General features: G+C 55.2%; 60 protein-coding genes, 2 tRNA genes and 2 pseudogenes (2 of these 64 only partly in view). 18 read left to right on the top strand and 46 right to left on the bottom strand.

All coding sequences use genetic code 11. The features are described 5' to 3' along the window. Both ACR0KN_RS08045 and ACR0KN_RS08040 read left to right on the top strand, forming a co-directional pair. On the top strand, window positions 1-755 hold the 3' portion of the coding sequence (locus ACR0KN_RS08045) for an OmpA family protein (protein WP_480652969.1). The gene continues 1,144 nt to the left of window position 1, outside the view; only the last 755 of its 1,899 coding nucleotides appear in the window; its start codon lies beyond the left edge, outside the window; its stop codon occupies window positions 753-755. 1 nt (window position 756) lies between these two features. Further along, entirely contained in the window at window positions 757-1,077 is a 321-nt protein-coding gene (locus ACR0KN_RS08040; RefSeq protein WP_480652677.1) for a hypothetical protein, read from the top strand. A 5-nt stretch (window positions 1,078-1,082) separates the two neighbouring features. Here the strand turns inward: ACR0KN_RS08040 and ACR0KN_RS08035 are convergent, their stop codons facing one another. Genes ACR0KN_RS08035 through pgsA form a run of 3 tightly spaced genes read right to left on the bottom strand, consistent with a single transcriptional unit; the run spans window position 1,083 to window position 2,445 of the window. Further along, complete coding sequence (locus ACR0KN_RS08035) at window positions 1,083-1,526, bottom strand: molybdenum cofactor biosynthesis protein MoaE (protein ID WP_480652675.1); 444 nt, start codon at window positions 1,524-1,526, stop codon at window positions 1,083-1,085. Window position 1,527: 1 nt separating this feature from the next. Next, a complete protein-coding gene (moaD, locus tag ACR0KN_RS08030) occupies window positions 1,528-1,773 on the bottom strand; it encodes a molybdopterin converting factor subunit 1 (protein WP_170474018.1) in 246 nt (81 codons plus the stop codon). A 3-nt stretch (window positions 1,774-1,776) separates the two neighbouring features. After that, window positions 1,777-2,445: a CDP-diacylglycerol--glycerol-3-phosphate 3-phosphatidyltransferase gene (pgsA, locus tag ACR0KN_RS08025; RefSeq protein WP_480652673.1), complete on the bottom strand. Its 669-nt coding sequence runs from the start codon at window positions 2,443-2,445 to the stop codon at window positions 1,777-1,779. Window positions 2,446-2,635: 190 nt separating this feature from the next. On the opposite strand from pgsA, the gene ACR0KN_RS08020 reads away from it, so the two are divergent. Continuing rightward, window positions 2,636-3,520, top strand: a complete 885-nt coding sequence (locus ACR0KN_RS08020; RefSeq protein ID WP_480652671.1) for a DMT family transporter — start codon at window positions 2,636-2,638, stop codon at window positions 3,518-3,520. On the opposite strand, the gene uvrC is transcribed toward ACR0KN_RS08020, so the two are convergent. The 7 genes from uvrC to ACR0KN_RS07985 form a co-directional block, all read right to left on the bottom strand. Beyond that, window positions 3,517-5,391, bottom strand: coding sequence for an excinuclease ABC subunit UvrC (gene uvrC / locus ACR0KN_RS08015; protein WP_480652669.1), 1,875 nt, complete (start codon window positions 5,389-5,391; stop codon window positions 3,517-3,519). The two genes, ACR0KN_RS08020 and uvrC, sit on opposite strands and share 4 nt — an antisense overlap. Window positions 5,392-5,681: 290 nt before the next feature. Continuing rightward, window positions 5,682-6,461, bottom strand: a complete 780-nt coding sequence (locus ACR0KN_RS08010) for an SDR family oxidoreductase (RefSeq protein ID WP_480652667.1) — start codon at window positions 6,459-6,461, stop codon at window positions 5,682-5,684. 21 nt (window positions 6,462-6,482) lie between these two features. Further along, a complete protein-coding gene (locus tag ACR0KN_RS08005; RefSeq protein ID WP_010443576.1) occupies window positions 6,483-7,445 on the bottom strand; it encodes a calcium/sodium antiporter in 963 nt (320 codons plus the stop codon). A 168-nt stretch (window positions 7,446-7,613) separates the two neighbouring features. Continuing rightward, window positions 7,614-8,411 (bottom strand): S49 family peptidase, encoded by a 798-nt coding sequence (locus ACR0KN_RS08000; protein WP_029622261.1) that lies wholly within the window; start codon window positions 8,409-8,411, stop codon window positions 7,614-7,616. 104 nt (window positions 8,412-8,515) lie between these two features. Then, window positions 8,516-9,277 (bottom strand): ABC transporter permease, encoded by a 762-nt coding sequence (locus tag ACR0KN_RS07995; protein WP_010443573.1) that lies wholly within the window; start codon window positions 9,275-9,277, stop codon window positions 8,516-8,518. After that, window positions 9,274-10,203 (bottom strand): ABC transporter ATP-binding protein, encoded by a 930-nt coding sequence (locus tag ACR0KN_RS07990; RefSeq protein WP_170703467.1) that lies wholly within the window; start codon window positions 10,201-10,203, stop codon window positions 9,274-9,276. Before ACR0KN_RS07990 ends, ACR0KN_RS07995 begins: the two co-directional genes overlap by 4 nt. Before the next feature lie 92 nt (window positions 10,204-10,295). Beyond that, the gene (locus tag ACR0KN_RS07985; RefSeq protein WP_480652664.1) at window positions 10,296-10,811 is read right to left on the bottom strand and encodes an SRPBCC family protein; all 516 of its coding nucleotides are present in this window, start codon (window positions 10,809-10,811) and stop codon (window positions 10,296-10,298) included. 144 nt (window positions 10,812-10,955) lie between these two features. On the opposite strand from ACR0KN_RS07985, the gene ACR0KN_RS07980 reads away from it, so the two are divergent. Then, window positions 10,956-12,050, top strand: a complete 1,095-nt coding sequence (locus ACR0KN_RS07980; protein ID WP_480652662.1) for a CaiB/BaiF CoA transferase family protein — start codon at window positions 10,956-10,958, stop codon at window positions 12,048-12,050. A 58-nt stretch (window positions 12,051-12,108) separates the two neighbouring features. Here the strand turns inward: ACR0KN_RS07980 and hemE are convergent, their stop codons facing one another. Continuing rightward, window positions 12,109-13,143: a uroporphyrinogen decarboxylase gene (gene hemE, locus ACR0KN_RS07975; protein ID WP_480652661.1), complete on the bottom strand. Its 1,035-nt coding sequence runs from the start codon at window positions 13,141-13,143 to the stop codon at window positions 12,109-12,111. 107 nt (window positions 13,144-13,250) lie between these two features. Here hemE and hemC point away from each other — a divergent pair, with 107 nt between their 5' ends. Continuing rightward, window positions 13,251-14,207, top strand: coding sequence for a hydroxymethylbilane synthase (gene hemC, locus ACR0KN_RS07970; protein ID WP_480652659.1), 957 nt, complete (start codon window positions 13,251-13,253; stop codon window positions 14,205-14,207). Window positions 14,208-14,443: 236 nt separating this feature from the next. Here hemC and ACR0KN_RS07965 read toward each other — a convergent pair whose 3' ends face one another. The 5 genes from ACR0KN_RS07965 to ACR0KN_RS07945 form a co-directional block, all read right to left on the bottom strand. Further along, window positions 14,444-16,678, bottom strand: a complete 2,235-nt coding sequence (locus ACR0KN_RS07965) for a CHASE2 domain-containing protein (RefSeq protein WP_480652657.1) — start codon at window positions 16,676-16,678, stop codon at window positions 14,444-14,446. A 48-nt stretch (window positions 16,679-16,726) separates the two neighbouring features. Next, complete coding sequence (locus ACR0KN_RS07960) at window positions 16,727-17,731, bottom strand: FecR family protein (protein WP_480652655.1); 1,005 nt, start codon at window positions 17,729-17,731, stop codon at window positions 16,727-16,729. Between the two features lie 271 nt (window positions 17,732-18,002). Next, complete coding sequence (locus tag ACR0KN_RS07955) at window positions 18,003-18,185, bottom strand: hypothetical protein (RefSeq protein ID WP_480652653.1); 183 nt, start codon at window positions 18,183-18,185, stop codon at window positions 18,003-18,005. Window positions 18,186-18,381: 196 nt separating this feature from the next. Next, a complete protein-coding gene (locus ACR0KN_RS07950; protein ID WP_480652651.1) occupies window positions 18,382-18,540 on the bottom strand; it encodes a hypothetical protein in 159 nt (52 codons plus the stop codon). Between the two features lie 372 nt (window positions 18,541-18,912). Then, complete coding sequence (locus tag ACR0KN_RS07945; protein ID WP_480652649.1) at window positions 18,913-19,593, bottom strand: GntR family transcriptional regulator; 681 nt, start codon at window positions 19,591-19,593, stop codon at window positions 18,913-18,915. Window positions 19,594-19,692: 99 nt separating this feature from the next. Here ACR0KN_RS07945 and ACR0KN_RS07940 point away from each other — a divergent pair, with 99 nt between their 5' ends. Continuing rightward, window positions 19,693-20,736, top strand: a complete 1,044-nt coding sequence (locus ACR0KN_RS07940; protein ID WP_480652647.1) for an AbrB family transcriptional regulator — start codon at window positions 19,693-19,695, stop codon at window positions 20,734-20,736. Here ACR0KN_RS07940 and ACR0KN_RS07935 read toward each other — a convergent pair. Continuing rightward, entirely contained in the window at window positions 20,705-21,037 is a 333-nt protein-coding gene (locus tag ACR0KN_RS07935) for an NAD(P)-dependent oxidoreductase (RefSeq protein ID WP_480652967.1), read from the bottom strand. The two genes, ACR0KN_RS07940 and ACR0KN_RS07935, sit on opposite strands and share 32 nt — an antisense overlap. A 6-nt stretch (window positions 21,038-21,043) precedes the next feature. Continuing rightward, a complete protein-coding gene (locus ACR0KN_RS07930; protein WP_480652977.1) occupies window positions 21,044-21,268 on the bottom strand; it encodes a hypothetical protein in 225 nt (74 codons plus the stop codon). A 313-nt stretch (window positions 21,269-21,581) separates the two neighbouring features. On the opposite strand from ACR0KN_RS07930, the gene ACR0KN_RS07925 reads away from it, so the two are divergent. Next, window positions 21,582-21,671 (top strand) — tRNA-Ser (locus ACR0KN_RS07925). 33 nt (window positions 21,672-21,704) lie between these two features. On the opposite strand, the gene ACR0KN_RS07920 is transcribed toward ACR0KN_RS07925, so the two are convergent. The 5 genes and pseudogenes from ACR0KN_RS07920 to ACR0KN_RS07900 form a co-directional block, all read right to left on the bottom strand. Further along, window positions 21,705-22,010, bottom strand: coding sequence for a phage integrase central domain-containing protein (locus tag ACR0KN_RS07920; protein ID WP_480652965.1), 306 nt, complete (start codon window positions 22,008-22,010; stop codon window positions 21,705-21,707). A gap of 30 nt (window positions 22,011-22,040) precedes the next feature. After that, window positions 22,041-22,115: pseudogene (locus ACR0KN_RS07915) on the bottom strand (integrase arm-type DNA-binding domain-containing protein); the annotation flags it as partial. 184 nt (window positions 22,116-22,299) lie between these two features. After that, window positions 22,300-22,782 carry a hypothetical protein gene (locus tag ACR0KN_RS07910; protein ID WP_480652645.1) on the bottom strand — a complete coding sequence of 161 codons (483 nt, stop codon included), beginning with the start codon at window positions 22,780-22,782 and terminating at the stop codon, window positions 22,300-22,302. Between the two features lie 37 nt (window positions 22,783-22,819). Further along, complete coding sequence (locus ACR0KN_RS07905) at window positions 22,820-23,590, bottom strand: hypothetical protein (RefSeq protein ID WP_480652474.1); 771 nt, start codon at window positions 23,588-23,590, stop codon at window positions 22,820-22,822. Window positions 23,591-23,664: 74 nt separating this feature from the next. Beyond that, a complete protein-coding gene (locus tag ACR0KN_RS07900; protein WP_480652472.1) occupies window positions 23,665-24,180 on the bottom strand; it encodes a DUF805 domain-containing protein in 516 nt (171 codons plus the stop codon). A gap of 393 nt (window positions 24,181-24,573) precedes the next feature. On the opposite strand from ACR0KN_RS07900, the gene ACR0KN_RS07895 reads away from it, so the two are divergent. Next, on the top strand, window positions 24,574-24,873 hold the full coding sequence (locus ACR0KN_RS07895; protein ID WP_480652643.1) for a hypothetical protein: 300 nt from the start codon (window positions 24,574-24,576) through the stop codon (window positions 24,871-24,873). Between the two features lie 124 nt (window positions 24,874-24,997). Next, complete coding sequence (locus ACR0KN_RS07890; protein WP_480652641.1) at window positions 24,998-26,542, top strand: ShlB/FhaC/HecB family hemolysin secretion/activation protein; 1,545 nt, start codon at window positions 24,998-25,000, stop codon at window positions 26,540-26,542. Window positions 26,543-27,869: 1,327 nt separating this feature from the next. On the opposite strand, the pseudogene ACR0KN_RS07885 reads toward ACR0KN_RS07890, so the two are convergent. Beyond that, window positions 27,870-28,211, bottom strand: a pseudogene (locus ACR0KN_RS07885) (ABC transporter substrate-binding protein); the annotation flags it as partial. Between the two features lie 35 nt (window positions 28,212-28,246). After that, window positions 28,247-29,302 carry a dipeptidase gene (locus tag ACR0KN_RS07880; RefSeq protein ID WP_480652639.1) on the bottom strand — a complete coding sequence of 352 codons (1,056 nt, stop codon included), beginning with the start codon at window positions 29,300-29,302 and terminating at the stop codon, window positions 28,247-28,249. 123 nt (window positions 29,303-29,425) lie between these two features. Here ACR0KN_RS07880 and ACR0KN_RS07875 point away from each other — a divergent pair, with 123 nt between their 5' ends. Beyond that, window positions 29,426-30,340: a LysR family transcriptional regulator gene (locus ACR0KN_RS07875; protein WP_480652637.1), complete on the top strand. Its 915-nt coding sequence runs from the start codon at window positions 29,426-29,428 to the stop codon at window positions 30,338-30,340. Between the two features lie 88 nt (window positions 30,341-30,428). Here ACR0KN_RS07875 and rplT read toward each other — a convergent pair whose 3' ends face one another. The 5 genes from rplT to pyk all read right to left on the bottom strand — a co-directional run bounded on the left by rplT (window position 30,429) and on the right by pyk (window position 34,885). Further along, window positions 30,429-30,794, bottom strand: a complete 366-nt coding sequence (rplT, locus tag ACR0KN_RS07870; RefSeq protein WP_010443553.1) for a 50S ribosomal protein L20 — start codon at window positions 30,792-30,794, stop codon at window positions 30,429-30,431. A 15-nt stretch (window positions 30,795-30,809) separates the two neighbouring features. After that, on the bottom strand, window positions 30,810-31,010 hold the full coding sequence (gene rpmI / locus ACR0KN_RS07865; RefSeq protein WP_010443552.1) for a 50S ribosomal protein L35: 201 nt from the start codon (window positions 31,008-31,010) through the stop codon (window positions 30,810-30,812). A gap of 183 nt (window positions 31,011-31,193) precedes the next feature. Beyond that, window positions 31,194-32,744, bottom strand: a complete 1,551-nt coding sequence (locus tag ACR0KN_RS07860) for an alanine/glycine:cation symporter family protein (RefSeq protein ID WP_170473954.1) — start codon at window positions 32,742-32,744, stop codon at window positions 31,194-31,196. A gap of 14 nt (window positions 32,745-32,758) precedes the next feature. Beyond that, the gene (locus ACR0KN_RS07855) at window positions 32,759-33,196 is read right to left on the bottom strand and encodes a universal stress protein (RefSeq protein WP_170473951.1); all 438 of its coding nucleotides are present in this window, start codon (window positions 33,194-33,196) and stop codon (window positions 32,759-32,761) included. A 243-nt stretch (window positions 33,197-33,439) separates the two neighbouring features. Then, window positions 33,440-34,885, bottom strand: coding sequence for a pyruvate kinase (pyk, locus tag ACR0KN_RS07850; protein ID WP_480652634.1), 1,446 nt, complete (start codon window positions 34,883-34,885; stop codon window positions 33,440-33,442). A gap of 118 nt (window positions 34,886-35,003) precedes the next feature. Here pyk and ACR0KN_RS07845 point away from each other — a divergent pair, with 118 nt between their 5' ends. From ACR0KN_RS07845 to ACR0KN_RS07835, 3 genes are all read left to right on the top strand, one after another. Beyond that, on the top strand, window positions 35,004-35,741 hold the full coding sequence (locus ACR0KN_RS07845; protein WP_170772156.1) for an N-formylglutamate amidohydrolase: 738 nt from the start codon (window positions 35,004-35,006) through the stop codon (window positions 35,739-35,741). Between the two features lie 88 nt (window positions 35,742-35,829). Further along, complete coding sequence (locus ACR0KN_RS07840; RefSeq protein WP_010443547.1) at window positions 35,830-36,069, top strand: DUF6868 family protein; 240 nt, start codon at window positions 35,830-35,832, stop codon at window positions 36,067-36,069. 103 nt (window positions 36,070-36,172) lie between these two features. After that, window positions 36,173-36,487: a DUF1244 domain-containing protein gene (locus ACR0KN_RS07835; RefSeq protein WP_010443546.1), complete on the top strand. Its 315-nt coding sequence runs from the start codon at window positions 36,173-36,175 to the stop codon at window positions 36,485-36,487. Window positions 36,488-36,753: 266 nt separating this feature from the next. Here the strand turns inward: ACR0KN_RS07835 and ACR0KN_RS07830 are convergent, their stop codons facing one another. The 3 genes from ACR0KN_RS07830 to dgcN form a co-directional block, all read right to left on the bottom strand. After that, window positions 36,754-37,614 carry a D-amino-acid transaminase gene (locus ACR0KN_RS07830; RefSeq protein ID WP_170772160.1) on the bottom strand — a complete coding sequence of 287 codons (861 nt, stop codon included), beginning with the start codon at window positions 37,612-37,614 and terminating at the stop codon, window positions 36,754-36,756. Window positions 37,615-37,649: 35 nt separating this feature from the next. After that, window positions 37,650-38,615 (bottom strand): N-acetyl-D-Glu racemase DgcA, encoded by a 966-nt coding sequence (dgcA, locus tag ACR0KN_RS07825; RefSeq protein WP_480652631.1) that lies wholly within the window; start codon window positions 38,613-38,615, stop codon window positions 37,650-37,652. Between the two features lie 75 nt (window positions 38,616-38,690). Continuing rightward, the gene (gene dgcN / locus ACR0KN_RS07820; RefSeq protein ID WP_170547225.1) at window positions 38,691-39,692 is read right to left on the bottom strand and encodes an N-acetyltransferase DgcN; all 1,002 of its coding nucleotides are present in this window, start codon (window positions 39,690-39,692) and stop codon (window positions 38,691-38,693) included. 296 nt (window positions 39,693-39,988) lie between these two features. Here dgcN and ACR0KN_RS07815 point away from each other — a divergent pair, with 296 nt between their 5' ends. Then, entirely contained in the window at window positions 39,989-40,951 is a 963-nt protein-coding gene (locus tag ACR0KN_RS07815; protein WP_010443542.1) for an L-malyl-CoA/beta-methylmalyl-CoA lyase, read from the top strand. Between the two features lie 48 nt (window positions 40,952-40,999). Here ACR0KN_RS07815 and ACR0KN_RS07810 read toward each other — a convergent pair whose 3' ends face one another. Continuing rightward, on the bottom strand, window positions 41,000-41,578 hold the full coding sequence (locus ACR0KN_RS07810; RefSeq protein WP_480652629.1) for a PA14 domain-containing protein: 579 nt from the start codon (window positions 41,576-41,578) through the stop codon (window positions 41,000-41,002). Between the two features lie 119 nt (window positions 41,579-41,697). After that, on the bottom strand, window positions 41,698-42,150 hold the full coding sequence (locus tag ACR0KN_RS07805; RefSeq protein ID WP_480652627.1) for an Lrp/AsnC family transcriptional regulator: 453 nt from the start codon (window positions 42,148-42,150) through the stop codon (window positions 41,698-41,700). 73 nt (window positions 42,151-42,223) lie between these two features. Here ACR0KN_RS07805 and ACR0KN_RS07800 point away from each other — a divergent pair, with 73 nt between their 5' ends. After that, window positions 42,224-42,820 (top strand): LysE family translocator, encoded by a 597-nt coding sequence (locus ACR0KN_RS07800; protein WP_170772170.1) that lies wholly within the window; start codon window positions 42,224-42,226, stop codon window positions 42,818-42,820. A 1-nt stretch (window position 42,821) separates the two neighbouring features. Here ACR0KN_RS07800 and ACR0KN_RS07795 read toward each other — a convergent pair whose 3' ends face one another. Next, entirely contained in the window at window positions 42,822-43,655 is an 834-nt protein-coding gene (locus ACR0KN_RS07795; RefSeq protein ID WP_480652625.1) for an AraC family transcriptional regulator, read from the bottom strand. 122 nt (window positions 43,656-43,777) lie between these two features. Here ACR0KN_RS07795 and ACR0KN_RS07790 point away from each other — a divergent pair, with 122 nt between their 5' ends. After that, on the top strand, window positions 43,778-44,740 hold the full coding sequence (locus ACR0KN_RS07790) for an acetyl-CoA carboxylase carboxyltransferase subunit alpha (RefSeq protein WP_170473917.1): 963 nt from the start codon (window positions 43,778-43,780) through the stop codon (window positions 44,738-44,740). A 4-nt stretch (window positions 44,741-44,744) separates the two neighbouring features. Here ACR0KN_RS07790 and ACR0KN_RS07785 read toward each other — a convergent pair whose 3' ends face one another. The 3 genes from ACR0KN_RS07785 to ACR0KN_RS07775 all read right to left on the bottom strand — a co-directional run bounded on the left by ACR0KN_RS07785 (window position 44,745) and on the right by ACR0KN_RS07775 (window position 47,358). Beyond that, entirely contained in the window at window positions 44,745-45,875 is a 1,131-nt protein-coding gene (locus ACR0KN_RS07785) for a lytic murein transglycosylase (RefSeq protein ID WP_480652623.1), read from the bottom strand. A 112-nt stretch (window positions 45,876-45,987) separates the two neighbouring features. Then, on the bottom strand, window positions 45,988-46,635 hold the full coding sequence (locus ACR0KN_RS07780) for a GntR family transcriptional regulator (RefSeq protein WP_170547205.1): 648 nt from the start codon (window positions 46,633-46,635) through the stop codon (window positions 45,988-45,990). 30 nt (window positions 46,636-46,665) lie between these two features. Beyond that, window positions 46,666-47,358 carry a M48 family metallopeptidase gene (locus tag ACR0KN_RS07775; protein ID WP_480652621.1) on the bottom strand — a complete coding sequence of 231 codons (693 nt, stop codon included), beginning with the start codon at window positions 47,356-47,358 and terminating at the stop codon, window positions 46,666-46,668. Window positions 47,359-47,458: 100 nt separating this feature from the next. Here ACR0KN_RS07775 and ACR0KN_RS07770 point away from each other — a divergent pair, with 100 nt between their 5' ends. Beyond that, window positions 47,459-47,782, top strand: a complete 324-nt coding sequence (locus tag ACR0KN_RS07770) for a TIGR02300 family protein (protein WP_010443532.1) — start codon at window positions 47,459-47,461, stop codon at window positions 47,780-47,782. 139 nt (window positions 47,783-47,921) lie between these two features. Beyond that, window positions 47,922-47,997 (top strand) — tRNA-Ala (locus tag ACR0KN_RS07765). A 329-nt stretch (window positions 47,998-48,326) separates the two neighbouring features. Here the strand turns inward: ACR0KN_RS07765 and ACR0KN_RS07760 are convergent. The 7 genes from ACR0KN_RS07760 to ACR0KN_RS07730 form a co-directional block, all read right to left on the bottom strand. Continuing rightward, complete coding sequence (locus ACR0KN_RS07760) at window positions 48,327-48,812, bottom strand: A24 family peptidase (protein ID WP_170776934.1); 486 nt, start codon at window positions 48,810-48,812, stop codon at window positions 48,327-48,329. Continuing rightward, a complete protein-coding gene (locus tag ACR0KN_RS07755) occupies window positions 48,802-49,656 on the bottom strand; it encodes a helix-turn-helix transcriptional regulator (protein ID WP_480652618.1) in 855 nt (284 codons plus the stop codon). Before ACR0KN_RS07755 ends, ACR0KN_RS07760 begins: the two co-directional genes overlap by 11 nt. Window positions 49,657-49,880: 224 nt before the next feature. After that, window positions 49,881-50,882, bottom strand: a complete 1,002-nt coding sequence (locus tag ACR0KN_RS07750) for a type II secretion system F family protein (protein WP_480652616.1) — start codon at window positions 50,880-50,882, stop codon at window positions 49,881-49,883. Window positions 50,883-50,892: 10 nt separating this feature from the next. After that, on the bottom strand, window positions 50,893-51,864 hold the full coding sequence (locus tag ACR0KN_RS07745) for a type II secretion system F family protein (protein WP_170703700.1): 972 nt from the start codon (window positions 51,862-51,864) through the stop codon (window positions 50,893-50,895). Between the two features lie 3 nt (window positions 51,865-51,867). Continuing rightward, window positions 51,868-53,256: a TadA family conjugal transfer-associated ATPase gene (locus ACR0KN_RS07740; RefSeq protein WP_170547190.1), complete on the bottom strand. Its 1,389-nt coding sequence runs from the start codon at window positions 53,254-53,256 to the stop codon at window positions 51,868-51,870. A gap of 14 nt (window positions 53,257-53,270) precedes the next feature. Then, window positions 53,271-54,479, bottom strand: a complete 1,209-nt coding sequence (locus tag ACR0KN_RS07735) for a CpaE/TadZ family protein (protein WP_480652613.1) — start codon at window positions 54,477-54,479, stop codon at window positions 53,271-53,273. Window positions 54,480-54,503: 24 nt separating this feature from the next. Next, a protein-coding gene (locus ACR0KN_RS07730; protein WP_170473873.1) for a TadE/TadG family type IV pilus assembly protein crosses the window boundary here: on the bottom strand, window positions 54,504-54,890 show its 3' portion. 309 nt of this gene lie beyond the right edge of the window; only the last 387 of its 696 coding nucleotides appear in the window; its start codon lies beyond the right edge, outside the window — the gene reads right to left on this strand; the stop codon is at window positions 54,504-54,506.

Genomic DNA, 54,890 nt, shown 5'->3' with positions numbered 1-54,890 from the left:
GTTTCGCCCGCGCCGCCTTTGGATCAACGCAGGTTTACACCGCCACCCGTGTGGTTCAGGACCTGCCAACCGATTGGCCCGTTCGGGTTCTGGCCGGGCTCGATGCCTTGTCGCATCTACACAACGGAGCATTGACTGTAACGCCAGACGACGTTTCGCTGACAGGGGTCAGCCACGATCCCGATGCAAAGGCGCGGATCGCTGGATTGCTATCGGACAAGCTGGGCGATGCTCAGGATTTCAACCTGTCGATCACCTATGTTGAACCGCCAGCGCCTCAAGATGCGCTGCCAGATCCGGAGGTTTGCGAAGAACAGATCGCCGAAGTTCAAAGCAATAGTAAAATCGCCTTCGAACCAGGGTCGGCGACAGTCGCCTCCGACTCGCGCGATGCGTTGAATCAGATCGCGGATATCCTGCGCGAATGCGGCCCGATACGATTGGAAATACAGGGCCATACCGACAGTCAGGGTCGCGAGGAAATGAACCAGCAACTCAGCCAGGCGCGTGCGCAATCTATCCTGAACGAACTACGTGGTCGGCGTGTCCCGACCTCAAGCTTTTCGGCGGTCGGATATGGCGAGACGCAGCCAATTGCCGACAATGACACCGAAGAAGGCCGTGAATTAAACCGCCGCATCAAGTTTCATCTGATCCGGCCTGAACCTGTGCCAGATACCGAGACCGGGCTTGAAGCCGTAGAAGCAGAAACACCCGACGCCGAAGCCCAGGATGCAGGCTCAGAGGACCAATAAAGTGAACAGAATCGAATTCGTTATCGCCACCGCTATCATCCTGTTTGCTGCCTTCTGCATGGGCTGGTTTGCGAACTGGCTGGCACATCGACTGTCGCGCGTCCGTCAAAGCGACGTGGCTGATCTGGACCGCATGAGCCAGGAGTTGCACGAGGCCGAGGAAACGCGCGATCAAGCAATCACCTATCTGCAGCAACGCGAAGCGGAGCTGACCAACCAGCTAACGCAAACCGAAGCCGAACTGAGTGCAGCGATGGAGGGATTGCGTGCTGCGCGGCAGGAAGCCGAAGAATTGCGCGGGGGGATCAACAACGCCGACTGATCGAATTACCAGCGGGTCAAAGCGTCTTCGTCTTCGTCCTTCGCAGCAACCCATTCTGCGCCGGATTTGGTGATTTCTTTCTTCCAGAAAGGCGCGCGGGATTTAAGGTAGTCCATCAGAAACGTTGCCGCTTCAAACGCATCCTTGCGATGTGGCGCAGCAGTGGCAACCATCATGATCCGATCGCCCGGGGCAAGGCGCCCGTGGCGGTGAATCACCAGAACATCCCCAAGCGACCAGCGATCCATTGCATCTTGCGCAATCTTGGTCAGCGCACGTTCGGTCATTCCGGGATAGTGCTCAATCTCTATGACATCCAGATCGCCAGAGTTCAGATCGCGTACTACGCCGGTGAAAGTCACGATGGCCCCGTTGGCAGCGTCTCCGGCTGCAAAAGCATTGGCTTCGACCCCCAGATCAAACGGAGCCTCTTGTACAGCGATCCGCATCTTAGCCACCCGTCATGGGCGGGAAGAAGGCGACCTCGCGCACCCCGGTCAATGAGGCGTCAAAATCCGAAAGCTCTTGATCCAACGCTACACGCAGCGCGGAGAGGTCCGCGAACGCAGCGGCATAGCGATCTTCGCGTGCGCTGAGTTCAGCGACCAGATCGTTCACAGTGGCAGCTTCGGTCTGAACTTTCTCTTTAGGCAGACCGATGCGTTCACGCACCCAGGCGAAATACAGCACGTCCATTGCTTAGCTCTCCTTCAGGTGGGGCATGGCTTTACGTAGGTAGTCATAGCCGGTGATCAATGTCAGCGTCGCAGCGATCCACAGCAGCCACAGACCAATACGGCCAGACCAGAACATGCCTTCAAGATGCCAGCGCATGTGGCCCAGATCCTCTACCTGCCCGGTCAGCACTTTATCTATGGTCGTGGCGTCCATGCCGAACGTGGCCATCACGAAGTGGTGTTCGAATATGCCCTGCGAAAACAGGATCGCGATTGCCACCATCTGTGCCGTCGTTTTCCACTTGGCCAGTTTCGTGACCTTCAACGTCCCAGCCACGTCACCCAGATACTCCCGCAGACCTGAAACAAAGACTTCACGAAACAGGATGACCGTTGCGGGCAACACCAGCCATGGCGTCCAGTGCTCGGTCGAGTAGCCCACCAGGATCATCAACGCGATCACAACCATCGCCTTATCAGCGATTGGGTCCAGCATGGCCCCGATTTTGGTTTCCTGTTTCCAAGCCCGCGCAAGATAGCCGTCGAACCAATCAGTGATGGCCGCAGTCAGGAACAGGATCAGCGCAAACCAATCCGCATAGGGGCGCGTGAAATACAGAAACATCACGGCAAGACCCGGCGCGGCCACGAGGCGCAGGACGGTCAGAATATTCGGCAGGTTCCATTTCATGGCTTGGACCCTACATCGCCGGCCCGGGACATAAAAGATGAGGTCGCGAAAAACTCACAGTACACAAGCGTTTGGCACGTGGCACGTCACAGAGTCGCAACAGTAGAGAAGTCTTCAGATTCATCTTGGCATCGCAGAACATTGAAGTCAGATTGGCGGATGGTCCGACCTGAAAGTACCTGAACCCCACATGACACCGCATATCCAAACCGACCCCCGGTCGAACCTGATTGGTAGCGCCTGGATGATCGCCGCCATGGCTTTGTTCGCGATCGAAGACGCGCTGCTAAAAGGCGCATCGGCTGACTTGCCGATCTGGCAGGTTTTGCTTCTGTTTGGCACGGGCGGATCAATGATTTTTGCCTGCGTCACAACCTTACGCGGCGGGTGGTTATTCCATCCCGATGTCTTGTCTCGGCCCATGAAAATTCGCGTCTTTTTCGAGATCCTCGGACGGATGTTCTATTTGCTGGCAATCGCTCTGACGCCACTCTCATCTGCGACAGTGATTTTGCAGGCCACGCCGCTGGTCGTGGTTGCTGGTGCGGCGCTGTTCTTTGGGGAAACCGTCGGCTGGCGACGCTGGAGCGCGATTGCAATTGGTCTGGTCGGTGTCGTCATCATCATCCGACCAACAGGCGATAGTTTTACGATGCTGTCACTTCTGGCGGTGTTCGGGATGTTGGGATTTGCGGGTCGCGATCTGGCGAGCCGCGCCGCGCCCGCGACACTGGGTGCAGACGTGCTGGGGTTCTACGGGTTCCTCTCTGTCGTGGTTGCTGGGATCGCCTATAGATTCTACGAGGGCGCGCCGATGGTAGCCATGACGGGCACCACAGGTGCCTACATTGCGACTGCAGTGGTGATTGGGACGATGGCCTATGCGTCACTCATGAAAGCGATGCGGACAGGCGAAGTTTCAGCTGTGACGCCCTTTCGATACTCCCGACTACTGTTCGGGATCGGGCTGGGTGTATTCTTGTTCAAAGAGAAATTGGATCAAACAATGTGGATTGGCAGCGCCCTGATCGTGGCCTCCGGTCTTTATATTCTCTGGCGCGGGCGAAGAGCCTAACCCTTGTCGTGGAAGAAATCATAGACTTTCTGCGCCAGCCCGGCTGAGATACCTTCGACAGCTTTTAGGTCTGCCAAATTGGCTCGGCTTACAGCTTTGGCACTGCCAAAATGAGCCAACAGAGCACGTTTGCGAGCGGCTCCGACACCGGGAATTTCATCCAAGGGCGTAGCACCAACCGCTTTGGCCCGTTTCGCACGGTGCGTCCCGATGGCAAAGCGGTGGGCCTCGTCCCTCAGGCGCTGGACGAAGTACAATACGGGGTCATTGCGTTTCAAGGCAAAGGGGCGTTGGCCGATGCGATGAAACTCTTCTTTACCATGGTCGCGATCCACGCCTTTGGCGACACCGATCATTGGAATATCTTCAACCCCATGCGCCTGCATGATCTCGTGCACAGCACTCACCTGTCCGGCTCCGCCATCTATCAACAGCAGGTCAGGCCATAGCCCCTTATCGCGATCCGGGTCTTCTTTTTGCAGACGAGTGAAACGGCGGGTCAGGACCTCTTTCATCATGCCGAAATCATCACCCGGGGTCAGATCGTCGCCACGAATGTTGAACTTGCGGTAAGCGTTCTTCATGAACCCTTCAGGACCTGCGACGATCATGCCCCCTACTGCGTTAGTTCCTTGTATGTGAGAGTTATCGTAAACCTCGATCCGGTTCGGCGGTGCGTCCAGATCAAATGCCTCGGCCACACCCCGCAGCAATTTGGCCTGCGTGGCACTTTCTGACATCCGTCGGGCCAGTGATTCACGCGCATTGCGTAAGGCACCAGCCACCAATTCCTGTTTCTCGCCACGCTGGGGCACATTGATTTCAACCTTACGGCCGGCTTTTTCGGTTAGCGCCTGTTGCATCAGATCGGCGTTTTCGATTGCATCAGACAGGATCAACTGACGCGGCGGTTCCTTATTGTCGTAGAATTGCCCCAGGAACGCCTCCATCACCTCTGCCGGAGACACGTCCGCACCAACGCGCGGATAGAAGTCCTTATTCCCCCAGTTTTGACTGGCGCGGATAAAGAACACCTGTACGCAGGCCTGTCCGCCGTCCATATACAGGGCGATCACATCCGCCTCAGCCACACCGCGCGGGTTGATGCCCTGGCTGGTCTGAACCTGCGTCAGCGCCCGGATTCGGTCGCGCAGACCAGCGGCGCGCTCGAATTCCATGGCCTCGGACGCGGCCATCATCTGATCGGCCAAATCTTCCTGCACCTTGGTGGATCTGCCAGATAGAAACCGTTCGGCGTCCTTTACGCTTTCACGATAGACCGCATCGGAAATCAGCCCAACACATGGCCCAGAACAACGCTTGATCTGGTAGAGCAAGCAAGGCCGCGTGCGGCTATCAAACATTGAGTCAGAGCAATTCCGCAGCAGGAATGCTTTCTGCAACTGGTTCAGCGTCCGGTTTACGGCTCCAGCACTGGCGAATGGTCCGAAATAGGCGCCTTTTTCCTTCTTGGCCCCGCGATGCTTCTTGATCTGCGGAAATGCGTGATCCTTTGCGACCAAAATATTCGGAAAGCTCTTGTCGTCCCGCAGCAGCACATTGTATTTTGGCTTGAGCTGCTTGATCAGGTTTTGTTCCAGCAGCAGTGCCTCGGTCTCTGTCCGCGTAGTCAGGAACATCATCGAGGCAGTCGCTGCAATCATCTTCTCGATCCGGCCCGAATGCCCGGGTCGCGTATAGTTCGACACCCGTGCCTTCAGGTTGCGCGCTTTGCCCACGTACAGAACACGACTGTCCGCATCCAGCATCCGGTAAACACCCGGCGAACTGTCCAGCGTTTTCACATAGCGCTGAATGCAGGCATAGCCGGTGGCTTGTGTTGATGAATCGGGGTCGGTGCTGGCTGTCATGGCTCTGAGATATGATTCTCTGACCATGGCTGCAATCTTGACGCCCTTAGATCAAGAGAAAACAAATCCACGACTTCTGTGGATAAGTATGCAGATAACTTTTGGGGCATCGTGATTTTCCCTTGAATCATTGCCTATTCGTTGATCTGCACAAAAAATAGGCAGTATTTTAACTGTTTGTTTTCAAACGATACTTTTTCTAGTGTGAGACAAGTGTATGAAAATTAAGACATTTTTGTAACGTGCATGTAACGTAAATGAGAGCGGTGCAAAACTTACCGCAGTTTTACCTATTCTACGCCCAGTACATCCGGCGTCTGCCAGCCAAGATGCTGCCCGCCATCCACGCACAAAAGCTGACCGGTGACCGAATGCGCATCCAGAAAATAGCCAAGCGCGGCAGTGATATCTGACGGATTCGCGCCGCGTTTAAGAATCGTGTTCCGGCGTTGAGCGTTAAAGTGCTTTTCGCTTTGTCGATGACCCTGCATCGTCGGTCCCGGGCCGATTGCGTTTACGCGGATCGCAGGTGTCAATGCCTGAGCTGCGGTTCGGGTCAGGGTCCATAGACCCATCTTGGCGATCGTATACGACATGAATTCGGGCGTCAGTTTGCGTACGCGCATGTCCACCATGTTCACGATCAGACCCACTGCCTGGGGCTCACCCTGTTCATCCAATGTCGGCTGCAATCCCTGTGCGGCCATGGCCTGCGTCAGAACAAATGGCGCGCGCAGGTTGCTGTCGAGGTGGCGATCCCAGCTGTTGCGAGTAGCGGAATGAATATTGTCATATTCAAAGATCGAGGCATTGTTGACGAGGCAAGTTATCGGCCCGCCAAGCGCCTCGGCCGAGCGGGGCAGCAACGAGCTGACCTGAGCTTCGTCAAGCAGATCTGCCTGCAGAGCCACTGACTTTCGCCCCAGCGCTTGCACTTCATTCACTGTTTCAAGCGCTTCCCGTTCCGAGCTTGCGTAATGCACAGCCACATCCATCCCGCGCCGCGCCAGGTATAGTGCCATCGCGCGGCCAAGACGTTTTCCCGCTCCGGTCACCAGTGCTTGTGTCATGGGCTCTCTCCCCAGGTCTGATCAGGCCAGAAGGCTAACCACATAGATCACATAAAGTAGCGTCAGGACCAAACCCCAGACCCGCGTGATGTCCTTTTTGAAGAAAACAAACGGGACCAGCAAAAGCGATGCACCCAGCATCACCCAGAGATCAAAGCGTAGAAACTCAGGATCAACCGGGATACGCCCAAACAGAGTTGCGATACCGACAATGGCCAGCAGATTAAACATGTTCGATCCGATAACATTGCCCAGCGCCACATCTGCCTGCCGACGCAATGCCGCCATGACCGTAGTCGCCAGTTCCGGCAAGGATGTGCCAACCGCGATCAAGGTCAGGCCGATCACAGTTTCGCTCACGCCATAGCTCTGGGCGATGATGGTTGCATTGTCGACCAGCAAATGGGCACCCATTGGCAGACCGATCAGGCCCAGGATCAAATAAACTGCTACCTTCCAATAAGGCATGTCGGGGTCTGCTTCCTCCAGACCGTCCAGTTCGTCGTCATCAGCACAGGCTTCACCACAGGCTTTGCGGTGGGCATGCGCCTCGCGAAAGGCATTGGCGAGAACCAGAGCCAAAGCTGCCAGCAAGATCGCCCCACTGAGCAGGTTAAAGACCCCGCAAAATGCCAACCCGATAAACAGAACCGAAGCGAGCAACATGAAGATATAGTTTTTTCTGCTGTCACATTCGCTTGTGTGCAACGTCGCCAAAAGCGCCGGAAGCCCTAGGACCAACAGAATATTCGCCGTGTTCGACCCCACCACATTGCCTAGCGCTATCCCCGGCGCATTTTCTTTGATCGCACTGATCGCGATCAACAATTCAGGTGCCGAGGTGCCAAAGGCAACAATCGTAAGGCTGACTATCAGCGCAGGCACACCCAATCTCAGGCTGAGGTTCACGGCCCCGCGGACCAGCGCATCACCTGCCAACAGCAGGATTAGCAATCCAAGGCCAGAGAACAGCCACGCGCTCATCCACGGCCTCCTGTTTCACAAGGACAGGGGCCCTTACCGATCCGAAACCGCCCGCAACGTGGACATTTTGCAGAACTCAACCGGTTCTGACCCGGAAAGCGGAGCTTTCCGAACATCGCCAGAACACCCATGGCAACCAGAAACAGTGTGACTATTTTGATGATCACGTCACAACCCGAAACGCGCGTAGGCAGCACGCTCCTCAAGCCCGGCAAAGGCATCCTGCGCAATCGTCGCCCCAAAACGGGACCAGATCGGTTTGCGCAGGCCGTAACGGCGGAATTTGACCTTATCTCCAAACTTCTCCTGCATTTTGGGCTTCAGATGTGCAATCCCGTCGATCAATCCCAACTCTTGCGCACGCCGCGCCAGCCAAACCTCGCCATTGAACAGATCAGCACTGGTATCCAGCTTGCCGTCTCGGCGAGACTTTACGTGATCAATGAAATTCTCGTGGATATCGCCCAGCAGCACTTTGAGCCGTGCAACGTCGTCTTTCTTTTCGGGGGCAAACGGATCGAGCATCGATTTCGACTGACCCGCTGTGTGCACACGTCTTTCAAAGCCCTGGCGTGCCAGAAAAACATGCGCGCCGAAGCCAGAAGAGATCACGCCTATCGATCCCAGAACCGAACTGTCATCGGCCCAAATCTCATCTGCCGACGCCGCCAGCCAGTATCCGCCTGAGGCGGCCACATCTTCGACGAAGGCATAGACCGGAATATCAAGCTCTTCCGCCAGCCGCCGGATACGCGCACCAATCAATGAGCTTTGAACAGGCGATCCACCCGGAGAATTGACCTCAAGCGCCACGGCGGCAGGCTTGCCTTTGCGAAAAGCTTTTTCCAGTACCGGCGCCAAGGCGGTGGCATTCATCGACCCGCGCCCAGCCATTCCGATGGCACCGGACAGGCGAACAACGGCCACCATGGGCTGCTTTTTCAAGAAGGGCAGGCTGAGTTTCATGGAAGCCGATGTAGAGGGCGCCGAGGCTGTAAACAAGAGACCCGAAGCGCCATAAACGCGACGTGAACCAATTTCACACACCTGATGGGCAAAAATGCAACGCCCTAGCTACGGATGCGCCAGCCGGTTTTGAAGATCCAGCCGATGATTGCAAGGCAGATTCCGGTAAAGGCAAGTATGGCCAGAAGGCTCCAGAAAATGGGTACATCGGCGATTCCGTAGAATGACCAGCGAAAACCTGAAATCAGATACACCACGGGGTTGAACAGCGTGATCGTTTGCCAGAGGGGCGGCAGCATTGAGATCGAGTAGAACGTGCCGCCCAGAAAGATCAGGGGCGTCACGACAAGTTGAGGGACCAACGACATCTGCTCAAAATTCCCGGCCCAGATACCCACGATAAAGCCCAGCAACGAAAAGCTGAGACAGGACAGGATCAGGAAAGCCGCCATGGCAAAGGGGTGTTCTATGCGTATATCGACGAAGAACGTCGCAGTGGCCAGAATGACAAGGCCGACGAAAAGCGCCTTTGTTGCCGCGGCACCCACATATCCGATCACAATCTCAATGAAATTGATCGGCGCCGACAACAGCTCATAAATCGTGCCCAGAAACTTCGGAAAATATATGCCGAAAGATGCGTTCGAGATCGACAGCATCACCACAGATAGCATGATGAGACCCGGTACGATAAACGCGCCATAGGACACGCCCTCAATCTCTTGAATGCGACTGCCGATCGCGGTGCCAAACACCACGAAGTAAAGCGAGGTCGACAGCACTGGCGACAAAAAGCTCTGTGCGAGCGTACGGAAGAACCGGGCCATTTCGAACCGGTAGATTGCGGCAATTGCAGACCAGTTCATGCGGGCTCTCCGGATACGAGGTTAACGAATATCTCTTCAAGGCTCGACTGACGGGTCTGAACGTCGCGCAATACCAGACCAGCCTGCGCCACATCATTGAGAAGAGTGGTGATCCCGGTACGATCGGCATGGGTGTCGTAAGTGTAGATCAGCGAGTCTCCGGCCCCATTCAAAGTCAGGTTATGCTCGGACAAGCTTTCGGGAATGGTCGATACAGGCTCGGTCAGCATGACCTCGATCTGTTTTTTACCCATCTGCGCCATCAATGTGTCCTTATCCTGGACCAGCAAAAGCTCACCCTTATCGATGACGCCGACACGGTCGGCGATTGCCTCGGCTTCTTCGATATAGTGGGTGGTCAGGATGATGGTGACACCGGCCAGTTTCAACTCGGCCACGATCTCCCACATGTCCTTACGCAGTTCGACATCGACGCCAGCGGTGGGTTCATCCAGAAACAGCACCCGTGGCTCATGTGCCAGAGCCTTGGCAATCAATACGCGGCGCTTCATGCCGCCAGATAACTCCTTGATTGAATTGCGGCGCTTGTCCCAAAGGGACAGCTTGCGCAAAATCTCTTCGATCCGGGCATTGTCAGACCCGTGGCCGAACAGCCCTCGTGAGAAGCGAACAGTATTCCAAACCTTCTCGAACGGCTCCAGCGCGATCTCCTGCGGCACCAGTCCTATCATCTTTCGCGCCGCGCGAAACTCGGTCTGGATGTCATGCCCCCCCACGGTTACCGAACCGGATGACGGAGTTGTAATGCCGCAAACGGTGGAAATCAGCGTTGTTTTACCAGCACCATTCGGACCCAACAGCGCAAGAATCTCACCTTCTTCAATGTCCAGAGACACGCCTTTCAGCGCCTCAAAACCATCGGCATAGGACTTCCGCAAATCGCGGATGGACAAAATGGTGGTCATGCATTCCCTCGTTCTGGCCCTGCAACCTATCGCGGAGGACCATCATGGAACAGTCCATTTCCGCACAGGCTCATGCGCATGCATGCAGGGGCTTAATCTCGCCCTGTCAAACGGCCTAGCCAACCCTTTTTGGTTTCTTCCTCAGCGTCATCGTCTTCCGGCTGCGACCCTTCAAAGTGCTCTTGCAGATTGGCAAAAAACTGATCCGCCATCTTCTTGGCAAATCCATCAATCAGGCGGCTTCCCAATTGCGCTAGCTTGCCCCCCACTTTGGCATCAACGTCGTAGGTCAGAAGAGTGCCACCAGACTCACTTGGCTCGAAACTTACGTTCGCACTGCCCTTGGCAAAGCCCGCGGCCCCACCCTTGCCCTCACCCGCAATGGTCAGACGTTCCGGTTCAACCATGTCAGACATGGTAACGGTGCCTTTGAAGGTCGCCTTCACGGGGCCGACCTTTTGCACCACGGTCGCATGGTATCCTTCAGTCGGATCGCCCGTGATCTCTTGTGCACCGCTGATGCAAGCTTTCAGCACTTCAGGATCCAGCAGGGCAGAATAAACTTCGGCGGGTGACGCCTGAATTTCGCGTGTATCGCTTAGCTGCATCTGAGAACCTCTTTCATACCTACGGCAGACCGACATAGACCTAGCCCTGAATTGTCGATGCAAGCAACCCAATTGCAGGGGCAAAACAAACTCTTCGCTTGCATTCGCTGCGCCACGCAGAAACGCTGCGTCGCAGGAGGGACCATGCTGAACGGAATTCGTATCATCGAAGTCGAAGGGCTTGGCCCGGGCCCTTTCGCTGCCATGCTGCTGGCGGATATGGGTGCGGATGTCATCACTATTCACCGCAAAGGATCTGCGATCACACCGGGAATGCCTGAGCGTTCCCTTCTGGACCGAGGCAAGCGATCCATTGCGCTGGATCTCAAGGACCCACAGGAATTAGAGATAGCGAAACGTCTGATCGCAACCGCTGATGCGCTGATCGAAGGCTTTCGCCCTGGCGTGATGGAAAAGCTTGGGCTGGGCCCTGAGGATTGTCATCAGATCAACCCGAAACTGGTCTATGGCCGAATGACTGGTTGGGGCCAGCAAAGCCCTTTGTCCAACACTGCAGGCCATGATCTTAACTATATCGCGCTTTCGGGGGCGTTGTCTTACGCGTCCCCACCTGGCCAACCACCGTTAACACCTGCAACGCTCGTCGGAGATATCGGCGGTGGCGCACTTTATCTGGTCGCAGGTCTGCTAGCCGGGCTTCTGAATGCCCAAAGCACAGGAAAAGGCACGGTGGTGGACGCCGCCATCTACGATGGTTCAGCCCATATGATGAATCTTCTGATGAGCCTGCGCCAGACTGGCAACCTGTCCGACACTCGGGGTGAAAGCCTGCTGGACGGCCCGCATTGGAGCCGCACTTACACGTGCGCAGACGGTGGCTTCATCTCAGTTCAATGTCTGGAGCCGAAGTTTTACGGCTGCTTTCTGGATATCCTCGGGCTTGGCGATAATGCAGAATTCGCTCGGCAATATGACCAAGCTGCGTGGCCGGGCCTGACTAAACGCCTGAGCAAAATATTTGCCCAGAAACCTCGCGATGAATGGGCGGCGCTGTTCCAAGATACAGACGCCTGCGTTGCCCCGGTCCTAAGCCCGCAAGAAGCGCTAGATCACCGTATGAACACGGCTCGCCAAACATGGATCGACCACGACGAAACACGTCAAGCCGCAGCCGCACCAAGATTCTCAACCTACGATTGGCACCCTCGATCCAGCCCAAAACGCGGAGAGCACACAGATGAAATTCTGAACGATCTCCCGCCCGCTTCATCTGGCTAAAAATATCTCGGGGGTGAATTGGCCGAAGGCCAAGAGGGGGCTGGCCCCTTAGCCCGGCTTACCGCTCGCGTACCGTATCGATCATCAGTTGAACATTCTCCGGGTCCGCCTCCGGTGTGATCCCATGTCCCAGATTAAAAATATGCGGCCCCTTCGAGAAGGCCTTAACAATTCGACGTGTCTCATCAACCAGCGCCTGACCACCCGCGACCATATGCAATGAGGCCAGATTGCCCTGCACACACCCATCGACTTGTACATTCGCAGCAGCCCATTCGGGCGACACAGAATTGTCCAGTGCGACGCAATCCACTCCGGTGGCTTTGGCGAACCCGATGTAGCCCTGATCCGCTTCGCGAGGGAACCCGATGACGGGTATGCCCGGATGCCGGGCCTTTATGGCTGCGGTAATCAAGCGGCAGGGTTCAACAGCGTATTTCTGAAACGCTTCGCCCTTCAATGATCCTGCCCAGCTATCAAAGATTTTGACAACCTCGGCCCCGGCCTCGATCTGAGCTGACAGGTATTCAATTGTCGCTGCAGTGATCCGATCCAGAAGCGCCTCGAACAGCGCAGTATTTTCTTCGCGCAGCGCATGGGCTGGCCCCTGATCCGGGGTGCCCCGTCCGGCGATCAAATAGGTCGCCACTGTCCAGGGCGCGCCTGCAAATCCGATCAATGTAGTTTCAGAAGGAAGCTCACGCGAAAGAATACGCACGGTCTCATAAACCGGAGACAGAGTTTCATGGATCGCATCAATCGGCTTCAGCGCATCAAATTCCGATTGCTGCGTGATCGTGGACAGACGCGGCCCCTCACCAGTGACAAACCATAAATCCGCACCCAGCGCCTGTGGCACCAGCAAGATATCGGCAAACAGGATCGCAGCATCAAATCCGTAACGGCGGATGGGTTGAAGGGTAACCTCGGCGGCCAGCTCGGGATTATAGCACAAGGACAGGAAATCACCAGCCTGCGCACGCGTGGCGCGATATTCGGGCAGATACCGCCCGGCCTGCCGCATCATCCAGATCGGTGGAACGTCTTGAACCTCACCCGCCAGCGCCCGCAGTATTTTCTTTGTCTCGGCCATTCGTGCCCCCAGTATTCCGGTTTGGTGCAACGGGTCGGCCCTCAGTGGCAATTTGTCAAGCTCTGCCCCCATTGTCAGGGCAATGTGACGCGACTAAAGCTGTGCGCATGAGTCTTACATTGCCTACCCCCGCATCGCCTCTGAAAATCGGTACCCGTGGATCCCCGCTGGCGCTGGCGCAGGCCTATGAAACCCGTCAGAGGCTTAGTGCCGCTTTCGACCTGCCTGAGGACGCGTTCGAGATCGTGGTGATTAAGACGACAGGTGACAACCGCGCCATGATCGACGCGGACCGACCGCTGAAAGAGATTGGCAACAAGGGTCTGTTCACCAAGGAAATCGAAGAGGCGATGCTAAAAGGCGAGATCGACATCGCCGTGCATTCGACAAAGGACATGCCGGTCGAACAGCCTGACGGGCTGGTGCTGGATACATTCCTGCCACGCGAAGACGTGCGCGATGCCTTTATCTCGCCGTCATTGAGCTCGATTCACGATCTACCCGAAGGCGCTGTTGTCGGGACGTCTTCGCTGCGCCGCCGGGCGCAATTGCTGAACCGTCGGCCCGATCTGAACGTGGTTGAGTTTCGCGGCAATGTTCAAACCCGGTTGAAGAAACTGGCCGATGGCGTGGCCGATTGTACGTTTCTGGCCATGGCCGGTTTGCGCCGGTTGGATATGAAAGACGTCCCAGCGACCGCCATTTCCACGGTCGACATGCTACCCGCTATTGCTCAGGGCACGATCGGCATTGAAAGACGCAGCGATGACACGCGCGCTGCAGAAATGCTGGCTGCAATTCATCACGTTGAAACCAGCCAGCGGCTCGCCGCCGAGCGCAGCTTGCTGGCCGGGCTGGACGGTTCATGTGAAACTCCGATAGCTGGATTGGCTGAAATCCGAGATGGCCAGTTACATCTGCGCGGCGAAGTTCTGCGCCCGGACGGGTCCGAGGCCATCAAAGATGAGGTAACCGCATCGGTCGATGACGGGATCGAACTGGGCCAGTCCATGGCGACATCTCTTCTGAAACAAGCTGGTCCAGGTTTCTTCGATTGGCGATAAGAAAAAAATTTATACAACTTCAAGGTAATGTGAACTTCTTCACTGTATCTTCTGTTGGATTGTCTAAATATGAGTTTATTCCAATGAGGATGGAAGGTCGGTCTCGAATATATCGAAAGTTTTAGCCCGTTTTTGTTTTAGATAGTATTCGAGGGGGCGAGATTGATCTTTCTGGCGGGGCGCAGTTGAAAATCAGCTGCGCCTCGTTCTTTCTCCAAAGTAATCGGGTGATGATACTATGTAGCGTTTTCGCGCAGGCCATTATGATGACTGAATACCGGTTGGGCATGCACCATCTCCGACCGAAAATCCGCAGCACGGCCGGGTAATGTGCCATAGAATGATGCCAGACCCGGCTCGACTGTCGCAGCGAGCGCTGCGCATTCTTTGCTTAGGTTCGCAACGTCAAACTGTGACGCCCGCGATCGAACGGCTTCCAATAGCCTAAAATGCGCAGCCTCCAACGCTTTAAACTCAGCGCTGCCCGCTAGATTCCTGTCACCGACAAGAAGGTAAACTGGTTCTGGTTCACTCTTGCCCTTCAGATCAACAAATCCCGCCTCGAGCAGTGCCAGATCAGATTTTGTGGCCTGCTGTATCGAGTGTGAGACAAGTATGTCGTAATCCACATGTCGGCAATTCTGCTCGATCCGCGCGGCCACATTCACCACATCCCCGATAACCGTATAGTTGAAACGACGCCGCGAACCGATATTGCCGACACAGGCGGCTCCGGTCGCGCACCCGGTGGCGAGGGCAATCGGAGGACGATCGCGCATAATGGAGGAAGAGTTAAAATTCTCTAACGCCACCCGCATTTTCAATGCGGCCAATGCAGCGCGATACGGATGATCATCGACCGGCAGTGGCGCATTCCAGAAGGCCATGACCGCATCGCCGATAAACTTATCGATGGTTCCGCGTTCGACAAGAATCTGGTCCCCGATTTCAGAAAAAAGCGCGTTTAGCAAAGCCACCAAATCTGTGGCGGATACCGACTCGGACAAGGGGGTAAATCCTCGAATATCCGAGAACATCACTGTGATCTCCTGAGATTCTCCACCCAATTGCAGTTGATGCCCATTGGCCTCCATCTCATCAAGAATCTCGGGCGCTACGTAATGCGAAAAGGTTTGACGGATCACCCGCTTTTCCCGTTCGGTTGAGATAAACAGGTAGCCTGCCAACAACCCGAAATTTGCCATTCCTCCGGCCAAAGGGAAGGTCGCATCAAACAAAACCGATTGATTCTGAAATGAAAGCCAGCTGATAAGGATCACCACCATTGCCGCTACGCCGCCTGTGACAAATGATGCAACCGCTCCAAAGTTGGACATCACCACGGTGACAACAATGCCAAGAATCACAAATGCCACCAGTTCCAGCGCGGCGGTCACATCAGATCTGCTGAGCAAATCACCAACTAAAATCTGTTCGATAATCTGCGCGTGAATCGAAACGCCTGGTACGGACTCACCCAACGCTGTCTGGTGCATATCGAACAAACCGGCCGCAGACGTGCCCACCAGTATGATATGGCCCTCGATTTCTGATCGAAGCGCCGGATCATCAGGGTTTTGCATGATTGCATCTGCCGACAGATATAAATCTGGCTGATCTTTTCGATACCTGACCCAAACCTCGCCATCTTCAGTTGTTGGCAGTCGAAAATCTCCGATTTCGACCGCAAGTACGATCCCTTCTTCCTCAGAAGAGCCCTCGACCAGAATGTAAGGGGCATCCAATGCAACTCTCAAAGCTTCGATGCCCAACCCCGGCAGCGCCCCGTCTGGTCCACCCCACAAGGCTGGAACTCGTCGTACGACGCCCATCCCCCCAATCGGTGAGACATTAACGCCGCCGATTCCCGCGGCGCTGCGGTCAAGAGGTGGTGCAATTGGTGTCCAGTAAGGCACCGAGACCAACCCCGCGGTCGGGTTTTCTCCGATCTCGACGATGCCGGCCTTGGAGCTGATCTTACTTCCTTCCTGGGATGTTCGGGCGGCGGTGCCCAGTACGACTGGCCAACGAGCAACCTCTAGCCCAAACACGACATCGTAGTCGGTTTTTTGCGCATTACTCTCAACGGTCAGAACCCCTGCAAGCGACGGGTCTTTGAGCAATCGCGCGGGGGAATATCTGTCAGGCTCGGCAAACAGCATATCAAATGCTATGGCCGCCGCGCCGTTTTCACCTAGATTTTGAACCATCTGCGCCAATAGTGTGCGCGGCCAGGGCCATTGACCCCAGCTAGCCAATGACTGCTCGTCTATATCCAGAACCTTAACCGGTAATTCGGGGTTGTATTCCCTTGGCGAGATGCGCTGAAGCACGTCGAAGTAGATCAGGCGAGACATACGTACGGGGTAGGGGTCCAGAATTCTTATGAAGCAACCCAACAAGATCAGCGCCAAACCAGCCAGGCGAAAACCCAGTCGTCGACTAATTCTGGCTTTGATCTTACCCGCCACATTCGCCTCCTTGGCGCTGGGGGAAAAGTAGGCTTGCGATGTCTTCACCTACCTGTTTGCGGCTGCGGACGCGTTGCCTCTATCACCCGGGCTACCGCTATTCCCCTTGCCATGCCCGGGACCTTTACCTTTGCCAGGGTTCCCTGTTCCGCCTGAAGGTCCGGTTCGACCAGCAGGATTTGAACCGTCCCCTTGGCCAGAACGATTTGAGCTGACGTCTGGTTCAGGCTCTGGCGCTGGGGGTTCCGGTGTCGGAGGTTCAGGCTCAGGTTCCGGTTCAGAAGTTTCAGCTCTGGACACCCTCGCCACTTGGGTCTGAATGACCCTTTGAGGTGCCGCGCTTCGTTGAACCGGAATGTCTGATTGCCGAACCGCAAGAGGAACAGATTCCCTAGCGCATCCGCCAAAATCGACCTGAAGCGGACTCAGCAGATCCCTTTGCGACTGAACGAATGGAAAGCCATTCTTAAGGGCCAACTCATATTGTTCCTGGTCGACGGGGCGACCAACATTCCCACCCAGTGAAGTCGCGAACAGGCTGCACTGGCGCCCGGTCGAGCGGCACCTACCCGATCGACTGCACATTCGGACCTTACCTTCCAATACCAGCATGGCACTTTGCTTACCCGGGACAACCCACATGTCGAAGGTTGTGCCACGAACGGCCATGGTCGCTGTGGGGGTTTGTATGGAATAGGCTCTTTTCTTACTTTTACCCGAAATGAATCGAAAACTTCCACCCAAGGCCTGAACCGCGAAAGATTTTGCTTTCTTTTTTCCGCGCAACATTGAGACATCCAGCACCATTTGTGCATTCGGGCCGATTGCGATCTTGGTATCATCTACGAACAACAACTGTACGACGCCGGATCGGTCGGTAGAAATGGTATCTCCGGAAACAACCTCCATCCCTTCACGCAGACGTATCTTTTTGCCAGCGCGAACTACATCGGCGCCCTGCTTGGCACTCAATACTTTTCCGATAGAGGCCGTGACCGATGCCGGTAATGCAGCCAGAACCATGAAAACAAAAAACAATCTTAACCAGGCCAAACCCAAGTCCCCTTCCCCCAAAAGGTACCCACTGGGATGTTAAATCACCCCTCGCCCGATATCTGTCGCCTCAGAAAGCTAAATCTGATTAGTTATTCAACCCATTAAATCTAGACAAATATGCGCTCAAACCGGTGCATTTGGCAAGCATCGGGGTATTTGCCTGCGTTTCCCGCGTTTTGAAATCTCTTATCCAAGGCTCGGTACAGCCACATCATTGGATTTGATCAACAGTTCTCAGAACAACTTTTCAGGCGCAAAATGTGCGGGGTCACGTCTGCGCATCGGCGAGACATCCCCAGATCGCACAATGCTTGGGCCAGACATCCTCCTCCTCGTCATAGAACCGCTGGGCGTGCTTGTTTGCGACGATGGAAATCGGCACGCAGTCCAGGCGGTGACGATGCCCCCGGCGAATTTTGGCGTGCGACGGTCGATGGCAAAAGCGTGTCATTGGGCTGGGTCTCCTACACTTTCCACGCCCTGACCCGTAAGGTCGGCAATACCACGCCGCAGATATTAGGCGTTCCTTTGATCAGAAAGCTCTTTGCAGGCTCACCCCATACGCGGATCAACCAGTAGGTATACGCCTGAAAACCGCCCAAAACAGCGATCACTGCTTTTGGCGAAATCCGGCAGGATTCACCTACTTAGGTGTAATCCACCCATTGGACTTTATCGTCAGTCAGCTCCAAATGCGTGACAGCGGCTTTACACAGAATATCTACCGCCAGACCAACCGCGGTCCGGTAATCTGCATTCTCCAGAGACTTTCCGCCCCCCATGAAGAGCGTGTTGCTCCGGGACAATGATGAGGCTCCAGAGAGCGAAGGTAGGAACCGGACAACCCGCTCCTCCACCCACGACAGGCATTCCTCGGACGCGCGGATCGCCGGGCGGGCCAGATGCTCGTTATTTTTCCCGTCAGCGAACTTGAAAAGATCAAACAGAAATTCGTGCTGTTGTATCCCTCGGTCAGAGGCCTCAGCGGTCCGGAGTGCATGCCGAGAAATTAGAATGTGTAGCGCGTATTGCCACCACGATATCATTTCGGTGCTGTCTCGAGGATCAAATTCCCGCCCTTGCCTCGGCGACTGTCATCGCATCGCAGAGAGCTGCGTTCCCGCTCTCGACCAAAGCGATACCGCAAGCTTCGTTTTGAGCGGCCATATCGAGATTACCTACTGGGTTTCGTCTCTCCTGCGGTCGCGTTCCTGCAATGCACGGATGCGCATCCGTTGTGCGGCCTGAATATGTGCACGCATCTCCGTCTCAGCAGCTGCACCGTCGCGAGCGTTCAAAGCCGCCATAATGCGCCGATGCTCAGCCACCGCAGCCTCGGCCCTGTCACCATCTAACAGTTGAGACGGCCCAAGGACCAGCAGAGCCTTTTGCAAGGATAACATCGACTTTGCCAGAAACCGGTTCTTGGCTGCATCCAGCAGTGTCGCATGAAAAATCCGGTTGATCCGCACAGCATCCGGGCCCGTGCCTGCCTCCACCAGTCGATCATTCAGAACCTCAAGCTCATCCAGTTCGACACCGGACGCAGCGCGGGCGGCCAAACGGGCAGCTGTCCCCTCAAGCACCGCGCGCATTTCATAGAGCTCCATCACCTCTGCATAATCCAGACTGCGCACGGTTGCGCCCTGCCGTGGAACATGGGTCACCAATCCATCAGCCTCCAATTGACGGATCGCCTCGCGCACCGGGGTGCGGCTAACTCCCAATCGTTCAGACAACTCTATTTCTCGCAGGCGTTCACCGGGCAGAAGATTGCCTTCGCGAATATCGTCCAAAAGACGTTGGTACGCGGAATAGCCTTGCGGGCCGGGCTGTAAGGGGTCGTCCTGTATGGTCACATTAGGCTCACTTGTCTTATTGCATCCTGTTGTATACAGTTGAATACAAAACGAGTCAATAACGCTGGAAAATATTCCTTGCCCACGCTGATCAACACAATGCCTCTTCTGACAAAGCGGGCCGTAACACTCGGCCTTGCACTTCTTGGCACCGGAGCTTTCTGGACGTTGAATCTGCCGCTGCCCTTTCTTTTTGGACCGATGAGCGCCTGTCTGATTGCGGCCCTCGCGCATGCGCCGATGGAAGGGTTCGGGCAGGTGTCAGTGGCAGCGCGCACCATTCTGGGTGTGGCGGTGGGCGCATCAATTACACCTGCCCTATTTGCGGAATTGCCTAAAATGGCCGCGTCGATTGCACTGGTCCCATTTTTCATCCTGTTGATCGCGCTGATCGGCGTACCATTCTTCCGCCGGGTCTGGGGTTTCGATACGACAACCGCATTCTATGCCGCCATGCCCGGCGGCTTGCAGGACATGATCATTTTTGGGACCGAAGCTGGAGCCAACCCGCGCACTTTGTCGCTGATCCATGGCACGCGCGTGCTGATCATCGTGACGCTGGCCCCGCTGTTTCTGACCATGTTCTACGGCGCCGAGCTGACAAACCCGATCGGAGAACCCGCACGCGACCTGCCGCTGCACGAGCTGGCCCTAATGGTGCTTGCTGCCTTTATCGGCTGGAAGGGTGGCGAGCGTATTGGCCTATTCGGCGCATCGATCCTGGGGCCGATGATCCTGACGGCTGCTTTGTCTCTCGGGGACTTCATCCATACACGACCACCGCGCGAGGCCATCCTGGCTGCACAATTCTTCATTGGGTGCGGAATTGGCGTGAAGTTTGTCGGTGTTACCTGGGTGGAGTTGCGCAAGGTCGTGGCCGCGGGCTGCGCTTACGTGGTTGTGCTGGCCATGCTGGCAGCGGCCTTCACAGCTGTTGTAACCACGTTGGGGTTTGGCAAACCGGTCGAAGCGTTTCTGGCCTTCGCACCCGGCGGGCAGGCCGAAATGACGGTTCTGGCCATCGTCTCAGGCGCGGATCTGGGCTTTGTGATCACTCACCATCTGACAAGGATCGTGTTGGTGATCATCGGTGCGCCCATCGCCGCAAATCTCATTCTGCGCTGGTCCAAACCTCGGGGTTGATCATATGGATCGGCGCACCTTCAGTATAAGCGTTTACCTGATCGAAGATGTCAGCAAACTGCAGGTCAAACTCATCTTCGGTCACAAAACCGGTATGCGGCGTCGCGATCAGCTTGGGATGTACCAGCAACGGATCGTTCGGGTCGGTTAGTGGTTCGGTATCGAACACATCAATTGCGGCTCTGCCAGGGCGACCGGCGTTGAGCGCTCCAAGCAAGGCACCTGGAGTGATCAACCCGGCCCGCGACGTGTTAACAAACAGCGCGCCCGGTTGCATCTGTACTAAATCCGCTGCGGTAATGATCCCTTACGTGTCCGGTTTCAGGGGCACATGGACCGAGAAGATATCGCTGTCGGCAAAAAACGCATTGCGGCTGGGCGCAACCTGCACGCCATCCGCCCGAGCGCGCGCCCGGCCGTCCAGAACGATCCCGATCTTCTCTTCCGCAGAATACTGTTTGCGCATCGCGCGGCGGATGTCTTTTACGACCTTCTCACCCTGGCTCTGCTTGGTTCCGGGTTTCTTTCTCATCTCCACTCCTTGGCGGCTACGATGAGCCAAAAACCCTCTCTTATCAAATCAACCTAATCTGTCCCATGGGCGCTGACGTCAGACACGGCGATGCCGAACGGGGATTCGATGTGTTGTGGAGTTTCGAACCTGGTGGATGAGTGGTGTGTCGCTGGGAATTGGTTCAGAAAAAAAATCCAATTCTTGCCCATAATCCACGTAAGTCGGTGTGTTTTACCGTGATTTCAACGGGTTCACCAATTTTGTCGGAGTAACGCACAAAAAGGAAATTTCGCCTTGTATTCCCGGCGCTTGCAAGGATATACCCGTCGGCGGAGACGTGGCCGAGTGGTCGAAGGCGCTCCCCTGCTAAGGGAGTAGGCGGGAAACCGTCTCGAGGGTTCGAATCCCTTCGTCTCCGCCATATATCATTGAAATTAAATGATAATTTACGAAGTCATCGACGCGCAGGGTTGTCACCAGTACGGTGCCCGGCCACGGTGGCCCAAGATAGAACCGTTTCAATGCACCCGCGCAGCCGAGAGGCAGTTTCAGTTTTTGTTTGCCAAATTGGCTGGAGAACTCGAAGAGCATCCTGCACGGTGATTTCGTCAACGAGCAACTTTCCAAGTTCCGGCATCGCATAGGTGTTGATGGTGTTGCGCCATTGATCGCGGTGTTTTTCGTTTTTGAATGCATCCCGTTTTGCAGCAAGGCATTTTTCGGTTGCTTCGGCAAAAGACAACCCTCGTCTTTGGGCCATGACGAGCGCTTTTTTTGCAGACTTTCGTTCTTCCACAGGATCAACCCCTTTCCGGATTTGATCCTTCGCTTCCCGTGCACGCTCTCTTGCTTGGGCTAATGAAGTGTCAGGATATTCGTAACAAGATTTTGCAACTTCCGAGACTGGGTGTAGGTGCGTTTAAACTGCTACATGTATAATATTGATTTCATTAAAGAAAATCTTGGAACTTTGCCTATGAGTTTGCATGCTACAGAGAACTCATCGAATAAACAGGCCGTCAGGCTTATCTGCGGTGCCCAAATGCAGCTTACTCCCAATCGCCAGCAGATGAGCGCCAAGTGTCGGCTTCGCCACCCCAAACACTGGCGCTGACGCATGGCGTTGGGTTTATTCCGTCGCAATTGGATCCATGAATACCTGCTACGACAACGCGTCGACGCCCAAAATCAACGACCGTCCAGCCTTGGTTGAGCAAGGAGTGCACCTCTTCGCTAACCCAAAAGTGCGACATGCATCCGCCAGTTCCGCAATAAAGAGATGCGGCGCTTGAACACGCGAAACCAGACTCATTCAGAACCCAGTCGCGTCGTAGATCTCCGTCGAGATCGACCCTCTCAACCGCACCCCAGTCTAAGTCAAACTGACCGTCGTTGAACTCCGCGCAGGCCTGTGCCGCCAGATCAACCTTCGCCTGCAAACCGGGCGGAAGTTGCGATACATCAGCCGCGACAGCTGGTGTGGTCCAAACAAGGCCCGAAGCAAGCACAACCCCGGCGACCAAACATTTCATCTGACGCGCTATTTGGGAAGCTGGTTGGAAGGAGGTATCAATTGCACTGATCATACCTGTAGTCCCCATATTCCAGCCAGTTTGCCGAGCCTTCGCTAAAAATCAGAAACTCGGACCTGTCCTCCCCAAGCAGGGCGACGACAAATCCGGCGGGCGGTACAGAGTTTCCGAAGTAACTGTAGGCCGTCATGGCTCTGATCGACTCGCCGTTGACCGTTACTCGCGCGTCCCACTCCCCCGCTGGATTGTCCAAAATTACGGGTTCGATGACACGCTCTATCGCTCCGCCACCACAATAGACGATGCCTTCGGGCGCTTCGTAGGAGGCCCCCTGATTAATATCTGACTCGCAGGCGGAACGAAGGGACCGAATTGCCGCGCTGGAACCCTTTAAGTCAAAGAATCCATAGCTGATATTTTGATCAATCATAGACAGGTTAACCGATGCATTGGCTGCAAGCTGGTCCAGTACAAAACCATAGTCCTCTTGACTATTGAAACTGACCTCGACGGGATAGTTATCGACGATCTGCAAGGCAGCGTTTTCTGCGCCAACCTGAAATGCCCCGACTTCGGTGGTGCCGTTCTTCAAAAATCGAATGGAGAGCCCCTGCTTTTCCACGATGTCCTGGCTATCCTCATACCCAGCCGGAGCAAAGCGGATACGATTACACTGAAGTTCCAGCGTCATGTTTCCGGTCTGAAAAAAAGCATTGGGGTTAGGCCCGGAGTTGAACGACCACTCCGCTGATGCCGTAGTCGACATAGCCATCAGTAGCATTCCAATGGAAATCGATTTGAAACTCATTTTCTCTCTCCATGGTGTTGTGGTTCGTACCGTCATTCAGCCAGAGTTTCCGGCCCGTTACTCCGGCAACCAGGTTAGGAAACAGGTGCGCCGTATTCGTTTGCGCCTTCTTGGGAAGGTCGCGTCAGCCACCAGATCATCAGGATGGACAGAACCAATTGAAGAATTGAGACAACAACAATGCCGGTCACGCCCAGGACGGCCGCAGGTCCTCGCAATGCATCGGGGTTTTCGGTCCCTTGCTCCAATACCGAGAAGAACGCCACCCCACCCAGCATAACAAAAAGAGTTACAATGCTGAGCGCCATCGGCAATAGCAAGTACCAGCCAGGTCGTCCTGTATCGTGCAGCCTCCGCCAACCGGCGGCCAGCATAGGTATGAGAACGGCCAGTTGGAAAACAGAGGACAGAACCCGTGATCCCTGCGCCGTTTCAGGGTTGGTCCCGAATAGGATCGTATCCAGCACAGCTAAAGCCGTACTCACGAGAACCACAAACAAGAAGAACCACCAGTATTCTGAGCGTATAGCCCGACCGGAAAACTGGAAGTATTTCGAGAAACACGTTTTAACGGCTTCACCAAATCCCATTTTTCAATCCTTTCTTAGTTTCTGTGCGGCCTCAGAACGCCTCGCGGACCCAAAAGCACGCCTTCGCCCTTCTGGGTTTTCCCGCCTTCTATTTTTGTTTGAACGCCAAAAACCTATCTTTCAAAAAGGTAGCAAAATTTACGCGCGGAAAAAATGTTGATTTATCAAAAATTAGATTCAAACATGCGAATTTGACTAAGCTTTATCTGACCCACGTTGTTATCGGCCTCGGCAATCAACTCGATATCGTTCCCCCGACCAATCCGTTGGCGACAAATCTTTGGGGTAGGTAAGCACCGGATCGAGCTGTGCTCAATTGGCTGAGTAGAAGCGGGCGCTTCAAAAAGGAGCATCCAAGTTCACTAGATTCGATGGACCCTGATGGAGAAGAAAATGACCAAAAAGACAGTGATGATTGCAGGCACAACTTTGTTTGCATTTCTTGCGGCATGTGACGAAACGAGTACGTCTAGCGCGTCCGCCGAACCCACACCCGCTCAGCAGGCATGTTTGCGAGATGTGGCCAAAACCACGAACAATTCGCAAGTCGTAGTGCTCTCGTCCGCGTTTAGCGAAGCTGGAACACAAGTCACTGTCGGCGTTGGTGAGGATCGTGCTCCTTGGAATTGTATTGCTTACACGGATGGTGCGACAGCTGGTATCGAGTTCCTGGGCGACGAAGGCGCACTGTAATCTGGTCGCTGTGTATCTCGAAAGCACCAGTCGTGATCAAATTTGAGTACCGGTAAGCTCAGACATTCAAACCTCGTAATAGGATTGGGTTTTAACATGCTCAATCATGCTAAGGTTATAGAAAATGCCCGTAACCAACTCGGTTGTATTTGCGATCATTTACACTTTTGTGGCTATTGTATCAGTCCCAAAATACAGCATGGCCCAAACTTGGGACATCGCATCCCAGCACTCTGTCAGTGGCGTAACGGTGTATGATACCGATGAGCTGTTAACGTTTGCCGGTCAGTTGGCCTTTGACCGGTCGGGGCGCATCACAGCGGCGGATGTCGCATCAACGATTACGCAGATCTACCGAGAAGACGGTTACTTCTTGGCTGAGGCCTGGCCTGGTCCCGATGGGCAGAGCATAGTTGTTGATGAAGGGCGTATTCAAACCATCGAAATAGAGGGGGTAGATACACGCACGTTCCAAACCTTGGAAAATATCTTTCGCCCCCTCACCACCGCATATCCTATAACTCTAAAACGATTTGAGCGGGCCGTTATGTTAGCCGAGGACATACCCGACTTGGACGTGTCGACCGAACTTGATTACCCGGATCAGGCTGGTGCTCGGCTGAGAGTGTTAGGAGAACCTCTACGCAAACAAGCCGGCAGTGCGACACTCGACAACCCTCCGCGTGAGCTTGGAGAGGCGCTCAGCTTCTATATCGTACAAGAGTTTTATTCGACGCTGACCGTCGGCGATTTGCTGCGCTTTGAGGGGTCAGGCAACTACAATTGGGACGAAGACGACGAACATTCATTGTGGGGCGCTGTTACCTATCGCGCACCGTTGAACAGCAATGGCCTGTATGGTGAGATTTTCTACGGAAACATAAACGCAAAACGTGACCTCTCGGGAGATTTTGCGAGAACAGATGTTGATGGCGAGAACTTCACCGTCGCGTTGGGTTACCCAGTGATCCGCGATGTGGCCCGCTATGGGTACCTTCTGCTGGACTATCGCCTTTCCGAAGCGGACTCAGTCAGTGGCGGCGTTCCATTGTCTAGTGACGCGAGTGTCGTTGGCCTTACATATCTTTACGGGCAAAACTATCCAAAAGGACAAGTTCTGGAAGCGGGACTAACCTTATCTTTTGGCGATAACGACAATGACACGACGGACGCGAATTTTGACGACGGAGACTCTTCGTTCTGGCATCTGCGGGGCGGCATTGGATACGAAAGCCCGCTAACGAGCTTGTCGCCCAACACAGCTTGGCGCACTGAGATTTGGGGGCAGTACACCACCGACCGGCTGCCCTCGGTAGAGGAGTACTTCCTTGGTGATCGTTATGCTTTGCGTGGATATCGGTTTGACGAAGTGGATGGTGATTCCGGGATTTCCGCGATTTTCGAAGTGTCTCACTCCTACTTTCCAAGTTCCCAAAGCATTCATCGCTTAACGCCCTTTGTCTTTTTTGACGTGGGCTACATCTCGAACAATGACCCTGCGAGTTTTGAAGTTGATAGTGCTACACTGGCCTCGACAGGTCTGGGTTTGGACATTGAGTTTAAGCAAAACCTATTCCTGTCCGGATATGTCGGTGTCCCTTTGAGAGACGGTCCGTTGACTGACTCTGGCGATCCTGGCGCGTATCTTGCTCTGACAACAAGTTGGTGAGGATGTTATGAAACGGAACCGCATTGTTTTACTTTCCGCAGCTTGTTTGGTCGCAGAGCTGGCCGCCACGCAGGTCGTCGCCCGCGGCAATCATTACGGGTGGTGCCGTGGCGTAGGGAACCCACACCAATCGAGCCAAGGATGTGGGCAGGCCGGCGGGCAAGGGGCAGGCAACCAAATTACCGGTCCAACGCAGCCGGTGGCAAATCAGTTGCCACCTCAGGGAACGCCGCAAACGCCCACCTCCGTTGCTGTGCCGGTCCTTGCGCCGGGCGCGGTCCCGAATGCAATTCCCAGTCGGGTTCCTATCGCGACGCCAATAGCGATTCCCGGTCAAGTTCCAACGCCGATCGTAGCGCCAACCCTAGCTCCGCCCTTGGTGCCAAATCCAACACCAAACCAGGTTCCGACAGCCGTTCCCAATCAGGTTCCGCCATTGGCTACTGTGCCGCCGCAAGTTCCGACTGCGACTCCTAATCAAGTTCCGATAGCTGTCCCTGGCCAGGTGCCGCCTCAGCCTAATGTGCCGCCCCTTGTGCCAACCGCGACACCCAACCAAATACCAGTCGCCGTTCCTGGTCAGATTCCTCCTCAGCCTACCGGCCAAACTGCTGTGCCACCGCTCGTCCCGTCCGCGACTCCTAATCAGGTTCCCATAGCGGTTCCTGGCCAGGTTCCACAGTTGACACCAAGACCTACGGCAACTCACGTAGCCGTCCCAGGACATAAGAATCCACAAGGTGTCGTGACAATCATGCGCCCTAGGCCGAGGCCAACAACCGGTACTGTTCAGCGACCTGGCTCAACACAAGTGACCCACCACTTAAGTCACCAAAGCAACTCAAAGAAACACGATCACGTCGCAGCGACACCGGGACGGCATGACCCGCACGACCTACCGAGATTCCGCAACGCGGCGGCCAAGGAAAACTGGGAATGTGTTGCCAGCGGATTCGGACAGCGCCGGTATGATGCTGGGCGAGGCGTATTGCTCAACAACGGAGCGTTGCGGCACCTCGGAAACGTGGACGCTATGGCACGAGATGTCCCTGCACGGCATCCAAAACACTCTGGATGCATTATTTCGGTTAAACGAAAGCAGCGCTGAAGCTCACTTGGTGCGTTTTGCTCGGACAATGAGATTAATCGACCAAAAGTTCCTCAATTGTCATCTGGATAATTGGATTTCGTATTGCCCTTATTCCCTGGCGATTACGTTGGCCGACGTAGCCCGACAATGCTCCGCACCTAAATTTACATCAAATAGGCCAACAATCTTTACTGCCGCACATCCACGAAGAGCCTCCGACCATCTGGGCCGGTCAGGTTCGGCGGTCACCGGATTACCGGAATGAAAGGTCAACCCCTCCCTGATTTCGAAGGTAATCGACTTGCCGTCCTCTGAAACATCCCAGCTTTCCGCAACGTCCGGCTGATATCCTGCATCCAGATCCAGAGGGTCAAAATTGACAAGCTTTTGGTAAACATTGCGGCTGACATCGGACCCGGCGAATTCAAAGCTTTCCGTGGCGTCCAGTGGTGTGATGTCGTCAATACGGTTCGCGATCACCAACATGTTTGGCGGCGTTTCCGCGATTGCCGAAGTCGAGGTCACAGCCAGCGCTAATCCCAGCGCCGCGCCGGTAAGCAATCTATTAAATGCGTTCATTTTGTCCTCTCTGTCATCAAGTTATTCACTAACGGTTACGATCCCCAAGTCTTCTCAAGTACACGCAACCAGTTTTCATGGCAGAGCTTCTTAATGAGCTCTTCGCCGTATCCATGGGTTTCCATGGCATCTCTCAATCGGGGCAGCATCGATACGTCGGTCACATCGTCTGGAACCACGGCCCCGTCATAGTCCGACCCAAGCCCGACCCGGTCCTCACCCAAGATTCCGATCAGGTGATCTAGGTGTTTCAAAACCTGTGTCAGCGGCACGTCAGAAAGCATTCGCCCATCCTCTCGTAGAAACGCGGCGGCAAAATTCAGTCCGACCATCCCGTCGCTTTCTGCGATTGTGCGAAGCTGATCGTCGGTCAGATTTCGAGCGTGCGGGCAAATGGCGTGCGCATTCGAATGCGTTGCTACCAAAGGCGCATCTGAATATCGCGCAACGTCCCAAAAACCTTTCTCATTGAGATGAGACAAGTCCAGCATGATACCAAGCGCGTTGCAGCGTTGGACAAGTCGCAGACCATAATCGGTCAACCCCGGGCCGGTGTCTGGCCCTGAAGGATATCTGAACGGCACACCGTGCCCGAAAATGTTTGGCCGGCTCCAGACCGGACCAAGCGAACGCAGCCCCGCAGCATGAAAAACGTCGAGGGAATGCAGATCGGCATCAATCGCTTCAGCACCTTCAATATGAAATATCGCCGCCATCCGACCCTGCGCCAGACAATCCCGGATATCTGCGACTGAGCGTGCAACACTCAACGCGCCCAGCCTTTCCAGTTCCAACAATATGGCAATCTGGCTCAGTGCTGCCGGAAAGGCGTCTTCAGCATCTATCTGATCGGGAAGCGGCAGGTCATATCTGGGCTGGACCATCTCTTCCATCTTGGCGTCGACATCCATTGGCGACGGCACCCACACGGCAAAGAACCCGCCGCCAAACCCACCCTCTTTGGATTTGACCAGATCGATTGCGCCTTCCAGGCCGCTCAGAAATTGGCCCGCTTCTGAAACACCACCGGTCGAAGCCAACTTGGACAACACATCATTGTGCCCATCGAAAATGAGGGGGAAGGTGTTCAAAGCCGTATCACCCGAATTAAGTATCAATCCGATACACACTAACAGACGTTATCGTCATGATTGTAAAAAAAATTCAATGAGTTTTACTCATAGAGCTAGTCGGATTCATGAGGGTGCAAGTCGATGAAGAAAACACGCAACTGGCACTCACTACCGGAGTATCAAGCCTTGCGGGCCCTCATGCAGGCAGGAACCACTGCCGCCGCTGCACGACAACTGGGCCTGTCTCGATCAGCCGTCAGCCGATCTGTTGGCAGTCTTGAATCCCGACTTGGGAAAATACTGTTTGAAAGGGACGCGGGCAGACTACGCCCGACGCAAGAGGCCGTGCGATTGAACATGCGTCTCGACCCCTTGTTCGAGGCTCTCGACCGGATCGATGGACCGGGTGAAACCGTCCAGGAAACGTTACGCCTTGTCGCACCTCCAAGTTATGCCCACCGCTATATCGTCACGCTCATCGCCAGTTTCATACGTGGAAATCCGGGTTTTTTTGTGAACCTGGAGGTGACGACCTCAGACATGGTGACATTGGGCGTATTGGAAAACCGCTTCGACTTGGCGGTAACCGGGATTGAGCAAAGCCGCGCGGGGATCAAACTGATACCGTTCAGGGAATCGCCAGCAGTTTGCGTAATGCGACCCGAACATCCACTTGCCCAACGCAGTGCGCTCGCCCCCGCAGATCTGCATGAACAAGATCTGATTGCATTGACATATCGCCACGGCAGACGCGGGCAGCTTGATCGATTACTGCATCAGGTACGAGCGGAACCCAGAATTGTCGCCGAGGTTTCGACCTCGTTCGCAGCAGCCGATATGGCTCGGGAGGGCCTTGGGTTGGCTGTGATCAATCCCTTTCCGGTGTACATGTATCGATCACCGGACCTGACTTTTGTCCCGTTTGAAGCGCCCATGCGATATCGTGGTCACTTCGTCATTTCGGATCAAAGGCCGGTTCCTAGAATCGCCCGCGCATTCATGCGACATCTTCGGCTAAACACGCCATCGGACCCATTCTCCGATAAAAATTTATGAGGCGGTTGGGCTTACGACCCGGTTTGTTAAAACAAAAAAGCCGCTCCCTGTGGGAGCGGCTTTGATTTCACTGTCTCTGAGACGAGGATCAGGCGGCCAGGGCTGCCTGAGCTTTGGCGACGATCGCGCCGAACGCTTCCGGTTCGTGCACGGCCAGGTCTGCCAGAACTTTGCGGTCCACTTCGATACCGGCCAGGTTCAGGCCATTGATGAAGCGGGAATATGTCAGTGCTTCGTCATGCGAACGCACAGCAGCATTGATACGCTGGATCCACAGCGCGCGGAAGTTGCGCTTGCGATTCTTGCGGTCGCGGGTTGCATACTGGTTGGCTTTGTCAACGGCCTGGGACGCAACTTTGAATGTGCTCTTGCGACGACCATAATAACCTTTTGCGGCTTTGATGATCTTCTTGTGACGGGCGTGGGTTACGGTTCCACCTTTAACGCGGGACATCTCTCAAATCTCCTCTTAGCGGTCGTAGGGCATGTAGCCCTTGACGATCTTGGCGTCGGGGGCGGACAGGGTGGTGTTGCCACGGGCATCGCGGATGAACTTCTTGGTCCGCTTGATCATGCCGTGACGTTTGCCGGCCTGGCCAGCAAGGACCTTACCGGTCGCAGTCACCTTAAAGCGCTTCTTGGCGCTCGACTTGGTCTTCATCTTAGGCATTTCCGTCTCCTTTTCCGGGTTCGGTTTCAGACGCGACTCGGCATGCCATCTCGGCCGGTCACGCGATCAGAAGCGCCGTTTACGCAAGTTCGGTCATACTGGCAAGGGGGTTTGGGTCAGAATCTGCGATTTTCACGGGCAGACTGAGTACCGGGGCGACACGCGCCGCCCCGGTGGTATGGTTTAATGTTCGAATTTGCGGATTTCGCCGCTCTTCAACCGTTCTGCGTAGGACGCCAGCTCCTGGCGCACCACTTTCATCAGGAAGTAGAGCGCGAAGACGTTCACAACAGCCATCGCAAAGATCGCCGCATCCGAGAAGTCGATGACCGGCCCAAGGTTGGCCGCAGCGCCAATGACAACGAAGATGCAGAAGATGACCTTGAACACCAGTTCCTTCGTGTGGCCCTCACCGAACAGGTAAGTCCAGGCCTTGAGGCCATAGTAGGACCAGCTGATCATGGTGGAGAAAGCAAACAGCACCACGGCAATAGCCAGAATGAACGGGAACCAGCTGAACGCGCTGCCGAAGGCTGCCGAGGTCAGGCTGACACCGGTGTTACCATCAACAGTTGCAATCGCGTTACCCGCTTCGTTCAGCATGTAATTGCCGGTTTCCGGATCAACGATCAATTGCTGGGTGATGATGATCACCAGCGCGGTCATGGTACAGATCACGACCGTATCGATGAACGGCTCAAGCAGAGATACAAAGCCCTCGGTAATCGGCTCTTTGGTCCGAACAGCAGAGTGTGCAATCGCTGCAGACCCGACGCCTGCCTCGTTCGAAAACGCCGCACGACGGAAGCCCTGGATCAGCGCACCGACCATACCGCCTGCCACACCGAGGCCAGTGAAAGCACCCGCGAAGATCTGGCCAAAGGCCCACCCGATCTGATCCGCGTTCATCAGGATGATTACCAGCGCCGCAGCCACATACATCACGCCCATAAAGGGCACGACTTTCTCGGTCACGCGTGCGATAGATTTCAGGCCACCCACGATCACTGCAAACACGATGCCCGCGAACACCAGACCGGTGATCCAACCGGGATAGTCTCCAACGATGCCTGCGATCTGCTGGTGCGCCTGGTTGGCCTGGAACATGTTGCCCCCGCCCAAGGCACCGAGGATACAGAAGATCGAGAAAAGAACCGCAAGGATCTTTCCACCCGGCAGGCCCAGTTCGTTGAACCCTTTGGACATGTAATACATCGGACCACCGGAAACGGTGCCGTCCTCGTATTCGTTGCGATACTTCACGCCCAGCGTACATTCGGTGAATTTCGACGCCATGCCCAACAGACCCGCGACGATCATCCAGAAAGTCGCACCCGGCCCGCCGATGCCAACGGCAACCGCAACACCGGCGATGTTGCCAAGCCCAACCGTACCGGACAAGGCTGTAGCGAGCGCTTGAAAGTGGCTGACCTCACCCGCATCGTTCGGGTCAGAGTAGTCGCCTTTCACCAGGCTGATCGCATGGCTGAAAAAGCGCAACTGCACGAAGGCAAAATACAGTGTGAACACAGTCGCCGCTACAACCAGCCATCCCACGATCCAGGGGAAACCTGTCCCGGGGAAAGGTGCAAAAATAAAACTTACAAATGGCCCAGTGAAGTCTGCAAATGCCTGATTGATCTTATCGTCCAGCCCAACCGCTTCCTGAGCGGCGGCAGGACTCGCAGCCAGAGCGGTGAGCGCAGCCAAACCAAGTTTGTTTTGAATATTCATCATCTACTCTCCCCTCAATTCACGACCGTGACGGGAACGTCGGCATGCATCACAAGGTTCTGCGTGGAGCTGCCAAACAGGCGCTTCTTGAACCCGTCAGCCGAAGCCCGACCAACAACGATCTGTGATCCACCGTTTTCGACCGTGATCGTGTTCAGCGTTTCGGCGACATCTCCGTGACGCACGATACCTTGGGCTTCGAATCCTGCTGCCTTTAGCGCTTCGACCGCTGGCGCGATGATCCGCGATGTAGCCAGCTCTACCTCTTCCTCGCGCCTCTTGTGGCGCATAGCATTTTCTTCCGGTGTCTGGAATGTGAAAGGCGACCATTCGATGACATAAACAACCAGCAGTTCGCATTCTCCGATACGTCCGGCCAAGTCTTTGGCGAAGGCGATCGCGTGTTCTCCGGTTTCTGTCCCGTCCAGTCCAATGACAATTTTCGTTGTCATGTCGTTCCTCCATTGTGGTTTGTTTGACCGGGGCCCGTGCCCCCGGCAGAGCAGCCGGAACCTGGAACTTGTTTGAGTAGACTGCCCTAGAGGCAAGTATCCCCAAAAACACGGAAAAACAGAGAAGTAATTTTGAAATGCAACCAACAATCGCTCATCTATTTGAAATTGCTAATTTATTTCCGCCCAAATTTTAGGCAGATTGCAGGGTATCAATATAAATTGTTGATATTGGGTCGCAACTTAACCCGGATCGGTGTTGTAAATCAGCCGTTCATCACACGGAGCGATACGCAAGATGTTGGTCGTTCCGGGGACATTAAACGGCACGCCAGCGGTGACCACGATCTGATCAGTCTCGGCCGCAAAGCCACCCGAACGAGCCGCGCGAGCCGCACTGACCACCGCGCCCTTGAACCGTTCTTGTTCGGGGGTCAGAACACAATGGCAGCCCCAGCTCAGGCAAAGCCTGCGTGCGGTGCCAGTGGCCGGAGTCATCGCAATTATCGGCACACCGGGACGCTCGCGTGCAGTAAGCAACGCGGTTGTACCACTTTGAGTGAAACAGCAGATGGCCTTGATGTCCGTCTTTTCCGCAATTTCGCGCGCGGCTGCCACGATTCCGTCCGCGATGGTCGTGCCCTTGGCAGTTCGTGAGGCCGCAATGATCTGGTGGTAGGTCGGATCCGCTTCAACCTCGATGGCGACCTTATTCATGGTCTGGACCGCTTCGATCGGATAGGATCCAGCTGCGGATTCAGCGCTAAGCATGATCGCATCGGTGCCTTCATAGATGGCGGTTGCCACGTCCGAAACCTCGGCCCGCGTTGGCATCGGGCTTTCGATCATGCTTTCCAACATCTGTGTTGCAACAATCACGGGCTTCGCTGCAGTACGACACTTGCGCACCAGACGCTTCTGGATCGGCGGTACAGCTGAAACGGGCAACTCAACACCGAGATCGCCACGTGCAACCATGATCCCGTCCGAGGCATCAAGGATGTCATCAAAAGCTTCCACTGCGGCAGGCTTTTCGATCTTGGACAGGATCGATGCGCGACCATCTGCCAGCGCACGTGCTTCGAAAACGTCCTTGGCGCGCTGCACAAAACTCAGCGCCAGCCAGTCCACGCCCAACTGGCAGACAAATTCCAGATCGTCGCGATCCTTGTCAGACAGCGCCGCCAGCGGCAGAACCACGTCCGGAACATTCACACCTTTTCGGTTTGAGATCATGCCACCTACTTCAACTGTGCAGTGGGCAAAATCCTGACCGCAATCCTGCACGATCAGACGAATCTTGCCATCATTGACCAGCAGGCGTGCACCCGGCTCCAAAGCAGCAAAAATCTCGGGGTGCGGTAGACAGACCCGGTTGATATCCCCTGCTGCCGGATCAAGGTCCAGACGAAACGCAGCGCCCTCTTCCAGCTCTTCTGCGTCATTGGCAAACACACCAACGCGCAGCTTCGGCCCTTGAAGATCGGCCAAAATTGCAATCGGGCTGTCCAGATCCTTTTCGATCTGCCGGATGATCCGATGCCGTTCGCGGATTTCATCATGGCTGCCATGGCTCATGTTCAGGCGAAACACATCGGCCCCTGCCTCGTGCAGAGCGCGGATGGTGTCATAGTCGTCAGACGCCGGTCCCAGCGTCGCCACGATTTTCACATTTCTCAGGCGTCGCATTGATCAGGCTCTCCTTAAACGCACGAATGTTACCGCAAACATTGCTTGGGCCGCTTATTGCGCAATTCCCTTTCCAACGCAACTGTCCTACACCTGCGACAAACAAGATGACAGGCTCATGACTTATTCTCCGTTTTTTGTTCACGGCGCGGATCGGCCGTCGCGTTGGCTAATTACTTGCGACCATGCAACCAACATGGTCCCACCCGATATCAATGACGGGGACCTGGGACTGCCGCGCGAAGACATGGAACGGCACATCGCTTACGATGTGGGCGCCTACGAGGTGTCGAAGCATCTGGGCGAGATTCTGAACGCCCCAGTTATCGCGGCCAATTTTTCGCGCTTGGTGATCGACCCCAATCGCGGTGAGGATGATCCGACGCTTCTGATGAAGCTCTATGATGGTTCGATCATCCCCGGCAATCGCCACGCCGATACAGTTGAGAAGGAGCGGCGCCTGAACATGTGCTACCGTCCTTATCATGATGCGCTGGCACAGCTTGCAGGCCTGCCTCATGCGGTTATCGTCTCAATGCACTCCTTTACGCGCCAGCTACGCGGTCGCGATCCCCGACCCTGGCATATCGGCGTCCTGCACACTCCGGATGAGCGGTTCTCACGCCCGTTAATCAACCGACTGAATGCCGAGAGTGATCTGTGCGTCGGTGTAAATGAACCCTATACCGGCGTTCTACCCGGTGATGCGATCGACAAACATTGCACAGCATTCGGTCGACCCAATGCATTGATTGAGCTGCGCAACGATCTGATTGCGGATCACGAAGGGCAGCGCCATTGGGCCAACCGTCTGGCCGTTGCACTACAAGACGCGCTCGTCGAAAGCAGACTGTGACACAGTGACGTCGCAGATTGTTTTTTGTTCCTCCTAATGTTGGGAGCGCATTGGCCAATACCCATATATCAGGCGAAAGGAGACGACTATGACGCAGGAATTCCTGACGACTGTCTTCGGTTGGATGACGGTTCTGAACATCGGTGTTTTGCTCTTCAGCACCATGATGGTCTTGGCTTTGCAAAACTGGATTGCAGATGTGCATGGCAGAATGTTCCAGATGGAACGTGCCGACATAAAACGCGCTTACTTCCGATATCTTGCGAACTACAAGATCCTGACCTTGGTGTTTTGCCTGGTGCCATGGTTGGCACTGAAACTCTCCTAAATACCGGATCGGCCAATTCAAAGGCCTTTGTATTCATTGTATCGAAGCCTGCGGATTGCTAGTTCAGCCTCAGAATGTAAAAACATCTACTCGGAGCCAGAATATGGACAAGCAAACCGAAATCGAACTGCAAGCCGCTGCGTTCCGTCGTTTGCAGCAGCACCTGATGAAAGACCGCACAGACGTCCAGAACATCGACATGATGAATCTGACCGGGTTTTGCCGCAATTGCCTGTCGCGCTGGTATCAGGAAGCCGCCAATGCAAAAGGCATTGAAATGGGCAAGGACGAAGCGCGCGAGATTTTCTATGGCATGTCCATGGATGAATGGAAGGCCAACTATCAGACCGATGCCAGCGCCGAAAAACAGGCCGCATTCAAGGTTGCGTTTGAAGAGAATGTGACGAAGAAGAGCTGACGCTCGACGCCGGAAAAAACCGCCTTCTCTGTGTAAACCTTCCACCGGGGATGTTGCTGATCATTCGAACACGGGTTCATAATCAGTAACACCTCAGTGATCCGTAAAAACCCAACATGACGGTTTGTTCACGGCACCAACATCCTGTGAACCGACAACACCCTCGCAATATTTTGCGAGGGTGCAGGAATAACGGCAAATTGCGCCGCGCGTCGCATTTGAGTTCATACCATTGCTGGCAACGAGACTAGATATAACTACCTCTTCTAGATCGCCGCCTTGCGGCTTTCGTCCAGATAGATCTCGCGCAGACGTTTGGCGATCGGACCCGGTGTGCCATCGCCCAGCGCAACGCCATCGATCTCAACCACCGGCATAACGAAAGCACTGGCCGAAGTGGTGAAGGCCTCATCGGCTTCTTTTGCTTCGTCGATGGTGAACAGGCGCTCTTCGACCTCCATCTGCGCCTCGGCCGCCATGCGCAATACCGCCTTGCGCGTGATGCCGTGCAGAATGTCGTTAGACAGCGGACGGGTGACGATCTTACCGCTCTTGACGAAATAGGCGTTGTTGCTGGTGCCTTCGGTCACATAGCCATCTTCAACCAGCCACGCATCATCGCAGCCTGCCTTTTTGGCCATCATCTTGCCCATGGAAGGGTAAAGCAGTTGCACGGTCTTGATGTCACGACGGCCCCAGCGGATATCATCAATCGAGATGATCTTGGCACCCTTCTTCGCTGCCGGACTGTCTGCAAGGCCTGGTTTGTTCTGGGTAAAGAGAACAAGGCTTGGCTTTGTATCGGCGGCTGGGAAAACAAAATCCCGATCCCCGTCCGAGCCACGAGTGACCTGCAGATAAACCAGCCCCTCATCAATTCCATTCAATTCAACCAATTTGCGGTGGATTTCCAACAATTCGTCCATGCTGCAAGGCTGAACGATATCGAGTTCATCCAATGAGCGCTTCAGACGTACGGCGTGGCCTTCAAAGTCGATCAGCTTGCCGTCCAGCACGCTGGTCACCTCGTACACGGCATCCGCAAACAGGAAACCCCGGTCAAAGATCGAAATACTTGCTTCGGATTCAGGCAGGTATTCGCCATTCACATAGACGGTACGGGTCATGTCATTTCCTTTTGTTTCCGGGCTTCGCCCGTTCCTTACCCCCAGAGCGCCGCTTTGGGCGGGTGTACTCCGGCATCGTCAAAAATCAGCGGTGTATCGCGGTCTTCGGCCAACAGAAGCGGCCCGTCAAGGTCTGTGACCATCGCCCCCTGCGCCACCAGTGTTGCCGGGGCCATCGCAAGCGAGCTTCCGACCATGCAGCCAACCATAACATCATAGCCCTCAGCCAATGCGGCCTTGCGCAATTCTAGCGCCTCGGTAAGACCGCCGGTCTTGTCCAGTTTGATGTTCACCACATCATATTTGCCCTTGAGTGCGGGTAGGCTTGCCCGATCGTGACAGGATTCGTCAGCACAAACTGGCACAGGGCGATCCATCCCGATCAGGGCATCATCCTCACCAGCTGGTAAAGGCTGTTCGACCAGAGCCACGCCCAGGCGCACGAGATGTGGGGCAAGATCTGCATAGACTTCGGCACACCAGCCTTCATTAGCGTCGATGATGATTTTCGACTTTGGCGCCCCAGCCCGGACAGCCTCGAGCCTCGGCATATCATCGGGTGTTCCCAGCTTAATCTTCAGCAAGGGGCGGAAAGCGTTCTCGGCCGCTTGAACCCGCATCGCTTCGGGCGTGTCCAATGACAGCGTATAGGCTGTTATTTCAGGCCCTGGCGCAGCGATTTCCGCAAGCTCCCATGCCCGTTTACCTGCGCGTTTCGCTTCCAGATCCCACAGTGCACAATCCACCGCATTCCGCGCCGCGCCAGCAGGCAATAGGTCCATCAGGGAATAGCGCGAAAAATCATCGGGTAGCCCGGCTATCTCGGCCTCGACCGACTCCAGTGTTTCGTCATAGCGGGCATAAGGTACACATTCGCCCCAACCATGGTGCACACCGTCCGAGATACGGACAGTCAAAACTTTTGCCTCGGTACGTGAGCCGCGTGAGATAGTGAATACCTGCGCCAATCGAAACACATCGCGAGAAACTTCAATTTGCACGCGCCTGCTCCTCTATTTTTTGACAAATACGCCCGCCGGCGGCGGATTGCTCCGCCTCCAGCGAGTGTGCTTAGATCACAGTGTGGCCAGCGCATCCACTAGTTTACCGGCTCCAAAGCGGTAGGGATCGGTCGCCGGGATGCCCATCTCGGTCTCAACCTTAGTGATATAGGCAAGCGCATCTTCTTCGCTCAGGTGCTGGGTGTTGATCGACACGCCTGCAACTTGACACTCTGGGTTTGCCACGCGCGCCAGCGGCAGTGCTGTGTCACGCAATTGCTCCAGCGTCGGCAGTGAATACTCAGGCAGTCCGCGCATATGGGTCCGGGTTGGTTCGTGGCACAGGATCAGCGCATCGGGCTGCCCACCATGGATCAGCGCCATGGTCACACCCGAATAAGACACGTGGAACAGGGAACCCTGCCCTTCGATGTGATCCCAGTGATCCGGATCATTGTCCGGTGTCAGGTACTCGACCGACCCTGCCATGAAATCCGCGATAACGGCATCCAGCGGTACACCCTGCCCCGTGACCAGAATGCCCGTCTGACCTGTAGCACGGAACGTGGATTTCATACCGCGCTTGCGCATTTCGGCATCCATCGACATCGCCGTATACATCTTACCGGCAGAGCAATCGGTTCCAACGGCCAGGCACCGTTTGCCGGTACGCTTGCGGCCGTTTGCAATCGGGTAACCAACAGTCGGCACACGGACGTCGTGCAATGTGCATCCATGGGTCTGCGCAGCCGCAACCAAATCACCTTCGTCACGCAGCAGGTTGTGCAGGCCAGATGCCAGATCATAGCCCATTTCCAACGCTTCAATCAGAACTTCTTTCCAAGCTTCGCTGATGATCCCGCCCCGGTTTGCAACACCAATGACGAGTGTCTTGGCACCAGCCGCTTTACCTTCGGCCAGAGTCATTTCCGTCAGGCCCAGGTCGGCCTTGCAACCTTCCAGCTTGATTTGACCAACAGCATTCTCAGGACGCCAGTCCCGGATGCCAATAGCCACTTTGGCCGCCAGCAAGTCGGGCGCATCGCCCAAAAACAATAGGTACGGTGTCTCGATCATCGCGCTGCACTCCTTTGATTCTGGCCTAAGCTAGAGAACCGATTTGACGAGGATTTCTCAAACTCTCCTTACAATCCGCCTTCTGACAGGATAAACTTGCACAATAATTTTAAAACTCGCAAAACTATTCGAAGTTTTCAAACTGATCAATCTTTGAGCATTCTTTTGTCGGTTTAAAATTCGAACATTCTGCACACGCATTGCCGCAGCTGCACAATCAAGCTTGCACAGCGCCACGCAATTTAATATCTCAGGCTCAGGAAAGAACGCAATTTCATTACTCAGACGAGGTTCAGATGAGTTTCCGCATCCAACCCGCCGCTCCGGCGCGCCCCAATCGCTGTCAACTGTTTGGCCCGGGCTCGAATACTAAGCTATTTCCCAAGATGGCCGCGTCGGCAGCGGATGTCATTAACCTGGATCTGGAAGACTCGGTGGCCCCGTCCGACAAGGATACCGCCCGCGCCAATGTCATCGAAGCGCTCAATACGGTCGATTGGGGCAACAAATATATGTCGGTCCGGATCAACGGACTGGATACACCCTATTGGTACCGCGACGTGGTCGATGTGCTGGAACAGGCAGGCGATCGGCTGGATCAGATCATGATCCCCAAGGTCGGGTGTGCGGCGGATGTTTATGCGGTAGACGCGCTGGTTACTGCCATCGAGCGGGCCAAGGGCCGAACCAAACCCATCTCTTTCGAGGTGATCATCGAATCCGCCGCTGGCTTGGCGCATGTCGAAGAGATCGCAGCATCATCTCCGCGTATGCAGGCCATGAGCCTTGGCGCTGCGGATTTTGCAGCCTCGATGGGCATGCAAACAACCGGCATCGGCGGCACTCAGGAAAACTATTACATGCTGCGCGAAGGCGAAAAGCACTGGTCCGACCCCTGGCACTGGGCGCAAGCCGCCATCGTCGCCGCATGCCGAACCCATGGCGTGCTGCCGGTCGATGGCCCGTTCGGCGATTTTTCGGATGATGAAGGATATATCGCGCAAGCCAAACGCTCGGCCACTCTGGGCATGGTCGGCAAATGGGCCATCCACCCCAAGCAGATTGCATTGGCTAATCAGGTTTTCACCCCGTCAGATGAGGCGGTGTCTGAAGCGCGCGAAATTCTAGCCGCAATGGAACAGGCAAAGGCCAACGGTGAAGGCGCAACCGTCTACAAGGGACGTTTGGTGGATATCGCCTCGATCAAGCAGGCCGAAGTCATTGTAGCGCAGTCCGAACTGATCGCGGCAGGTGGCTAACCTACGATGAAGAAAGGCGCTCAAACGAGCGCCTTTTATTTCATATGATCAGCGGCCGAAGACGTCGTTGGGTGTCCAGGTGAAGCGCTCACCCTGCTTACCTGATTTCATCATAAGGCATGAAGTTCCCAGTTTTTGGAAATAGACAATCTTCAACGGATACCAACCCGCCTTAGGTACTTCAACTTCGGTACGTTGATTAGCCTCACAGCCCTGGATTCCATTAACACGACCAATCTGCTGGCCGCCAACCCAAGCCTCAATACCGTCATTTGACCAGGTTTCGAGCTCATATGTACCGGGTGAATCAAAGCGCATATATCCCGTAACTTCTGCAGCAACGTTATAAGCTTGGTCGAACGTCATGACATCTTCACCTTTATAGGTGTCGCTGTAGTCCAGACCTCGCAACGGTTTACCGGGCTGTGCCTTAGCCAACAGGCTTTTTGCCTGCTTCAGATCACGGATCTTCTTGTGTTGATTGCCTGTGCCAAAGTACTTTACATTCAACCCCGCTTTTGGACTGGGTTGAGGATTAGCAGGCGTTAACTTCAAAGGTGCAGCCGTCGCCGCACCCGCAAAAACTGCTAAGACGGCAACAAGCGCTCCGGTCCGGAAAAATTTCATGGTCTTCTCCCTGAATTCGCGCCCGCTTGGGGATCAATCCCTGCCGACGACACTGTTGCAAAGACCTTAGGCTGTGAATTTTTGACCTGCAAGGTGGTTAGAATTCACTTTTTTGGCCTTTACGCGCGCATATCCTTGGGCGACCCCATTACCACGTATGAAGTAATCGAGGTCACATGCGGAAGCGTTCCCAATACCTCAGTATGGAAGGTTTTGTAGGATGCGAGGTCTGCACATTCGACCCGCAAAAGGTACTCGATCGTGCCTGTGATATTGTGACATTCGACCACCTCGGGCGCTTGCTGCAGCGCTTCTTCAAACCCTTCTTGGGCGGCCTTGGTATGCTCACCCAGCCCGACGCCGATATAGGCAACAAAGCCTATGCCTAAGGCTGTCGGGTTTAGAACTGCGCGATAGCCCGATATAACACCCGCGCGCTCCAACTCTTGCACCCGACGCAGACAGGCAGACGGCGACAGGCCAACGCGGTCGGCAAGATCGAGGTTGCTGATACGACCATCTTGCGACACTTCTCGCAATATATGTTGATTAGTTCGATCAATCTTCGTCATTTGTTGTGAATAATATTCTATTGCCGCACAAAAAAGCAATTTCATTCGTCGCGATTGGCGAGAAAATGCGTTCATGACATACGATATTCTGATGGCCCTGATCGTGTTCGCCCTTGTGTCATCGATAACTCCCGGGCCAAACAACCTCATGCTCATGGCGTCAGGCGCGAATTTTGGCTTCCGGCGAACGATACCACATATGTTGGGTATCGGGTTGGGCTTTACCTTCATGGTATTGCTGGTGGGCGCAGGGCTGGTTCAGGTTTTCGACCGATTCCCGGTTAGTTATACGGTGCTTAAGATCGCATCCGTCATTTACCTGCTGTATCTGGCATGGAAGATCGCACATGCAGCGCCTGTAAAGGGACAAGCAGCAAGCGGTACGCCGATGACGTTTTTTCAGGCTGCCAGCTTTCAGTGGGTCAATCCAAAGGCCTGGGCCATGGCGCTTACGGCAACTGCAGCATATGCGCCGGGACAAACGCTTGAAGCCATCATACTGGTTGCGCTGGTGTTCGGAGCGATCAATCTGCCATCGGTCAGCGTGTGGACGGTTCTGGGCCAACAAATGGCGCGGGTCTTGACCAACCCGCACCGCTTGCTGATATTTAACTGGACAATGGCCGTACTTCTTGTTGCCTCGCTCTACCCTGTTCTTTGGCCGCACTAGGTCATTTGAGCGGTAGGCAGATTTCGGTCAGCAGGTCCTCGGGCGCAGTTTCGCGCGGATCATTCAGATAGATTTCATAGCAAGGCTGATCCGCAGGCTCCTCGCCAGAATCGGGCAACCAATTTCCGAACAGTGTCTGATAGGCGGCGTGTATGCCGGAATACGGGCCTTTGTAGGTCAGAACCGCCGTCTTGCCGCCAGGGATGCTGAGGTCATCCATCCCCTCCGGAATATCTTTGCCGCAGAATTGAGCCCCGGCAAAGCTGCGCAATTCATCTTCCTGCACGTCTTCGGGGCTGTCGAGATAGAGCCCGATCATCGGGCCGACCTGTGGCCACAGTTTTCGGGATTCGCATAGGGCACCAAAGGCCTCAAAACTGCGGCCAATCTCGGCATAAGCCCCTTTATGCGGAAGTGCTACGACACGGCGGGACGGTTCGGTGCGGGTTGTCACGGGATGCATGGGGTATTCTCCGGTTTTGAATTTTGGATGAGCCGGCAGAATCTGCCCCGCCTTGCGAAACACGGTGGGGCTGCTGCCGTAGGCCTCGGAAAAGGCTCGCGCAAAAGATTTCAGGTTCGGATAACCAATATCGGTCGCTATTTGCGCAACAGGCCTTTCCGACTGCACCAACCAACAGGCGGCGCGGTGCAGACGTATCCGGCGGGCAGCCTGCGCGCAGGTCTCGCCGGTGATTGCGCGAAACACGCGATGCCAATGAAATCGTGACATCGCCGCGACGTCGGCCAAGGCATCCAGCGACAAATCCCCTGCGGGATGATCGTGGATATAAGCCAACACGCGCAACACGCGATCTTCATAGCTGACAGCCATCGGTATCCTTCCTAAATCTTCGCCCGCCTGTCGTCGCATATTGTGAAACCACAAATCTTGCTGAGTTGCATCCGGGACAAGCATTAGTCATATAGCAGGGAACTTCCGCGTTGAGAGGCGTCATGACCCAGTATCTGGATTTCGAAAAACCGCTGGCCGAGATCGAAGGCAAAGCTGAAGAGCTGCGCGCGCTGGCCCGCGCAAATGAAGAAATGGATGTGACCGAAGAGGCCGCCGCGCTGGATGCCAAGGCCGCCAAGCTGCTGGACGAGCTTTATGGAGACCTCACGCCGTGGCGGAAATGCCAGGTCGCGCGGCACCCTGAGCGGCCTCATTGCAACGATTACGTGGATGCGTTGTTCACCGAATTCACGCCTCTGGCCGGCGACCGGAACTTTGCCGACGATCTGGCAGTCATTGGCGGTCTGGCGCGGTTCAACGATCAACCGGTGATGGTGATTGGCCATGAAAAAGGCAGCGACACCAAATCGCGGATCGAGCGCAATTTCGGCATGGCCCGCCCCGAAGGCTATCGCAAAGCCGTTCGATTGATGGAGATGGCGGGACGCTTTGGCCTGCCAGTGATCACCCTGATCGATACAGCAGGCGCCTATCCCGGCAAAGGCGCGGAAGAGCGCGGCCAGTCCGAGGCCATCGCGCGTTCAACCGAGATGTGCCTGAAGATTGGAGTACCACTGGTTTCTGTCATCATCGGCGAAGGCGGATCGGGCGGCGCGGTTGCGTTTGCGACAGCGAACCGCGTGGCGATGCTGGAGCATTCGGTCTACTCGGTGATTTCGCCCGAGGGCTGCGCTTCGATCCTGTGGAAGGATGCCGAGAAGATGCGTGAAGCCGCCGAAGCGCTCCGTCTGACGGCTCAGGACCTGCACAAACTGGGTATCTGTGACCACATCATTCCAGAACCCAAAGGCGGGGCGCATCGCGACCGCCCTGCAGCGGTTGAATCCGTGCGGACTGCAATTGCTTCGATGCTGAAAGAGCTTGACGGAAAAGATGCGGCAGCCCTGATCAAGGACCGCCGTCAGAAATTCCTGGATATCGGCTCAAAAGGGCTGGCGGCTTAAGCCGTCAGCCTCCCAAACTCTGCAACAACGCCACTGAAGGCTGACCGGTTACGGACAGCCCGTTGGCGCGTTGATATGCGCTGATTGCGGCCTCGGTGTTTTTCCCGATCACTCCATCTGCACCCTGCGTGTCATAGCCCGCAGATGTCAGGCGGCGCTGTAGCTCTTTGCGATCGTCAAGCGTCAACCCGGTTGCGTCCGGCCCGAATGAGGCCTGGAACGGTGCCCCGCCCACGATCCGATCCGCAAGATGGCCAACACCAATCGCGTAGCTGTCCGAGTTGTTATAGCGCTTGATCACTTGAAAATTGCGGAACACCGCAATGCGTGGTCCGGGCGTCTGCGGTTGTAACACTGCCACCGGAGAGCCCGAGACTGTACCGACTTCCCCACCCCAAGGCTGACCCCGCACCCAACCGGCGCGCGACAGATACGCGGCGGTTGAGGCCAACGAATCTGCCGGATCTTCGGACCAAATATCGCGGCGTCCATCACCGGTGAAATCAACGGCATAAGCTAGATAAGAGGTAGGGATAAACTGGGTGTGTCCCATCGCTCCGGCCCAGCTGCCGGTCATGTTGGCTGGGGTTGTATCGCCCTCTTGAATGATCTTCAGCGCCGCCACCAGTTGCTTTTCAAAGAACGCCCCGCGCCGCCCATCATAGGCCAGCGTCGAGGTCGCCGAGATCACCGGCACATCACCGCGCCGCGCGCCATAGCGGCTTTCTAGCCCCCACACTGCGACAATGATTTCCTTGTCGACGCCATATTGCGCTTCGATCTGCGACAGAGTCCCTGCGTGCCGCACAAGCATCTGTTTGCCGGTGCTGATCCGTTCGTCCGACGCGGCGATGGCCAGATAATCCTCAAGCGAGCGCTTGAACTCGACCTGATTGCGGTCGCGCTCGATCACGTCGGGCAAATATCCCGCCCCCTGAAAGGCGCGATTCAGGGTAGATTGAGAGACGCCCTGCGACGCTGCCCGGCCTTTGAAACCAGCAACCCACGCATCCCATCCAGCGTTCGGGACAGCACGCATTCGCGACGCTGGAGCACTGGTTGGTGCGCTGCCAGTTGAACAGGCTGCCAACAGCGTCGCCCCAAGCCCGATAGAAAAAGTTCTTCGATTGATCATGATTGAAATCTGCTCTTGTTGTGATTTGCTTTCAGGATAACGCAGCCCGCCCGTTCAGACCAGCAGAGCAGCATCTGAAACCAACCTGTCAATGAGATGGGCAACAAGCCGCTCAGGTTACGAGCAGGCGCAATCCCTGCGTCACGTCCGAGCGCACCGCCAATCTAAGACCTGGCTCATCCCCAGCCTTGAGCGCTGCGATGATCAAACGGTGGTAATGCGGCGGCTCAGTTCGTCGCAGCCGGCCATAAAGTGCCCGCATCGTGGGACCAAGCTGCAGCCAAACGGTCTCGGCCATTGCAAGCATCGCGGGGGCCTGTGCGCGCAGGTAAAGCGTCCGGTGGAATTCCAGATTGGAACGGATATAGCCAACCGCGTCGCGTTTAGTGACCATCTCGGCGACTGCCATGTTGATGCTTTGCAGCCGGTCAATCAGTGCCATGTGCGCGCGCGGTAGGGCACGACTGGCCAATTCAACCTCAAGCAGCGCACGCAATGCCGCCAACTCCTCGATCCGATCCCTTGTCAGTTCAGGGGTCGACACGCGACCCGAGGTGGACAGTGACAGCGCGCCTTCCGCCGCCAGCCTCCGCACTGCTTCGCGCGCAGGCGTCATCGACACACCGAATTCCTTGCCTATACCGCGCAATGTCAGCGCCTGCCCCGGAGCCATCTCACCATGCATGATCCGAGACCTGAGTGTTCGATATACTCGATCATGGGTGGCGGTGTGGGACTCGGCGGGGCGTGTGGTCAGCATAAGCTTATGTGATCACAAACATTCCCGGCGTCAAGCGGCGGGTTCAAAGCGATAGCGATGAAGTTCAGCCCCATTGTCGCGCAACCAGCGGCGGGCCTCCTTGTACGGGCCGAATATCCGCTCGACCTGCGCCCAGAAGGCAGGAGAATGGTTCATTTCGATCAGATGCGCCACCTCATGAGCGGCCACGTAGTGCAGCACCTCAGGCGGCGCGAGGATCAGTCGCCATGAAAACATCAACGCACCAGCTGAACTGCAGGATCCCCAACGCGAACGCGTATCACGCAGCGTAATGCTACTATACGGACGACCCAACATTGCGGCATAGTCATCACACGCTCCGGTCAAACGATCGCGGGCAAGTTCTTTGAGAAACCGGGCGAGTCTCCGCGCCTCCGCGCCAGCAGGAACACCGATCTCGTCCCCCTTCAGCAGCACCCGCCGACCTGAGATTTGAACGATTCGCCGTGCTTTTCCCTCTATTGACATGGATTGACCGAACTCAACGGTTTCCTGGTCTGGCCTGTCCTGAAGGTGACCGCGAATCCAATCCTCTTTCTGATGCGCGAAATCCAAAGCCTCGACTTCGGGGACACCTTTTGGGTAGGTCAGCGTAACCCGCCCATCCAATTGGGAAATCCGCAAACTAATCCGTCTTGCCTGCGCAGATTTGCGCAATGTCAGCGGCACCGGAGGGGTTCCAGGCAATGCGTGTCGCCCCATGGGCCGATCTCCTTCGCGCAAAGGCTTTGACAGTGCCTGCCGCTTATGGCAGGTGACCTGAATCATTGATGAGATTCACCTGATATCAAGGGGATTTGATATGCCCAAGGAAGAATGGGGCGTAAAGCGTGTTTGCCCGACCACTGGTAAACGCTTTTACGACCTGAACAAGGACCCGATCGTAAGCCCCTATACCGGCGAGATCGTTGAACTGGAAACCGGCAAAAGCCGGATGATCGCGGCAGATGCTGAAGATGCGGCTTCGGTTAAAGCACGTGAAGCTTCGTCGGACGAAGATATCGTGTTGGATGATGACGACAACGTCGATGTCGAACTGGACGACGATCTGCTGGACGATGATGACGACAGCGACAACGTTTCGCTGGACGATATCAAGGACATGTCGTCAGAAGACGAAAATTGATGGGTTTCGAGGCAGCCCCGGCGGCCTCATCCCAGTCCACTGGATCGGTTCGCACTTTTTCACCGAATCCGATTTTTGGACTTGCACTCTGCGGCGACGTCTCATAAACGTCCGTCCACCGCTTTGGCGGTACCTGCATGGGGCCTTAGCTCAGTTGGGAGAGCGCTTGCATGGCATGCAAGAGGTCAGGGGTTCGACTCCCCTAGGCTCCACCATTTTTCTCCTCATGATCCAACACCCATAGTTCTTCCTTTTTGGCAAAAGAAATTTCCTTTGGGTTCGCAGCGGACGCTCATTTTTCTTACACATCAGAGTCGCCTAAGCGATGTCGCCAACAACCTGAAAACCGCAAAAATGAATTTTCCTCACAGTTCATAAAGCGATGTGGTGCTCAACACACCACCCCAGATCATGTTTGGCCGGTTGAAAGACTGGAGACGCGTTACCACCTGCTACGACAGATACCTATAGGCCTTCCTTTTTGCTATAGCACTCCAGCAACCGTTATATATTGGCTATGAGGCCTAAGACTACCCTGGAAGTACTACCCCAAACCCATCGCAACCATGGGTAATAATAAACCCGACATGGCGATCGACACACCCATCGGATAGCTGGCTTTTGGTCGCAATGCGAGCCAGCGGCATTCCGGAAATCCAATTATCGAGCGGCTTGTGATCACAAACAGCATGCCCACGACCATGGACAGGGTGAAAGTGTAAAAGAACAGCAAAAGAAAGTAGCTGGGCACAAACAATGTCAGCGCGGCGATTGCCTTTACGTCGCCTCCACCCCACAGGCGCAGCGTGAAACCAAGAAAACCAACGACAAATACGCCGACGCCGAAGACCGCTCGGTATACCGTCTCGTGGAAGGATAGAAACACGGGCGCGGAGAGAACAAAAGCTGCGAGCATTATCAGCACCAGCTTATTGGATATCCTGAGGTTCTTCAGGTCATTCCATGCCATTGCAGCTAAAAGCGGAGTAATGACGATCAAAGGGACGAACTGCGCGACTTCAGGCGACATTTTCGCTACCCGCATTCAGCGATTGGCGCTTGACCATCGGGGTCAGCAAATCATGGATCAATTCGGGTTGAGATGACGTTTCTGTTTTGACGTAGATATTGCGAAGATGCGTACGCAGTGTCGAAATTGAAATCGACAGCTCGGACAACAAGGCGTTGTTGTTCAATCCCCGCGCCAATAAGAGGCAAACCCGATATTCCGAGCGACTCAGCCGACAAGGGTTGTCCATAGACAAAATGCTTTTTGGTTCTTTCTTGATAAGCTTTCGGCGCGTGTTTTTCAGCTTCGCTTCGGAAAACCGACCAAGAGATCTTTTCTTCCAGCAATCCGACAGAACAGGGCCCAGAACGCTCAGAATATCTACCACGGCCGAAGAGATGGGGTGGCTGAAATGCAATTCCAGAAAGTCGGCGACACCATTTTGTCGTTCCAGCAGAATGGAAACTGACTCGGAAAACCTGCGGAACGCATAGAACTCTGACAGATGTTCGTATTCGGACAGGTCATCCTGTCCACCGAACCAAGCCGACCCGAGTTTGGCCCGGCTCATGTTGTTTCCGCAAATGGCAGGCGCGATGCAGAAATTGAAACCACTGAAGCTGTCCGGCGCCTTGTGATTGGCGTCGTAGCTCAGCACTTTTGCCGAATTCTGATTGCCGTGCAGGTCCACCCGGCTGATTGAAACGACTTCCGCATCAATTGCGCGAGCTGTTTCGCGCAGTGCATTTAGCAGTGGGACTTTCCCCTGAGTCGCCTGGCAAAGGACAGCTACGACTTTAAGAAGTTCTGACGTTGGTGCCCCTGCACCGGGCGCGAAACGATGCGCCGAAAACAAACTATTCATACCGTTTAACATTGACCGAAACCCGACCAACCCTCTCGACAAACACCCCCACCCGTCGATTGCGTCACGATTTTTTGTGTGGCCGGACTCCACTTAACTACCTAAAAGCTTAATCTTTTCTCTCTAAACTGGGCAAAATCTGCCGAAACTAGACGCCCGTTTGTCCTCGTTTTGGAAACATGACCCGCCCGAACACGTAATTACGGCGGATACGGGCGGGAATTCTACGCCCCAAAGCCCCGGAAGTATCGAATCATCGAAGGTGCGGCGGTAATGATGATCAGCGTCGGCAGCATCAGCGCGGCCAGAACAGCGGACATCTTTACCGGTAGCTGGTTTGCCAGTTCCTGCGCCCGTGTTTCGCGTGAGTCCCGCATTTCAGACGCATAGGTGGTCAGAGCTTCGGACATACTGGTCCCGTAGCGTATGGATTGCTGGACAACAGTGGCAAAAGACTGGATTTCATCAACCCCTGTACGCCGCGCCATGTCAGACAGCGCAGTTGCGCGGGGGCGTCCGGCCTGAATCTCGTGCTGGGTGTTCAGAAACTCAAACGCTAGGTCAGGGGAGGCCAGCGCCAGTTCGTTCCCGACCCGTGTCATAGCGGCATCAAAGCCCAGCCCAGCATGAAGCGAGATCTGCAGCAGGTCGAGAGCATTTGGGAATGCATCGCGGATACGCTGCTGACGTTCTTTGCGGCGATGCTTCAGCCAGGCCGCGGGAACAAAATATCCGACGGCCGTCAGCAAACCGATAAGCTGAATAGCGTTGGCTTTGCTGATGGATTCAAAAATGCCCGTAATCACGCTGGGAACGGGGATGCCAGGCGTTCTTGAGGCAACGATGAGCAGACCCACAATCATCGGCATGAAAATCCCAAGCCAAACCCGAGTCAGTGTGTAGATCCGCAGGGCATTTCGACCGGTCAGCCCGGCTTGAATCAGCTGATCCTCGATCTTGCGCCGCTCAGCTTCCCTACTGGGCAGTGCGGCCTTAAAAAGACCTTTAGGGGTGACGAGAGTTTCGCGCAACAGTCCACGGTCATTGCGGGCCTCATACCTTTGGGCGCGCAGATTGGCGATACGGACAGCCGCTGGATGGCGGCGGCTTAACGCCGAGGTTACGGCGACGAACACCAGCAAAACGCCAAGACCAAAGACGGTCAGCAGAATTGTTTCGGCTGGCAGCCCGAAACGAAGCGACATAATTTCCAGAATATTTTCCATGAAATTGCCCTCAGATACGGAAATTGACAAGTTTGTGCAGGATGATGACGTTCGAGACCATCAGAACGACAACCAACACTGCAAGTTTGATGAATGCGGGATCGTCACTGACGTCGGTGTAATATCCAGGCGCGTTGATCGTCATTAACCCCATGATCACCAGAGGAATGATCGACAGAAGAAACCCGGACAGCCGTCCTTCTGCGGAAATGGCTTTGATCCGCGCACGCAATGCAATGCGCCGTCTGACCACGGTGGCCAGAACGGACACGATCCGCTCCAGATCGCCACCAGTGCCGTGTTGGATTGCCATGCTTGCCGCCAGGTACTGTGCATCTTCCGAACCGACCCGGTCAGCAAAGTCCTGAACTGCGTCGGGCAATTCGTCGCCAAAACTGATCTGGTCGAAAATGATGCCGAACTCGGACCCGATAGGGTCTTGCATCTCGTCCGCGACCGCTTTGATCGAGGTGTTGACCGGGTGACCAATTTTCAGGCCACGCGCCATCAGCTCTAGCGCATCGGGCAACTGACTGGTCAAAGCTTTTTGGCGTTCAGCCTGCCGCGATTTCACCACCAATGCAGGCATAAGCACACCCAGGATGAGTGCGATCGGGGCTGCCTGCCAGGGCGGCAGAAACATCATACCGGCGATTGCGATCGCCAAGGTGCCAAACAGGCAAAGCAGCACAAAATTCTTCGCTGAAACATGCAGTCCCGCCTGAACTAGCGTATCCGGCAAGTTCCCAAAAAACGGGATCTTTGCAAAAAAACCTGTCTGGGTCTCGGGAAGCAGCAAGGCGAGCCGATCTTCATCGGTAACGCCTTGCCGGACCATGCGCATTCGGCGGTTGCGGGCCTCGGCGTGGTTTTCACCGCGACGGGCAAAGTGGAACACACCGGTAATCAGCATGAAAATTCCGACGAAGACGCAAGCCAGCGTCAGATAGTTAAGAAGTTCGGCTGTGTTTATACTGGTCATGCCTCAGCCTCCTGATACTCGGAAAGTCTCGGGTTCGAGATCGACGCCAGCAGCTGTGAGCAAGTCATAGCATTTCGGGCGAATCCCGGTGGGAACAAACTGACCAAGCACTTCGCCGTTTTCCGCGCGTCCCTTTTTCTGGAACACGAAGATGTCCTGCATGGTGATGATCTCACCTTCCATCCCGGTTATTTCCGAAATGCTGGTGACGCGGCGCGATCCATCCGCCAACCGCGACAGATGCACAATAAAGTGCAGCCCCGACGCGATCTGGGATCGAATGGCTGCGGCGGGAAATTCGATACCCGTCATCGTGACCATCTGCTCCAAGCGGCCCAATGAATCGCGCGCCGAGTTCGCATGTACAGTCGTCATCGAACCATCATGACCCGTATTCATGGCCTGAAGCATGTCGAAGGTCTCCGCTCCGCGAACCTCACCGACAATGATCCTGTCGGGGCGCATACGCAGCGCGTTGCGCACCAGATCACGCTGAATGACCTGGCCGTCGCCGGACGGGGATGGCGGGCGTGTTTCCAAGCGCACAACATGCTCCTGCTGGAGTTGCAGTTCCGCTGCGTCTTCAATGGTGACGACACGCTCGCCATGGTCGATATACGAAGACAAGGCGTTCAACATCGTTGTCTTACCCGATCCCGTCCCGCCGGCGATCAGAACGTTCAGGCGCGCGTATACCAGCGATTGCAGGAACCGCGCGGCGGCATCGTTCAGAGCGCCATTTGCGACCAACTTTTCCATCGTCAGTTTTGACTGCGCGAATTTACGGATTGAAACGCTGGGGCCATCAATCGAACAGGGGCGGATGATTGCGTTGACACGGCTGCCATCTTCCAGCCGGGCGTCCACCCAAGGCTGCCGTTCATCGACACGACGCCCGATCTTGCTGACGATCTTGTCGATAACCCGCAGCAGGTGCTTTTCATCGCGGAACCGCACCGGCACGCGCTCCAGCAGGCCAGAGCGTTCGACGTAGACCGTCTGATAACCGTTAACCAGAATGTCGTTGATCGTTGGATCGGCCAGCAATGGCTCCAATGGGCCAAAACCCAGAATTTCGTCCAGAAGTTCTTCGACGATGCGGTTGAAGTCTTCGGTATTCAGCGGCCTGCCGGTTTGGGACAACGCACCGCCAACAACCCCGGCGACTTCGCGCCGCAGCACGTCTTTCTCAACCTTTTCGATCACCGAAAGGTTCAACCGTTCCAGCAAAGCCTCGTGCAAAGTGCTTTTGAGCTCAAGCCAGTCGGCCAGTTCGGTATCTTCTGCTGTGGTCTCAGGCTGAATTTCTTGGGCCAGTTGCTCTGCATGCTGGTTAAGCTGGATTACTTCGGCCTCATTGGTTCGCCCGGCGCGTGTAAACTTTTCAAACATCCCTTAGACTCCAATTAGGCTGCGTTGTTTCTCAGGCCGGTTTTGCCGACCATTGTTTCATTCATGATTTTCCGACCCATCGTGCGGATCGCCTTGGACAAGGCACAGCTGCCTGAGGCTTGCGATAGCAATTGACCCCGATCCAGCGCCTGTTTTGCGTGGCGCGCGTCGCTGGGCAGCCAGAAGCGTAATTCGCGTTCCAGCGCCTTTTGAGCTTCGACATGTTGGCTTGACCGGAATGTCGGTTTCGTTTCCTGGCTGATGACGATCTCAACCGGAGGTTCGAGCCGCTCTTTTGAGAAGAATTCGATCAAACGGCAGGCTTGGCGCACCGAAGAGACCGAGCTGTCACCCACCATCAGCATCCGGTCTGACGCAGCAACAACTGCGCCCAGCCAATCGACCAGCACGCGTGGCAGATCGATAACAACAAAGTCGAATTCCAGACGCAAAGCCTCGATCAGCGCGCTGACCTGTTCGCGTGTCAGAACATCCAGAGGAATGAATTCTTCGGGCGCGCTCAGGACTTCCAAACCGGATGCATGTTGCACCAAAGATTGCTGAAGGAAAGTCCGGTCCGGCATTACCCCATCCTGGGCCATTCTCAAAAGCCCCGAGGAAGGCTGCAAATCTAAGGACGTCGCGACCGTGCCAAATTGCAAATCCAGATCTACGACAGCGACCTTGTTTCGCGTCCTTTTCCGGAAGATGCCGGAATAACCCTGCAATTGGTCCGCCAGGTTGATGGACAGTGTCGACGCGCCGATGCCTCCACGGGCCGGGCATACGCTGATAATCTGCCCCAGTCGCTGCGGTTGCGGCGCATAAATTGTCGGCAGCAAGGATTTGTCGACCGTCAGACGCTGAATCTGTTCGGCCAGTTCGTCCTGCCCGATGGGATAGGGCAGAATCTCATCTACTCCCGATTTGTTCAGCGCACGCGCTTCGGTCAATGAGATGTCACGGTCGCTAAGTGCCAGCAAGGTGCCGCGCGAACCGGTGCTACGACGAAGATCGCTGACAGTTTCCAGATCCAATTCGCCTGAAAAGCTGAACACCAGCAGGTCATTTTCACCCATCAGATCACAGGCGCGACCGTTTACCGAAGATAAGGTCCCGAAATGTGTCTCTAGCGAAAGATCGTCGAACCGGTCGACGGCCTGGGCGACTGAATCCTTAATCGCCTCATTATCAGAGATTAGGGCTAATGATTTTTGAGTCATTTTTCAGCTCCCATGATTAGAAATTCAACCGTTGACTCCACTGGCGAGGTCTTCGCCAGGAAGGGTTGCGCTAAAGTCGGAAAATATTTTGAAGCCCGTTGTCGCGGTGGTCAGCGCATCGGTTTCTGGCGTTGAGCCGCCCAAAACCAGCGCTGCTATCGAACCCAACGGTGAGACGAACCGGAACGGAAGTTCTTCGATTGTCACTGTGACCATCGGTACATAAGGGCCACCCAGGAAATTCATTTCCGGGTCGAAGTCGTAAGTGAACGTGATGTTGCTTTCGTCAAAAGTTGCGGTGGGATCGTTGGGAACGGCAAACTGAAGCATGTTCCAGATGTCGGTCACGGTGGTCTGGGCAGCTGCATTCGCGGGGGCCGCACCGGTGCATATGGTGGTGGCCGGTTCGAC

It is taken from the genome of Ruegeria sp. AP7, assembly GCF_056539905.1.
This window is presented reverse-complemented; position numbering and strand designations above follow the sequence as displayed.

Bases quoted from the DNA above. Each gene is read 5' to 3' on its own strand.
- ACR0KN_RS08035 (WP_480652675.1), bottom strand. From the start codon at position 1,526: ATGCGGATCGCTGTACAAGAGGCTCCGTTTGATCTGGGGGTCGAAGCC.
- moaD (WP_170474018.1), bottom strand. From the start codon at position 1,773: ATGGACGTGCTGTATTTCGCCTGGGTGCGTGAACGCATCGGTCTGCCT.
- pgsA (WP_480652673.1), bottom strand. From the start codon at position 2,445: ATGAAATGGAACCTGCCGAATATTCTGACCGTCCTGCGCCTCGTGGCC.
- ACR0KN_RS08020 (WP_480652671.1), top strand. From the start codon at position 2,636: ATGACACCGCATATCCAAACCGACCCCCGGTCGAACCTGATTGGTAGC.
- uvrC (WP_480652669.1), bottom strand. From the start codon at position 5,391: ATGACAGCCAGCACCGACCCCGATTCATCAACACAAGCCACCGGCTAT.
- ACR0KN_RS08010 (WP_480652667.1), bottom strand. From the start codon at position 6,461: ATGACACAAGCACTGGTGACCGGAGCGGGAAAACGTCTTGGCCGCGCG.
- ACR0KN_RS08005 (WP_010443576.1), bottom strand. From the start codon at position 7,445: ATGAGCGCGTGGCTGTTCTCTGGCCTTGGATTGCTAATCCTGCTGTTG.
- ACR0KN_RS08000 (WP_029622261.1), bottom strand. From the start codon at position 8,411: ATGAAACTCAGCCTGCCCTTCTTGAAAAAGCAGCCCATGGTGGCCGTT.
- ACR0KN_RS07995 (WP_010443573.1), bottom strand. From the start codon at position 9,277: ATGAACTGGTCTGCAATTGCCGCAATCTACCGGTTCGAAATGGCCCGG.
- ACR0KN_RS07990 (WP_170703467.1), bottom strand. From the start codon at position 10,203: ATGACCACCATTTTGTCCATCCGCGATTTGCGGAAGTCCTATGCCGAT.
- ACR0KN_RS07985 (WP_480652664.1), bottom strand. From the start codon at position 10,811: ATGCAGCTAAGCGATACACGCGAAATTCAGGCGTCACCCGCCGAAGTT.
- ACR0KN_RS07980 (WP_480652662.1), top strand. From the start codon at position 10,956: ATGCTGAACGGAATTCGTATCATCGAAGTCGAAGGGCTTGGCCCGGGC.
- hemE (WP_480652661.1), bottom strand. From the start codon at position 13,143: ATGGCCGAGACAAAGAAAATACTGCGGGCGCTGGCGGGTGAGGTTCAA.
- hemC (WP_480652659.1), top strand. From the start codon at position 13,251: ATGAGTCTTACATTGCCTACCCCCGCATCGCCTCTGAAAATCGGTACC.
- ACR0KN_RS07955 (WP_480652653.1), bottom strand. From the start codon at position 18,185: ATGACACGCTTTTGCCATCGACCGTCGCACGCCAAAATTCGCCGGGGG.
- ACR0KN_RS07940 (WP_480652647.1), top strand. From the start codon at position 19,693: ATGCCTCTTCTGACAAAGCGGGCCGTAACACTCGGCCTTGCACTTCTT.
- ACR0KN_RS07930 (WP_480652977.1), bottom strand. From the start codon at position 21,268: ATGAGAAAGAAACCCGGAACCAAGCAGAGCCAGGGTGAGAAGGTCGTA.
- ACR0KN_RS07920 (WP_480652965.1), bottom strand. From the start codon at position 22,010: ATGGCCCAAAGACGAGGGTTGTCTTTTGCCGAAGCAACCGAAAAATGC.
- ACR0KN_RS07910 (WP_480652645.1), bottom strand. From the start codon at position 22,782: ATGAAATGTTTGGTCGCCGGGGTTGTGCTTGCTTCGGGCCTTGTTTGG.
- ACR0KN_RS07905 (WP_480652474.1), bottom strand. From the start codon at position 23,590: ATGAGTTTCAAATCGATTTCCATTGGAATGCTACTGATGGCTATGTCG.
- ACR0KN_RS07900 (WP_480652472.1), bottom strand. From the start codon at position 24,180: ATGGGATTTGGTGAAGCCGTTAAAACGTGTTTCTCGAAATACTTCCAG.
- ACR0KN_RS07895 (WP_480652643.1), top strand. From the start codon at position 24,574: ATGACCAAAAAGACAGTGATGATTGCAGGCACAACTTTGTTTGCATTT.
- ACR0KN_RS07890 (WP_480652641.1), top strand. From the start codon at position 24,998: ATGCCCGTAACCAACTCGGTTGTATTTGCGATCATTTACACTTTTGTG.
- ACR0KN_RS07875 (WP_480652637.1), top strand. From the start codon at position 29,426: ATGAAGAAAACACGCAACTGGCACTCACTACCGGAGTATCAAGCCTTG.
- rplT (WP_010443553.1), bottom strand. From the start codon at position 30,794: ATGTCCCGCGTTAAAGGTGGAACCGTAACCCACGCCCGTCACAAGAAG.
- rpmI (WP_010443552.1), bottom strand. From the start codon at position 31,010: ATGCCTAAGATGAAGACCAAGTCGAGCGCCAAGAAGCGCTTTAAGGTG.
- ACR0KN_RS07860 (WP_170473954.1), bottom strand. From the start codon at position 32,744: ATGAATATTCAAAACAAACTTGGTTTGGCTGCGCTCACCGCTCTGGCT.
- ACR0KN_RS07855 (WP_170473951.1), bottom strand. From the start codon at position 33,196: ATGACAACGAAAATTGTCATTGGACTGGACGGGACAGAAACCGGAGAA.
- pyk (WP_480652634.1), bottom strand. From the start codon at position 34,885: ATGCGACGCCTGAGAAATGTGAAAATCGTGGCGACGCTGGGACCGGCG.
- ACR0KN_RS07845 (WP_170772156.1), top strand. From the start codon at position 35,004: ATGACTTATTCTCCGTTTTTTGTTCACGGCGCGGATCGGCCGTCGCGT.
- ACR0KN_RS07840 (WP_010443547.1), top strand. From the start codon at position 35,830: ATGACGCAGGAATTCCTGACGACTGTCTTCGGTTGGATGACGGTTCTG.
- ACR0KN_RS07835 (WP_010443546.1), top strand. From the start codon at position 36,173: ATGGACAAGCAAACCGAAATCGAACTGCAAGCCGCTGCGTTCCGTCGT.
- ACR0KN_RS07830 (WP_170772160.1), bottom strand. From the start codon at position 37,614: ATGACCCGTACCGTCTATGTGAATGGCGAATACCTGCCTGAATCCGAA.
- dgcN (WP_170547225.1), bottom strand. From the start codon at position 39,692: ATGATCGAGACACCGTACCTATTGTTTTTGGGCGATGCGCCCGACTTG.
- ACR0KN_RS07815 (WP_010443542.1), top strand. From the start codon at position 39,989: ATGAGTTTCCGCATCCAACCCGCCGCTCCGGCGCGCCCCAATCGCTGT.
- ACR0KN_RS07810 (WP_480652629.1), bottom strand. From the start codon at position 41,578: ATGAAATTTTTCCGGACCGGAGCGCTTGTTGCCGTCTTAGCAGTTTTT.
- ACR0KN_RS07805 (WP_480652627.1), bottom strand. From the start codon at position 42,150: ATGACGAAGATTGATCGAACTAATCAACATATATTGCGAGAAGTGTCG.
- ACR0KN_RS07800 (WP_170772170.1), top strand. From the start codon at position 42,224: ATGACATACGATATTCTGATGGCCCTGATCGTGTTCGCCCTTGTGTCA.
- ACR0KN_RS07795 (WP_480652625.1), bottom strand. From the start codon at position 43,655: ATGGCTGTCAGCTATGAAGATCGCGTGTTGCGCGTGTTGGCTTATATC.
- ACR0KN_RS07790 (WP_170473917.1), top strand. From the start codon at position 43,778: ATGACCCAGTATCTGGATTTCGAAAAACCGCTGGCCGAGATCGAAGGC.
- ACR0KN_RS07785 (WP_480652623.1), bottom strand. From the start codon at position 45,875: ATGATCAATCGAAGAACTTTTTCTATCGGGCTTGGGGCGACGCTGTTG.
- ACR0KN_RS07780 (WP_170547205.1), bottom strand. From the start codon at position 46,635: ATGCTGACCACACGCCCCGCCGAGTCCCACACCGCCACCCATGATCGA.
- ACR0KN_RS07775 (WP_480652621.1), bottom strand. From the start codon at position 47,358: ATGGGGCGACACGCATTGCCTGGAACCCCTCCGGTGCCGCTGACATTG.
- ACR0KN_RS07770 (WP_010443532.1), top strand. From the start codon at position 47,459: ATGCCCAAGGAAGAATGGGGCGTAAAGCGTGTTTGCCCGACCACTGGT.
- ACR0KN_RS07760 (WP_170776934.1), bottom strand. From the start codon at position 48,812: ATGTCGCCTGAAGTCGCGCAGTTCGTCCCTTTGATCGTCATTACTCCG.
- ACR0KN_RS07755 (WP_480652618.1), bottom strand. From the start codon at position 49,656: ATGAATAGTTTGTTTTCGGCGCATCGTTTCGCGCCCGGTGCAGGGGCA.
- ACR0KN_RS07750 (WP_480652616.1), bottom strand. From the start codon at position 50,882: ATGGAAAATATTCTGGAAATTATGTCGCTTCGTTTCGGGCTGCCAGCC.
- ACR0KN_RS07745 (WP_170703700.1), bottom strand. From the start codon at position 51,864: ATGACCAGTATAAACACAGCCGAACTTCTTAACTATCTGACGCTGGCT.
- ACR0KN_RS07740 (WP_170547190.1), bottom strand. From the start codon at position 53,256: ATGTTTGAAAAGTTTACACGCGCCGGGCGAACCAATGAGGCCGAAGTA.
- ACR0KN_RS07735 (WP_480652613.1), bottom strand. From the start codon at position 54,479: ATGACTCAAAAATCATTAGCCCTAATCTCTGATAATGAGGCGATTAAG.